The 57671-nt window shown below is 43.6% G+C and carries 55 protein-coding genes and 5 pseudogenes (1 of these 60 running past the window's edge); 13 read left to right on the forward strand and 47 right to left on the reverse strand.

Annotated elements, in window-relative coordinates:
- Positions 1 to 135 (reverse strand): annotated as a pseudogene (locus A142_RS24740) (replication initiation factor domain-containing protein); the annotation flags it as partial.
- Positions 136 to 286: 151 nt separating this feature from the next.
- Between A142_RS24740 and A142_RS10680 the strand changes: the two are divergent.
- Positions 287 to 469, forward strand: coding sequence for a hypothetical protein (locus tag A142_RS10680; protein WP_019822664.1), 183 nt, complete (start codon positions 287 to 289; stop codon positions 467 to 469).
- A 1427-nt stretch (positions 470 to 1896) separates the two neighbouring features.
- Here A142_RS10680 and A142_RS10685 read toward each other — a convergent pair.
- The 6 genes and pseudogenes from A142_RS10685 to A142_RS25710 form a co-directional block, all read right to left on the reverse strand.
- The gene (locus A142_RS10685) at positions 1897 to 2199 is read right to left on the reverse strand and encodes a type II toxin-antitoxin system RelE/ParE family toxin (protein WP_019822668.1); all 303 of its coding nucleotides are present in this window, start codon (positions 2197 to 2199) and stop codon (positions 1897 to 1899) included.
- Positions 2187 to 2444 carry a type II toxin-antitoxin system Phd/YefM family antitoxin gene (locus A142_RS10690; protein WP_016787072.1) on the reverse strand — a complete coding sequence of 86 codons (258 nt, stop codon included), beginning with the start codon at positions 2442 to 2444 and terminating at the stop codon, positions 2187 to 2189. The genes A142_RS10685 and A142_RS10690 overlap by 13 nt, the downstream gene beginning before the upstream one ends.
- Positions 2445 to 2559: 115 nt before the next feature.
- Entirely contained in the window at positions 2560 to 4092 is a 1533-nt protein-coding gene (locus A142_RS10695) for an ATP-dependent nuclease (RefSeq protein ID WP_019822672.1), read from the reverse strand.
- A 9-nt stretch (positions 4093 to 4101) separates the two neighbouring features.
- Complete coding sequence (locus A142_RS25145; RefSeq protein WP_019822674.1) at positions 4102 to 4494, reverse strand: ATP-binding protein; 393 nt, start codon at positions 4492 to 4494, stop codon at positions 4102 to 4104.
- Between the two features lie 513 nt (positions 4495 to 5007).
- A pseudogene (locus A142_RS25705) lies at positions 5008 to 5205 on the reverse strand (hypothetical protein).
- Positions 5202 to 5383 (reverse strand): annotated as a pseudogene (locus A142_RS25710) (hypothetical protein); the annotation flags it as partial. The pseudogenes A142_RS25705 and A142_RS25710, both read right to left, overlap by 4 nt.
- 392 nt (positions 5384 to 5775) lie before the next feature.
- Between A142_RS25710 and A142_RS10705 the strand changes: the two are divergent.
- A pseudogene (locus A142_RS10705) lies at positions 5776 to 7083 on the forward strand (GGDEF domain-containing protein).
- A 789-nt stretch (positions 7084 to 7872) separates the two neighbouring features.
- Here the strand turns inward: A142_RS10705 and A142_RS24325 are convergent.
- The 9 genes from A142_RS24325 to A142_RS10745 all read right to left on the reverse strand — a co-directional run bounded on the left by A142_RS24325 (position 7873) and on the right by A142_RS10745 (position 16503).
- Positions 7873 to 8025 (reverse strand): YoaH family protein, encoded by a 153-nt coding sequence (locus A142_RS24325; protein ID WP_004731009.1) that lies wholly within the window; start codon positions 8023 to 8025, stop codon positions 7873 to 7875.
- A gap of 41 nt (positions 8026 to 8066) precedes the next feature.
- Positions 8067 to 9215, reverse strand: a complete 1149-nt coding sequence (locus A142_RS10710) for a conjugal transfer protein TraF (RefSeq protein ID WP_019822683.1) — start codon at positions 9213 to 9215, stop codon at positions 8067 to 8069.
- A 50-nt stretch (positions 9216 to 9265) separates the two neighbouring features.
- Positions 9266 to 10162, reverse strand: a complete 897-nt coding sequence (locus tag A142_RS10715; protein WP_019822685.1) for a DUF2861 family protein — start codon at positions 10160 to 10162, stop codon at positions 9266 to 9268.
- Positions 10162 to 10821 carry a response regulator transcription factor VxrB gene (gene vxrB / locus A142_RS10720; protein ID WP_017060099.1) on the reverse strand — a complete coding sequence of 220 codons (660 nt, stop codon included), beginning with the start codon at positions 10819 to 10821 and terminating at the stop codon, positions 10162 to 10164. Before vxrB ends, A142_RS10715 begins: the two co-directional genes overlap by 1 nt.
- The gene (gene vxrA, locus A142_RS10725) at positions 10796 to 12268 is read right to left on the reverse strand and encodes a sensor histidine kinase VxrA (RefSeq protein ID WP_017065947.1); all 1473 of its coding nucleotides are present in this window, start codon (positions 12266 to 12268) and stop codon (positions 10796 to 10798) included. Before vxrA ends, vxrB begins: the two co-directional genes overlap by 26 nt.
- 289 nt (positions 12269 to 12557) lie before the next feature.
- The gene (gene pntB, locus A142_RS10730; protein ID WP_019822689.1) at positions 12558 to 13955 is read right to left on the reverse strand and encodes a Re/Si-specific NAD(P)(+) transhydrogenase subunit beta; all 1398 of its coding nucleotides are present in this window, start codon (positions 13953 to 13955) and stop codon (positions 12558 to 12560) included.
- Between the two features lie 10 nt (positions 13956 to 13965).
- Positions 13966 to 15513 (reverse strand): Re/Si-specific NAD(P)(+) transhydrogenase subunit alpha, encoded by a 1548-nt coding sequence (gene pntA / locus A142_RS10735; protein WP_019822691.1) that lies wholly within the window; start codon positions 15511 to 15513, stop codon positions 13966 to 13968.
- Positions 15514 to 15813: 300 nt separating this feature from the next.
- Complete coding sequence (locus tag A142_RS10740) at positions 15814 to 16095, reverse strand: HlyU family transcriptional regulator (protein ID WP_004731023.1); 282 nt, start codon at positions 16093 to 16095, stop codon at positions 15814 to 15816.
- A gap of 39 nt (positions 16096 to 16134) precedes the next feature.
- Positions 16135 to 16503: a late competence development ComFB family protein gene (locus tag A142_RS10745; RefSeq protein ID WP_017060104.1), complete on the reverse strand. Its 369-nt coding sequence runs from the start codon at positions 16501 to 16503 to the stop codon at positions 16135 to 16137.
- Positions 16504 to 16897: 394 nt separating this feature from the next.
- Here A142_RS10745 and A142_RS10750 point away from each other — a divergent pair, with 394 nt between their 5' ends.
- Positions 16898 to 18139, forward strand: coding sequence for a GGDEF domain-containing protein (locus A142_RS10750; protein WP_019822695.1), 1242 nt, complete (start codon positions 16898 to 16900; stop codon positions 18137 to 18139).
- Between the two features lie 32 nt (positions 18140 to 18171).
- Here the strand turns inward: A142_RS10750 and A142_RS10755 are convergent, their stop codons facing one another.
- Both A142_RS10755 and A142_RS10760 read right to left on the reverse strand, forming a co-directional pair.
- Positions 18172 to 19203, reverse strand: a complete 1032-nt coding sequence (locus A142_RS10755) for a Solitary outer membrane autotransporter beta-barrel domain (protein WP_029405479.1) — start codon at positions 19201 to 19203, stop codon at positions 18172 to 18174.
- A 77-nt stretch (positions 19204 to 19280) separates the two neighbouring features.
- The gene (locus A142_RS10760; protein WP_019822699.1) at positions 19281 to 20252 is read right to left on the reverse strand and encodes a GGDEF domain-containing response regulator; all 972 of its coding nucleotides are present in this window, start codon (positions 20250 to 20252) and stop codon (positions 19281 to 19283) included.
- Between the two features lie 131 nt (positions 20253 to 20383).
- Between A142_RS10760 and A142_RS10765 the strand changes: the two genes are divergently transcribed.
- A complete protein-coding gene (locus A142_RS10765; RefSeq protein WP_017069091.1) occupies positions 20384 to 20821 on the forward strand; it encodes a DUF3069 domain-containing protein in 438 nt (145 codons plus the stop codon).
- A gap of 324 nt (positions 20822 to 21145) precedes the next feature.
- On the opposite strand, the gene modC is transcribed toward A142_RS10765, so the two are convergent.
- From modC to A142_RS10785, 4 genes are read right to left on the reverse strand one after another with little or no spacing between them, the layout of a single operon-like run.
- On the reverse strand, positions 21146 to 22252 hold the full coding sequence (gene modC / locus A142_RS10770) for a molybdenum ABC transporter ATP-binding protein ModC (protein ID WP_019822701.1): 1107 nt from the start codon (positions 22250 to 22252) through the stop codon (positions 21146 to 21148).
- Positions 22249 to 22947 carry a molybdate ABC transporter permease subunit gene (modB, locus tag A142_RS10775; protein WP_019822703.1) on the reverse strand — a complete coding sequence of 233 codons (699 nt, stop codon included), beginning with the start codon at positions 22945 to 22947 and terminating at the stop codon, positions 22249 to 22251. Before modB ends, modC begins: the two co-directional genes overlap by 4 nt.
- Positions 22948 to 23706, reverse strand: coding sequence for a molybdate ABC transporter substrate-binding protein (gene modA / locus A142_RS10780; RefSeq protein ID WP_019822705.1), 759 nt, complete (start codon positions 23704 to 23706; stop codon positions 22948 to 22950). It lies immediately after the preceding gene.
- 56 nt (positions 23707 to 23762) lie between these two features.
- The gene (locus tag A142_RS10785; protein WP_019822707.1) at positions 23763 to 25229 is read right to left on the reverse strand and encodes a cobyric acid synthase; all 1467 of its coding nucleotides are present in this window, start codon (positions 25227 to 25229) and stop codon (positions 23763 to 23765) included.
- A gap of 286 nt (positions 25230 to 25515) precedes the next feature.
- Between A142_RS10785 and A142_RS10790 the strand changes: the two genes are divergently transcribed.
- Together A142_RS10790 and A142_RS10795 are read left to right on the forward strand one after the other, a co-directional pair.
- Entirely contained in the window at positions 25516 to 25905 is a 390-nt protein-coding gene (locus A142_RS10790; protein WP_019822711.1) for a YgiW/YdeI family stress tolerance OB fold protein, read from the forward strand.
- Positions 25906 to 26003: 98 nt separating this feature from the next.
- Entirely contained in the window at positions 26004 to 26528 is a 525-nt protein-coding gene (locus A142_RS10795; protein ID WP_019822713.1) for a hypothetical protein, read from the forward strand.
- Between the two features lie 137 nt (positions 26529 to 26665).
- On the opposite strand, the gene A142_RS10800 is transcribed toward A142_RS10795, so the two are convergent.
- The 4 genes from A142_RS10800 to A142_RS10815 all read right to left on the reverse strand — a co-directional run bounded on the left by A142_RS10800 (position 26666) and on the right by A142_RS10815 (position 31530).
- Positions 26666 to 28273: an ABC-F family ATPase gene (locus A142_RS10800; RefSeq protein WP_081324702.1), complete on the reverse strand. Its 1608-nt coding sequence runs from the start codon at positions 28271 to 28273 to the stop codon at positions 26666 to 26668.
- A 326-nt stretch (positions 28274 to 28599) separates the two neighbouring features.
- The gene (locus A142_RS10805; RefSeq protein WP_019822717.1) at positions 28600 to 29286 is read right to left on the reverse strand and encodes a RimK/LysX family protein; all 687 of its coding nucleotides are present in this window, start codon (positions 29284 to 29286) and stop codon (positions 28600 to 28602) included.
- An 11-nt stretch (positions 29287 to 29297) separates the two neighbouring features.
- Positions 29298 to 30482 (reverse strand): amino acid aminotransferase, encoded by a 1185-nt coding sequence (locus A142_RS10810; protein ID WP_029405481.1) that lies wholly within the window; start codon positions 30480 to 30482, stop codon positions 29298 to 29300.
- A gap of 211 nt (positions 30483 to 30693) precedes the next feature.
- Positions 30694 to 31530 carry an AraC family transcriptional regulator gene (locus A142_RS10815; protein ID WP_019822721.1) on the reverse strand — a complete coding sequence of 279 codons (837 nt, stop codon included), beginning with the start codon at positions 31528 to 31530 and terminating at the stop codon, positions 30694 to 30696.
- A 169-nt stretch (positions 31531 to 31699) separates the two neighbouring features.
- Between A142_RS10815 and A142_RS10820 the strand changes: the two genes are divergently transcribed.
- Positions 31700 to 33127 (forward strand): MATE family efflux transporter, encoded by a 1428-nt coding sequence (locus A142_RS10820; protein ID WP_019822723.1) that lies wholly within the window; start codon positions 31700 to 31702, stop codon positions 33125 to 33127.
- Between the two features lie 114 nt (positions 33128 to 33241).
- On the opposite strand, the gene nrdG is transcribed toward A142_RS10820, so the two are convergent.
- Positions 33242 to 33712: an anaerobic ribonucleoside-triphosphate reductase-activating protein gene (gene nrdG / locus A142_RS10825; RefSeq protein WP_012600613.1), complete on the reverse strand. Its 471-nt coding sequence runs from the start codon at positions 33710 to 33712 to the stop codon at positions 33242 to 33244.
- Between the two features lie 156 nt (positions 33713 to 33868).
- Positions 33869 to 35989 (reverse strand): anaerobic ribonucleoside-triphosphate reductase, encoded by a 2121-nt coding sequence (nrdD, locus tag A142_RS10830; RefSeq protein WP_019822727.1) that lies wholly within the window; start codon positions 35987 to 35989, stop codon positions 33869 to 33871.
- 303 nt (positions 35990 to 36292) lie between these two features.
- Here nrdD and A142_RS10835 point away from each other — a divergent pair, with 303 nt between their 5' ends.
- Positions 36293 to 37168 (forward strand): endonuclease/exonuclease/phosphatase family protein, encoded by an 876-nt coding sequence (locus A142_RS10835; protein ID WP_019822729.1) that lies wholly within the window; start codon positions 36293 to 36295, stop codon positions 37166 to 37168.
- A gap of 109 nt (positions 37169 to 37277) precedes the next feature.
- On the opposite strand, the gene A142_RS10840 is transcribed toward A142_RS10835, so the two are convergent.
- The 5 genes from A142_RS10840 to A142_RS10860 all read right to left on the reverse strand — a co-directional run bounded on the left by A142_RS10840 (position 37278) and on the right by A142_RS10860 (position 41319).
- Positions 37278 to 37709, reverse strand: a complete 432-nt coding sequence (locus A142_RS10840) for a YeeE/YedE family protein (RefSeq protein WP_019822731.1) — start codon at positions 37707 to 37709, stop codon at positions 37278 to 37280.
- Positions 37709 to 38188 carry a YeeE/YedE family protein gene (locus A142_RS10845; protein ID WP_019822733.1) on the reverse strand — a complete coding sequence of 160 codons (480 nt, stop codon included), beginning with the start codon at positions 38186 to 38188 and terminating at the stop codon, positions 37709 to 37711. The genes A142_RS10840 and A142_RS10845 overlap by 1 nt, the downstream gene beginning before the upstream one ends.
- A gap of 214 nt (positions 38189 to 38402) precedes the next feature.
- Complete coding sequence (locus A142_RS10850) at positions 38403 to 39635, reverse strand: glycosyltransferase (protein WP_019822735.1); 1233 nt, start codon at positions 39633 to 39635, stop codon at positions 38403 to 38405.
- 99 nt (positions 39636 to 39734) lie between these two features.
- Positions 39735 to 40199, reverse strand: a complete 465-nt coding sequence (locus tag A142_RS10855) for a GNAT family N-acetyltransferase (protein ID WP_029405483.1) — start codon at positions 40197 to 40199, stop codon at positions 39735 to 39737.
- Positions 40200 to 40221: 22 nt separating this feature from the next.
- On the reverse strand, positions 40222 to 41319 hold the full coding sequence (locus A142_RS10860; RefSeq protein ID WP_019822738.1) for a ketoacyl-ACP synthase III: 1098 nt from the start codon (positions 41317 to 41319) through the stop codon (positions 40222 to 40224).
- A 122-nt stretch (positions 41320 to 41441) separates the two neighbouring features.
- Between A142_RS10860 and trxC the strand changes: the two genes are divergently transcribed.
- Complete coding sequence (gene trxC / locus A142_RS10865; protein ID WP_019822740.1) at positions 41442 to 41876, forward strand: thioredoxin TrxC; 435 nt, start codon at positions 41442 to 41444, stop codon at positions 41874 to 41876.
- 144 nt (positions 41877 to 42020) lie between these two features.
- Here the strand turns inward: trxC and A142_RS10870 are convergent, their stop codons facing one another.
- Positions 42021 to 43670 carry a GMC family oxidoreductase gene (locus A142_RS10870; protein WP_019822742.1) on the reverse strand — a complete coding sequence of 550 codons (1650 nt, stop codon included), beginning with the start codon at positions 43668 to 43670 and terminating at the stop codon, positions 42021 to 42023.
- A complete protein-coding gene (locus A142_RS10875) occupies positions 43663 to 45246 on the reverse strand; it encodes a long-chain-fatty-acid--CoA ligase (RefSeq protein WP_019822744.1) in 1584 nt (527 codons plus the stop codon). Before A142_RS10875 ends, A142_RS10870 begins: the two co-directional genes overlap by 8 nt.
- A gap of 370 nt (positions 45247 to 45616) precedes the next feature.
- Between A142_RS10875 and A142_RS10880 the strand changes: the two genes are divergently transcribed.
- Both A142_RS10880 and A142_RS10885 read left to right on the forward strand, forming a co-directional pair.
- Positions 45617 to 46642, forward strand: coding sequence for an AraC family transcriptional regulator (locus A142_RS10880; RefSeq protein WP_019822746.1), 1026 nt, complete (start codon positions 45617 to 45619; stop codon positions 46640 to 46642).
- Positions 46643 to 46912: 270 nt separating this feature from the next.
- Positions 46913 to 48064 (forward strand): MFS transporter, encoded by a 1152-nt coding sequence (locus A142_RS10885; protein ID WP_019822750.1) that lies wholly within the window; start codon positions 46913 to 46915, stop codon positions 48062 to 48064.
- Positions 48065 to 48182: 118 nt separating this feature from the next.
- Here A142_RS10885 and A142_RS10890 read toward each other — a convergent pair whose 3' ends face one another.
- From A142_RS10890 to A142_RS10900, 3 genes and pseudogenes are all read right to left on the reverse strand, one after another.
- On the reverse strand, positions 48183 to 48518 hold the full coding sequence (locus A142_RS10890; RefSeq protein WP_017104789.1) for a winged helix-turn-helix domain-containing protein: 336 nt from the start codon (positions 48516 to 48518) through the stop codon (positions 48183 to 48185).
- Between the two features lie 147 nt (positions 48519 to 48665).
- Positions 48666 to 49052 (reverse strand): annotated as a pseudogene (locus A142_RS10895) (winged helix-turn-helix domain-containing protein).
- 120 nt (positions 49053 to 49172) lie between these two features.
- Positions 49173 to 50066, reverse strand: coding sequence for a helix-turn-helix domain-containing protein (locus A142_RS10900; RefSeq protein ID WP_019822756.1), 894 nt, complete (start codon positions 50064 to 50066; stop codon positions 49173 to 49175).
- A gap of 50 nt (positions 50067 to 50116) precedes the next feature.
- Between A142_RS10900 and A142_RS10905 the strand changes: the two genes are divergently transcribed.
- Positions 50117 to 51514, forward strand: coding sequence for an MATE family efflux transporter (locus A142_RS10905; RefSeq protein ID WP_019822757.1), 1398 nt, complete (start codon positions 50117 to 50119; stop codon positions 51512 to 51514).
- A 104-nt stretch (positions 51515 to 51618) separates the two neighbouring features.
- Here the strand turns inward: A142_RS10905 and A142_RS10910 are convergent, their stop codons facing one another.
- Together A142_RS10910 and A142_RS10915 are read right to left on the reverse strand one after the other, a co-directional pair.
- A complete protein-coding gene (locus A142_RS10910; protein ID WP_019822759.1) occupies positions 51619 to 52014 on the reverse strand; it encodes a nitrous oxide-stimulated promoter family protein in 396 nt (131 codons plus the stop codon).
- A 2-nt stretch (positions 52015 to 52016) separates the two neighbouring features.
- Positions 52017 to 52532, reverse strand: coding sequence for a GNAT family N-acetyltransferase (locus A142_RS10915; RefSeq protein WP_019822761.1), 516 nt, complete (start codon positions 52530 to 52532; stop codon positions 52017 to 52019).
- 97 nt (positions 52533 to 52629) lie between these two features.
- Between A142_RS10915 and A142_RS10920 the strand changes: the two genes are divergently transcribed.
- A complete protein-coding gene (locus A142_RS10920; protein WP_019822763.1) occupies positions 52630 to 52839 on the forward strand; it encodes a DUF2986 domain-containing protein in 210 nt (69 codons plus the stop codon).
- Positions 52840 to 52968: 129 nt separating this feature from the next.
- Here the strand turns inward: A142_RS10920 and A142_RS10925 are convergent, their stop codons facing one another.
- The 7 genes from A142_RS10925 to A142_RS10955 form a co-directional block, all read right to left on the reverse strand.
- On the reverse strand, positions 52969 to 53892 hold the full coding sequence (locus A142_RS10925) for an ABC transporter substrate-binding protein (RefSeq protein ID WP_019822765.1): 924 nt from the start codon (positions 53890 to 53892) through the stop codon (positions 52969 to 52971).
- A gap of 2 nt (positions 53893 to 53894) precedes the next feature.
- Positions 53895 to 54770 carry a metal ABC transporter permease gene (locus tag A142_RS10930; RefSeq protein WP_019822767.1) on the reverse strand — a complete coding sequence of 292 codons (876 nt, stop codon included), beginning with the start codon at positions 54768 to 54770 and terminating at the stop codon, positions 53895 to 53897.
- Positions 54770 to 55504 carry a metal ABC transporter ATP-binding protein gene (locus A142_RS10935; RefSeq protein ID WP_017104781.1) on the reverse strand — a complete coding sequence of 245 codons (735 nt, stop codon included), beginning with the start codon at positions 55502 to 55504 and terminating at the stop codon, positions 54770 to 54772. The genes A142_RS10930 and A142_RS10935 overlap by 1 nt, the downstream gene beginning before the upstream one ends.
- Complete coding sequence (locus tag A142_RS10940; RefSeq protein ID WP_029405484.1) at positions 55504 to 56439, reverse strand: metal ABC transporter solute-binding protein, Zn/Mn family; 936 nt, start codon at positions 56437 to 56439, stop codon at positions 55504 to 55506. The genes A142_RS10935 and A142_RS10940 overlap by 1 nt, the downstream gene beginning before the upstream one ends.
- Positions 56440 to 56484: 45 nt before the next feature.
- Positions 56485 to 57078 (reverse strand): DUF6162 family protein, encoded by a 594-nt coding sequence (locus A142_RS10945; RefSeq protein WP_019822772.1) that lies wholly within the window; start codon positions 57076 to 57078, stop codon positions 56485 to 56487.
- Positions 57075 to 57410, reverse strand: coding sequence for a hypothetical protein (locus tag A142_RS10950; protein WP_019822773.1), 336 nt, complete (start codon positions 57408 to 57410; stop codon positions 57075 to 57077). Before A142_RS10950 ends, A142_RS10945 begins: the two co-directional genes overlap by 4 nt.
- A gap of 115 nt (positions 57411 to 57525) precedes the next feature.
- On the reverse strand, positions 57526 to 57671 hold the 3' end of the coding sequence (locus tag A142_RS10955; RefSeq protein ID WP_019822774.1) for a DUF4198 domain-containing protein. 691 nt of this gene lie beyond the right edge of the window; the window shows 146 of its 837 coding nt (coding positions 692-837); the start codon falls outside the window, past its right edge — the gene reads right to left on this strand; it ends in the stop codon at positions 57526 to 57528.

Here is a 57671-nt window from a genome sequence, read left to right on the forward strand (position 1 = left end):
TGACTGATCGGAATTCTCCGAAATATGCAGAAGTGATGAGTACGGAAACGAAAAAGCAAGGTAATCAACAAAAACAAAAGGCGAAGCCTCAGTGTCGATTTGTAATTCCTCTGCTGTGAAGATCTTCTTTTTCATAACTAGCCCAAAACCCTAACCCTGTGCGAACATGTATACATGTAATTTCTGGTAAAACTAACCCCAAAGTACCCATGTATGCAAGTACAATTGAGAAAAAAATACAACTGCATACTAAAATACATGGATAACATCACAAACTGAGGTGCATATGACACAAAAATACACATCACTAAGAGTTAAAGAAGAAAACAAAATGAAACTGGAAAGAGTGGCGATAGATATCAGCTATGAAACAAAGGAATCTGTAAAGTGGACGGATGTGGCAAATTATCTATTTGAGAATTACCTACAAGAAGCAAAAGCAGACATGATCCATAAAAAAAGAGATTAGAAAACTTAACCACATGGTACTGGAGGGAACTAAGGTAGACTCGCTACGCTCAAACACTGGCGCGTTACACTTGCGAATACACGGTGAAGGCTGACAGTTCCGTGGAATTTACCCCCGTAATACTAGACGGGGGTTTTCCTACCCTCCGCCTCATTCGGCCTCCTCAGTCTTCGTCGTTCTCACTCGTTGTCAGTCCGGGTATGTCATTTTTTAACAAACCAGGTATGTCATGTAATAACAAACTGGAAATGCTAGTGCAGGTATTATGCGTAGTTATGTTACGGGCTATCACTAGCAAGCGATTCTCGTTCCTAACATGTACGGCAAGCCGACAATGAGTAAGTCTCTCGCCCACCCTTGCCGCGTTCTAGGCCAAAGGCAAACCCTCAACATAACTCTGCTAATAATACGCACTGAGCTTGTAAGCGCAAAGTTGTAATGTCACTATTTTCTAAAGCTATTCTTTTCATCGTTTCCCTTTAAACCCTTAATACAACTGGTACCTCAAGCATATTGAGTTCACCAGCATTCTTTAAACGCTCTTTTAACTCAATCATTATACGTGTGCCCGCCATCTACATGATTCATTTACACAAAGTCGATTAACGAGAACATTTGTTCCGTCTGTCTGACTTACATCTTCTTGTACTCATGATTCACCGCGCTGTGTGTAAACCTTGTGGGCATTGCTGTCGTTTCTTTTTTAGATTTTACACACGCCACCGTGTTTCTTGTTGGCTACACACGTTGAATTCTGTTTTGTGTTATCCACTAAGCCAGTTAATTTTTCTCGTGTAAACTCGTCTGTAAATTTCCATGCTGAGTTTTTTAAACCAAACTTTACAGCTCGATCTAAAGTTTGTGTTTGTTGGTTAGATTATTGGATTACTCTGTGTATTCGTCAGATCTACGCAATGTCATGAACAGACTTGTTCAAATCAGTTAAGTCACTTTACCGAAACCACAAACATTCACGCTCGCGGTTACTTAACCTTAGATCATCGTTGGAATGGATTTAGCTACACTTTGACCGTGCTACCTTGGTCACGCCTGAATGTGCGACCAAACTTAACCTAACTAATCCTCAATAGTTTTGACTGATAATCTATAAGGCTATTTAGTCTTCGACTCTTAACACGACGTTGCCCTGCTCTAGCAGAGCAGAAATCGCTTGTTGGTACGCTTCTTCGACAAGACTTTGTTCCAAACGCGCTCATAATTAGGTAAGACTTGCTGCCGAAAGATAGTCGATACGCCGACGCTCAATTCACCCTCAATACGGTGTCGTCGAATGGTGACCAATTTGGCCTCAGTCCATGAAGGCACTGGTTTGGTGGGACGTTGAGAATGAAGTGCTTTTTTCTTTTTCACCATGTCGAACCCTCGTCTGCGTAGACCATCAGCCTCCCAGAGGTGGCAAAAACGCTTTACTGTTTACTCAGCAAAAATCGACGTAAATCTCGCTCAGCGCGCATCACAAACAAGATGTAAACCTTGTTATCTTGCTGCTTGTAAAAAACACGACAAGGGTTGACCACGACTTCACGATAATTGAGGTGCTCGAGTTCGGGAGGCAGACGCCCAGATTCAGGAAAGTCGACGAGGCGTTCGACTTTGTCGAAGACGTTTTGAACGAGTTGTTTGGCCGCGACCAAATTTTCAAGAGCAATGTATTCCGCGATATCGTTCAGGTCCGATAACGCGGGCTCACTCCAAATCACTTCAGCCATTTTGACATCTTGTCTTTGGCTTCGTCATGACTCAGCGCTTTGCCTTCAGAAATGGCGCGCTCACCGCGGGCGATCCCTTCCAAGATAGCCAAACGGTTTTGCATAAACTGGTAGTCATCAACGTCAACCAAATACGCAGAAGGTTTGCCATGCTCGGTGATCAACACGGGCTCTTTGGTATCGTGTAGGTCGGCAAGGATTTTGGTCGCTTGACGCTTAAGGGAAGTAACGAGCTCGACTTTCATGAGAATGACTCCAACAGAAGACTAATAAAGTGATACTATTGTACCACTTTTAATCTTACAAGTTTATCTTGAAAAATAAGCGCGCCAAATCACATTTGAAACGCTTGTTATCAGCCTACTCCAACCAACCTTTAATTTCTTCAATCCATTCAGGAACTATATGAGTTTCATTCATTTTTTCTACGTATTTCTCAGCGAAAACAAACTTATTATTTTCATAATTAAAGAATTCATCAATTAATCCCCACTCACTGGTACGTAAATCAAGTGATATTTTAGAACTACTATGTGCTACTTCCGTTGGAAATCCAGACGCAGATAGAAAACCCAACAATTCGGGATAAGTACTTTCAAAAGTTTTTAATGTATCAAGAAACAGTTGCCCATTTAGAGCATCTTCAATTTCAGTTGCAGGAGATACAGGGTTAGACTGAATATTAACTAACTTTGTTTTTCCTGAAGCATCACAGTTAACCATACGCTTGCAAATTAAATTATTATGTTGAGCTACGTCATAACGAACTAATTCTGCATCAGTGTCTGATATCAAAATAATTTTCCCTGTAACCTCATCTTTAAAGTCTTCATAAGATGTAGCTAAATGGTTATATAATCTTTTTATTTCTTTTGCCCCACCAACAGGTACAATTCTCAGTTTCTTCGTTTCAATGAGTTCTTTTAGATAAGCATTCAAGTATATTTTTTCTGAAGAACCTTCACAAATAATCCAGTTATAAGGTTGTTCTCCAATAGAACTTGTAATAACTGATTGAACAAAATCATTTATACTTTTAAGTCTAATATCATAAGGTAAACGCCCTCTAGAACCTGCAGTTAATTGCTTAATTTGTTCACGATACCCAGCCAAGTTTATTTGGTCAAAAACATGATTACCATCCTGTGACGAAATAATTGTGGCGCTTCCTGTTTCTATAGTTGGTAAAAAACCATACCAATGTGAAGAAAAAATAACTTGTCTACAATCGCGGCTTATTTCATATAGAGAGTCAAATTGATCAAAACATGCAGACATATGCAGTGAAGACTCAGGCTCATCCACACCTATAATAAGATTTTCACCACTAGCACGATGGTTTGTCAACAAGCTATGGGCAACATCAATTATAGCTTTTTGTTTTTCACCTGAGCTTAAAGAACTAATCTCTAGCCATGTATCACCTTGCTTTTTGTGCAATTTTCTAACATTAAAAAACGCTTGAATAATAAGGTTGTATACATCAGTTTTTCTTAAGTTTTGTTGCCTTTCAGTTGGTGTTCTATATGCGTATATGTTTAACTCATCTGCTAATGTATCTATAAATTCATTTAAACTATTATTAATATCTGCGATTTGCCTTGCTGGTACTCGTTGGCTTAAAATTTCAGTTAAAGTTTCCCCCATTAGCACTTGAATTTCATCCGTTTCAAGTCGTGTAAAGGATTCAGGATCTATTTCCCTGGGGATGTAGATATACTCTATTTCAGATTTTATTTTATCTAAAAGAGGATTGAATACTTTTAAATCCTCATCGCTTAAGCTTGTTTTGCTTGACTCAAAGTCCTCACCTAATAATTCCTCTACAAGTAAGCGATTATTGAAAGCTGATACCGTTACATCTCCCTTGTAGTCAATACCAATAGGTATCAAGAAAAAATCTTAAAGGTCTTTCCTTAATAATATTTGTTCTCGATGTGTTACAAACCTTTTAATATGTGACTTTAATGATGGCGACACATTGTCTTCGGCAATTGACATAGTGACTTTATTTAAAATTTCAGCTTTTTCTAAGATATCACCATCAAATTTACTTTTTTCAATGCAAAATATAGGAACAATTTGAGGTTTAGTTGTTGATTTACCACTACGCTTAGTTGCACTGTTAAAATTCCAAGGTTTTGCATTAAATAGAGTATCCAACGATTCAAGTATTGAACTTTTACCTATACCATTATTACCAACTAACCCACAAAATTGATCATCATCAGTTAAAGGAATGTAGTTTATCCCTTGATAAGTTTTGTAATATCGTAAAAAAACACCAACTATCATTATTTATTCTCATTATTATAAAGTTTACATTACTATTTTAAGACTTATAACACCGCAGTGAGCAGCCTATCACCACACTTAACCGTTGGTTATGTCAACCCTTTTTCAAAACAAGTAGCCTAGAATGTTGAGTAGCTCTTCTTTCTTCTAATGCCTGAATAATCTACTTGTAGCTTGTTTTCTTCAAATCCATTTTATTCACCTACTTGCTGCATACTTATTGATAAAAACAACATCTATTAGACAAAAAACTTTGCACTTAAATACAGAGCAACAGACCGTTACCTGACTTATAGGATGAATTATAACTATAAACTTGATTTATAACAGTGATTTAAATCATCAGCACTAAAACTAAATGCTAAGTGTCTAATTACTTATAGATGAGATGCAAAAAGAGCCACTTTTATAAGAAAGTGGCTCTTTTATTGGTTAGGTTAGCGTCGTTTCTTATAGCGTTTTCGTGTGGTATTCGCCCTCACTACGCGCCCATTTTTGATCGTGTAACCTTTCTTAAGTTGGTCGTTTGGTCGGTGCCCTTTGCACTTGTGTCCTTTCATTCGGTATCTCCAGTTTTCGTATCCGTTGCTCTTAGTCTTGTTGTACTCGTTTTATCCCGTCGATGTCTGTTTTCAAAGCCGCAATTGTGCCAAGGCTTGAGACTCCACCTGTCATGGATGCAATAATCAGTGTGTCGATAAAGTCCATCATTTCCCCTTCCATCGCGAGACATAAAACTCGAGGAGATAACGCACATGCCTAGCGTGTCGACCAAAACAGCACCGACTATAAACCAATAAGAGTTAGGGATGTTCTGCAACGCGTTAAAGCCTTGCTCAACATAGGGCGCGTAAATGGGATTAAAAGACAAAATGAATGGTACGAACGCTCTCATAGACAACAAAGTGTTTCGATAAAACGAGTTCCAAAAAGTGACACTGCGACATAACTGCCCTCCGCTTTAATTGATGAACAGTAAACAGTGGCCTCGTGCCTCGTTATCACAGCAAGCCATAAAACTCGCACACACCACTCTGATTACAACAAGACGAGCCACTTTAAATTTAACTGTATAAATACACAGTTAAATTATAACCCCCGTAAAAACCGTACTTTTTGAGCAAATAACATTCAGAATCAAGAGTCTGCGTTCAATTTTTAAACTTGAATTTGGTCTAATGGTGCGCTTTCCTGTATAACCGTCAATTCTGGATCAGTTTTGGGTATAGCAATTTTATCAATGCTAATACTCTAATCTCCGATTGCGCCAACTCTAAGGCATTGCGCATTACATTCGAATCACGTGTACGGGTTAGTATCATGAGCGACAAAGCATTCCGAAAACTCAACATATTCCTTTCGATTTTTTGCCTAGCAATCACGCTAGTGTTGTTGAGCTCTTTTAATACGCTCATGAATAAGAGCCTCGTTATTACACCAGACAAATACCCTACACGCGTTAACACAGACAGAGACCACGATGGTGACACCGTTGGCTTGTTACAAAGGTCATAAGATGGAATTGAGTTACAGTGTGACTTTGAACGAACCTATAGCTTGCCATTCTGTGAAATTGAGTTCGTTATATCGACACAAGGTAAAGGGCACGATCTCTCTACGTTCGATTCGGTCACCATTAATATGGATTACCAAGGCCAAGAAGACCCAAGGTTTCGCTTCTACATTCGTAATTACGACAAGAATTACAGCGTGAAAGGCGATGCTATGTCGAACAAGTTCAATCGCTTAGACTTCTCATTACCAGATAAAAACCACATCGACTTAGACTACTTCAATGTTCCTTTCTGGCGGATTGATCATTATAACCGCCCTGTTTCTGATAGCGCTGTAGACATTACGAACGCGGTATCTGTTGAACTCGGGCTTGGTGCCAGCACGCTTGCTGGGCATCATTCACTTAACATCTCGAGTATTGTGTTCCACGGTAAAATCATCAGCAAGGCTTTGCTAGGTGAGCTATTGGTTGGACTATGGGTGGTATACGCGATCTACTATGTCGCTTGTGCTTTACATATTGCACAACGAAACAAAACGCGTTCAGCACAGCAACAACGCCATTTAACCCAAGAAATTGAAGAGCTAAAGGTAAAGGCCACAACCGATCCGTTGACCGGATGTAGAAACCGAACCGAAGCTTTAGATACCTTCTATGATTTCGAATGGTTGGCGCAACAAGGAAAAACGATTCACATCGCGTTGTTTGATTTAGACCATTTTAAGCAGATCAACGATCAACATGGCCACGAAGTGGGTGACAAAGTACTTATCCAGTTTGTCGCAACGGCGAACAAGAGCCTTGGTGAGCAGTACTTGCTTTATCGCTGGGGTGGTGAGGAGTTTCTACTCGTTTGTCTCGAACAAACTGCGCTACAGTGTAATGAATCAATCGATAATTTTTACCTAGCAATGGAGCAAAGCCCTTGGCCTAAAGCGCTTAAAGTCACGGCTTCGACCGGAGTAACGCAGCTTAAGGAGCATGAATCGATACGTGCTGCCATCAAGCGTACAGACAAAGCGCTCTACCAAGCTAAAGACAACGGACGAAACCAAGTCGCTACGTTTTATTAAGGCTCGCTAGACTGGACTGCAGCTCCACATTCAACTCTCGGCCACTACTCAATCAACACGCAGTTAATACCTTGTCGATATCGACTCTCCACTTAAGCGGCCGTTAGATTCTTAAGCGCTAACTAGACAAGCCCATCATAAGCTTTGTTGGCTCATCAGAATTCTAATCGATTCGTATACCTATAAGCGCGCTCTCGCCATCTGCTATAACACCATCTGTAATAACGCCATCAATAGCATTCTCAGGTTGATACGTATCGTTCCTGAATCGCTCTATAAACAGCTTACGCCTCTAAGCTTCCTTAGCACTTGTTCTGCAGTCACGTATTGGCGAGTAAAGCTTGCTCTAACCAGTGCTCGGTCACTCGCGGTATCGGTTTTGAACATTACCGTCGCTACTTATCTCGCACTGTTTTTAGATGAAATCCTCATTTGTCTGCTTGTGAACATTCATACACTCGTATCCGCTAAAAACAGAAGTCACAACGTCACTAGCCTTAAAAAACGCCATATATTGAACCACTTAGGCATGGTGACATAAATGCTGACACCTAAAATGGCAATTGTTTTACTTTCAGATCTCACTGTAATTTAATTACAAATAGAAACCGAGAAAAGCTTACAAAGTGGATTACTCCGCTGTAACTTACTGAATAAGCTAGATTTAAGAGTTTTGATTAGGTCGGAATTTAGGGTAACTAAAGAGTGGGTATGTACGAGATAATCTACTAGAGGGGTAATATATTTAGTTATAGTGCATTAAGGTGTTAAAAAAGAAGGGCTGATGCCCTACTCTTCTTTATTACTCATTTCTTCACGAATTTGCTCAGCAACGATTTTGATAGCTTGTGCTGTGCTGATGCCCTGAGTCATCATTTCTTGAATTCGTTCAACAGCTTTCTGTTGTTCTTCGTGAGAAAGGGTTGGTAAGTCGTTTAGCATGTTCTGCTCCTTTATTTAGGAGCAGAACTATATAAGGACTGTTAGTAACTAGCAAGGAAATTGATTGAAGCACCCATTGCATTTTCGTTTGTGTAGTTCGCACTTAGATCTAACTGGAACAAGTTGAGTGGCGAGATACCAATACCGGCTGTGACTGTTCCTTCTGAATCAGAGTAAGCCAGGTTCTTGTAGTACCCTCCCCTTAACTTAAGCTGACGTAGAAGATCGACTTCGGTACCAACACGAATCATCTGTTCGTTGTCCTCGAACGAAGTAAACTTCTCTGTCTCGTTTAGGTCGTAATCAACACTCAACGTAAAGTAATCAGAAACGATACCTGCACCCACTGTGTATACCGGCTCTAGTTGGTAAGTGTATTTACCACCAACTTGGTGTGTCGCACTACTTGTGCTGCTGGTAAGTGTTCTTGTTGTGTCTTTTGTTTCGATATCTCTAGAGATCAAGTTAGTTGCTGCAACACCTACTCGGAACGGGCCGAAGAACCAAAGTGCACCGGCATCCATGTTGAATGCAGTGTCGCCATCGCTGTTTTCTCTAACGTCGGACAAATCGTAATCATTAACCGACGCAACATAGTTATACGTATAAATGCGTTGGATCTTAGGTGTGATACCAAATGAGATGTGTTGACCCATAAAGGTTTGGTATTTTGCTAAAGAAAGGCCAACTTCTGCTACGCCTATTGAAACCGCTTCAACAGTAGACAATTCTACTTTGTCTTCATCTGAACCTGTCGTGTAAACGTTAGGAGTCGCAAATGATTCTGTATAAGCTTTAGCGAAAAGGTTTGCCGCGACAAACTGATTAGGAAGAGCAAACGCGACAACACCACCCAATTCTACATTAGCTTGGTTTCCATCAAGTTTGTTAAGCGCTGCATCTAAGTCTGCGGTGTTTGACGCATCAACGACACTATCGATATTCGATTTCATGTCGTTAGGGTCATTATAGGTACCGCCGAAACTTGGCGTGATCATTCCCATGTCATCATTACGACGATAAATCGCAACAAGTGCTGGGTTATAGAATGGAGCTGTTAGGAAGTTTGCTGAAACAACACCAACACCACCCATCGCATCACCACGCGCTTCAATGGCGTAGTTTGCTGCTGAAAGAGGAAGACTGGCGAATGCAATTGACGCTGCGAGTAGTTTTGTAGTTTTTTTCATGCCGTTTATCTTTGTTAGATCCCTTACATAGTTAACGGCACAATTTTAAATTACTTTAACTCTTCTTCGCTAGAAATATCATAAGTTTTACTGATAGTTTGTGCTTGTTCTATCGCTATGTCACCTTGCCAGCGTGAATGTACCATTGAAACCGCCAAAACATAGCGATCATTGGGAAGTTCTTCGCCAGTGAGATTCATTGGATAATCAGATTCGTAGCTCTTACCCCACACCTGTTCATAGTGTTCATAGTGTTCATCTACGTAATCGTACAAACCGATTTCGAGCTTAGGGAGTGGACAATAAGGATTCAGTAGTTCTTTTTTATCAATTCGCCACGTGTCTTTTGAGGCCCAGCGTACTTGTTGACGCATGGATACTTCACCCAAAACAACCCAAGTGCTCCAAGACTTTCCGCCATCATCTTTTACGCTTAAACGATATAAACCGGATTCAAGTTGAGAGGCTAAATTATAACGCTTGCGGTATAGACTCACCGATGCGTTGTTAACCACTTCACTGTCTTTGGTTAACTCACTGTCCGACGAAACGATCTTATCGACCCACTTCTCGAAGGTAATGTCTTGAATGTTGTTTTCGGATTCGACATTAATCGATACTCGAAAGGTGTCTCGACCAGGGCTTTGAATGATGTGTCTTTTAACGACGACTGAACTGATCCAATCCGGGAGTGTTTTTCTGGTGAGGGTTTTACCACAATCTTTGTTCAATGCTTGATCGAACAGTTCATTGAGGTGATCTTCTCGTGATTGAGAAGAGTTGATTTGCCAAACTTCCACTAATGAATCAAACATCTGAGGTAAATCATTATCTAGCAGATGTTTATGAACTTGAGTCAGAGCATCGCTGCTCTTAAACCAATCCGTTGCTTGCGCGGTATCCGCTACGCAAGAAAACATTAATAGTGGAAGTAAGGCTATTCTCATTACGCTTTCATCTTGTAACCAACGCCACGCAGCGTTTCAATTTCTAGACCCGGCAGTTTCTGTCTTAGTTGCAGAACGTGCGTGTCTACCGTACGTGTTGTTGGGAAATGGTTGTAACCCCATACATGGTCAAGCAGTTCATCACGTGTAAACACACGTCCAAGGTTACTTGCCAAGAACAGTAGAAGGTCAAATTCAGTGCGCGTTAACGTTACTTCTTGTTCATTGAAAAACACTTCACGTGTCGCTTTATCGATAACAAGATTCTGAGCGATCACTTTTGATGCATCTTGTTCTTCAGAGTCTGGCAGTCGAAGTTGAGCTCGAATTCGAGCAAACAGCTCAGCCTCTGCGAATGGCTTTGTTAAGTAGTCGTTTGCACCTGAATCTAGGCCCGCTACTTTGTCTTTTACTGTCACGAGAGCCGTTAGCAAAATAACAGGGATATCTTTCTTTTTCTTCCAACCTGGAAGTGAATCTACTGAGTCACCATCAGGAAGTTGACGGTCTAGAATCACTAGATCCGCTTGTTCCCAATAGCCTTCAACTTCAGAGATCAGTTCTGCATGCAAACATTCATATCCAGCTTGCTCAAGGCTAACTAATAAACCGTCAGCTAAATTTTTGTCATCTTCAACGAGAAGCAATGTCTGTTTCACAAGGTATCTCCAAAATAAATGTTGTTGGGGGGCCAATAAGCGTCATGTGACCGCCCATTTTTCCGACCATAGATTCCACTATCGTCAGACCTAAACCGAGTCCACTCTTGCTTACGAATGGCTTTCTTAGTTGCCCCCAATCTTTGCGAGACAAGTCTCCATTATCTATAACTTTGAATGTCAGCTTCTTGTCAGAAGTATTCAGTTCTAGAATTACTGGAGCCACACCGTATTTCACGGCATTTCTGATTAGGTTATCGATGCACGTTCCTAACCAATATACGTTCACTTTTGCAGCTATATCTTTGTTTACACGCAGTTCAATCCCCGGCGCAAAGTCTTCTTCAACTTTGTATTGGAGCCACTCTTCAACACTTGGCACCCACTCTGTTGCGAGCGGTTGGTTATCTGATTGCAGGTAATCTTTACTTGCTTCCGCCAACTGTCTTAAACGGCGTGTATCTTCACACAGCCTACGGAACTCATCATATACCGATTCTGGTAAGTGTTCGAACTCACGCCTGAACCCTTCCACCGTCAATGACAAACTCGCAATCGGCGTTCTTAATTCGTGCGTTAGGATTTGAAGAACCAGCATGCGACTCTTCATCTCTTGTTTCTTGCTGTTCCAGCGGTAAATCGCCCAACCTAAGACAAGCATGATGTTGGCAATAACCAAGATAAACATGGCGACTTGCAGAAGCTCTGAATGATCTTCTATTTCCCAACACACATTACCACGCTGGACAAAACAGCTTTTACCTTCTGAAGACAAGCTAAACGATAACCCAGCAAGCGTGGCATTTTCGTTCCAGACTGATTTTTTATACAGGTAATATCTGTCGCCGCGTTTTACCCACATCTCATCAAGCTCAACAAACATACTCGCACCCGCTAACAGCGCGGTGATTGCTTCGCTATCCATTTGTTGCAAGCGAGACAGTAGTTCATCGTGTTCGGTGTTTGGTCGCTCTTGAATATGCATAAAGCGCTTCAGAGAGTCGAATTTTTCTGGGTACTTCTCAACGTATCGTGCCGCATAAGAACCGCCGCCAGGGTGAATCAAACCACTACGGCTAAACCAACGGTCAGAAAGCTTGGTGCCTTTACACATTGCACGAGTAAAAACTAAAGGCTCAGTAATCAAAGGGCTTAACGGCAGTTTACCGCTACAGGTTTTTGATAACTGGTATAAGCGCTGAATGTCTTTTAACGGGTACTCTGCTGTTTGTGGCAGCATAGAAGACGGCATGATCAAACGTGTTGGGTAATCAGCCTGTAGCACTCGAATATCGTAAGATTCGATTGCCGTTTCATGATCAAAGAGTTTGGTGAAATTATCGATACGCTCAGGTAAAGAGTCAGCAAATGCGTTTGCAGACACAGACAACGTAGCGATAAGAAGAGTAAATGTTCTTTTGATGATCACAAACCAACGCAAATTCATATAGATCAACCAAATATATACCATTCGCTATCAAAGATAAATTTTTAACCGCATGAAAAACAGTGAGAATGGCGAGCTACAGAGATAAAGGCCAATATATTACGGCCACATTGTACATACGTACTAGTAGGCTGATTGGCAAGCCCAACCTCAATTGCGACAAGTTTTGCATCAGGCTTCGTCAACTTCGTATCAACTGAGATCACACATAGAGTCGCTTTCGTAAGATAAAAAAAGGAGCTCAAATGAGCTCCTTATCGAGTTGTTACAGATTGTTTAGAGGTGCTCTCTATAGATGTTCTAAGATACTTAGACAACTCTTTTTAGCATCGCCAAACAGCATCTGCGTGTTCTCTTTGAAGAACAGTGGGTTTTGCACACCGGCGTAACCTGTGTTCATCGAACGCTTGAATACGATAACATTCTGAGCGTTCCAAACTTCAAGTACTGGCATACCAGCAATTGGGCTGTTTGGATCTTCAAGTGCTGCGGGGTTTACGGTGTCATTCGCACCAATTACCAATACAGTATCTGTCTCATCGAAGTCATCGTTGATTTCGTCCATTTCCAGAACGATATCGTAAGGCACTTTTGCTTCAGCAAGCAGTACATTCATGTGACCCGGTAACCTACCGGCAACTGGGTGGATACCAAATCGAACATTAATGCCCTGCGCTCGTAGCTTCTCAGTGATTTCATGCACTGGGTATTGAGCTTGAGCTACTGCCATGCCGTATCCAGGAGTGATGATTACTGACTTAGAGTTTTTCAGCATATCAGCCACATCTTCAGCTGATGTTTCGCGGTGTTCACCCTGCTCTTCATCGCCATCAGACACAACCACTTCTTGGCCGAATCCACCAGCAATAACGCTGATGAAAGAGCGGTTCATCGCCTTACACATAATGTAAGACAGAATCGCACCCGACGAACCAACCAATGCACCTGTTACGATAAGCAGATCGTTTGCAAGCATGAAACCTGCCGCGGCTGCTGCCCAACCAGAGTACGAGTTCAGCATAGAGACAACTACTGGCATATCTGCGCCGCCAATCGATGCCACTAAGTGGTAACCGAATGCGAATGCGATAAGCGTCATCACCATTAGCGCGAACATGCTGCCGTCCGCTTTAACGAACATGATCATCAGTAGTGTAGAAACTACGATAGCCGCTAGATTCCACTTGTGCTTATGAGGGATGTTCAATGCAGACGAAGAGATCACGCCGCGAAGCTTACCAAACGCAACAATAGAACCCGTGAACGTCACCGCACCGATAAACACGCCAAGGAACACTTCCACTAGGTGGATCACGTGCTCTGCATGAATATCTGCAGGGTTGATAGAAACAGTAGCAGGTGGATCGATGTAGCTGTTATAACCTACAAGTACCGCCGCCATACCTACGAAGCTGTGCAGAATCGCCACCAACTCTGGCATTTCAGTCATTTCTACTTTTCTTGCGTAGTGGATACCAATACCACCACCGATCACCATAGCAATGATGATCCATACAATACCTGCAGAGTGAGGACCAAAGATCGTCGCGATCAACGCAATTGCCATACCAGTAATACCGTAATAGTTACCTGCACGCGCAGATTCCTGTTTCGATAACCCAGCCAAGCTCATAATAAAGAATACAGCAGCAACAATATAAGCTGCTTGTACTAATCCTTCAGACATCTGTTACTCCTTAGTCTTTACGGAACATTTCAAGCATACGTTTGGTCACGGTAAAACCACCAAAGATATTGATACTTGCAATTAATACGGCAATAAATGATAAGAACGTGACGACGCCACTTCCTTGTCCGATTTGTAACAGTGCACCTACTACAATGATGCCTGAAATCGCGTTAGTCACGGACATCAAAGGCGTATGCAGAGAATGGCTTACATTCCAAACTACGTAATAACCCACCACACAAGCGAGAACAAAAACGGTAAAGTGAGATAAGAACGCAGCAGGAGCAACCGAAGCTACCCAAGCGAATGCACCAACAGCTACCGCCATACCCGCCGCTTTCTTAATTGGAGAAACAGGTTCTTCAACTTTAGGCTCTGGTTTGGCCGCTTTTGGCTTAGCTTGTTGTGGCTGAGCTGAAACTTGAATTGGTGGAGCTGGCCAAGTGACCTCGCCCTCTTTAACGACAGTAACACCACGCAGAACAACATCTTCAAAGTCGATATTGATGTTGCCATCTTTCTCTTTGCAAAGCAGTTTCAGCAGGTTAACTAGGTTCGTTGCATACAGTTGAGATGATTGAGTCGGCAGTCGCCCAACCATATCAGTGTAACCAACCACCTTAACGCCGTTAGCCGTTGTAATGACTTGATCCGCAACCGTGTATTCACAGTTACCGCCATTGGCTGCCGCAAGGTCTACAATCACACTACCTGCACTCATGCTGTCTACCATCTCTTTGGTAATCAGCTTCGGAGCCGGGCGACCTGGAATCAGCGCTGTTGTAATGATGATATCAACGTCTTTCGCTTGAGCTGCATAAAGTTCTTCGGCTTTCTTATTGAATGCTTCAGACATCTCTTTTGCGTAGCCGTCACCAGCACTGGTATCTTCCTTGAAATCCACTTCCAAGAATTCAGCACCCATCGACTCAACTTGTTCTTTAACTTCAGGACGAACATCGAATGAACGAACGATCGCACCTAAGCTACCCGCAGCGCCAATTGCCGCTAGGCCAGCAACACCAGCACCTGCAACAAGTACTTTTGCTGGTGGAACTTTACCCGCAGCCGTAATCTGACCCGTGAAGAATCGACCAAACTCATGCGCCGCTTCAACAACAGCACGATAACCCGCGATGTTTGCCATAGAACTCAATGCATCTAACGCCTGAGCTCTTGAAATTCGTGGAACAGAATCCATCGCCATCACGTTGATGTTACGACTGGACAATTGTTCCATTAATTCTGGATTTTGAGCAGGCCAAATAAAGCTGACCAATGTTGCGCCATCTTTAAGAAGATCGATTTCATTTTTAGACTCGTCAACGATCGGAGCGTTAACTTTAAAGATAATATCGGATTTCCAAGCTTCATCTGCGGTGACAACTTTTGCTCCAGCTTGTTCATAAGCTGCATCTTCAAAACTTGCTAACGCACCTGCTTGTGATTCAACACAAACTTCAAATCCTAATTTTAGAAGCTGTTCTACCGATTTCGGCGAAGCAGCGACTCGCGTTTCACCTGCGAGCGTTTCTCTTGGTACACCAATTTGCATAGCTATTCCTTGACTATTGGCACGAATGACTTATTCGTTTGTATCTAACGACAACTAATACTTCAAGCGTTTTGTTCAAAGAACAGGAAAAGTTATTACTTATAACGATTTGGATGGAATTTGAGCGCTTCATTTGAAGAAATGACGACCGTCTCGAACGAAGAGGTCAAACCACTTGCAAATAATCCTTTAAATAACAACTTACTAGCTGTTCTTTGTCCCTAAAACTAAAAAGAGCTTTCAGCATATACACTGAAAGCTCTCTAAATTATGACCAACATCAATTCTAACCCTATTTGGTTAGCTAAATATATTGTCGCCCATTTGGTCGATGAACATCTGCGATTTTTTTAGCATCAATTCATCGGCATCTTGTTTGTTTGAAACAACATCTGAACGAATAAAACGGTGAGTTTTGATTTCACCGTCGAATTCTTTCTCGATTCGCCCAGCAACACGGTATTGACCAGATTCTGCAATGGCATCTTGATAGATATTGAAACCTTTATATTCGACTGGCTCAATCTCTACTTTTTGTTCGGTTTTTTCTTTGCCACCAAATAATCTAGAAAAGAATCCCACGTTTTTTACTCCTTAAATGACCGTATTCACCCTAAACTATCATGACTGTTTACGGTTCAACAACGGCTTTTCGTACCATTGCAATTCTACGTCATCATCAAAATTGTGTTGACTAAATATAACGGGCACATTGTCGTCACGTTCGCGTCTTCGATCGTCAATGATCATACTTTCAGCATTTTTGACCGCGATCTCGCTATTGCGTTTATAGAGCACCAATTTGTCTTCTGGCAATGCTGAGAGAAAATCGATATCAAAACGAATATAGATAGGTTTTAGCTGACCTAAAGCCAAGCACGCGAGGTCGGCCAACTGTTCATTGGTATAACTAGACACATATTCCTCGGTAGCCAAAACATGACCTACCAGAGTTTCCATATAGTTATGTACATCAACACTAATTTGCATACCACACCTCCATTTGTAGCGGTTGTTTATGACCTAGTTTTGATCAATCAACAACCTTATCCCAGAACTTACATTAATTCCGTTCTAGACCTTACTCGAACTTCATTACAGATTTACAGTTCTCGCTTGTTGGTCATCATGTAACCATTGAGTACAAACCACCTAGATTTTGCTAAGTATCTATAACGACTAATTAATTTCTCATATATACTGTGTAGTTCGTTCTATGGTTAATAGCAACTCAAATACATATAAAAATGATTGCACCAATAGCGACCTATGGCTATGTTTTTGCTCTAATTTAGGTAAAAAGCTTGGCAATCGCTTGTTTAACCGTATCCTACGCATAGTATTAAATAATAAGATCATCAATATAGTTAGGCTCACCACATAAATGGCATCATCTTTTGTAACGTCGAGCATGTTTCGATTTTGCTTCCCTTTAGTCCTGTTAACAATTTTGCTCGTTGGTATGGACAACGTCATTCTCGTGACGAACTCAAATTTAGGGTTTGCTAGCAACCTCCCTTACATTTTATTGAGCGTTGCGGTCCTGCTATGCCACACATTCAGACAAGGTCGAATGGCGATGGTATCGGTGACCATGCTTGTCGCTTATCTAATCATCCAAGTTCGCTTACAAACGCCTCTCAATAATGGCACAACGCTATTAGAGCTCTCGTTACTTGCGGCATTAGTACCTGTCACTTGCTTACTTGTTTATGCCTTCCCTGATAACGGCGTAAACTCAAAGTCGATGCTGCTCTACGCCATCGTTCTCATTCTATTTATGGTGTGGGCACAATTGATCGTCTCTCACTTCCATGCCGGCGGTTTTGAATCATGGAGTGAAGGTCTTCTGTTTATTGTCAGAGACTTCTCCAAACTGCCTTTTGTTTTGGTGTTGTATAGCCTTTGCTTACTTGGCCTTACTGCCATTCTAGTGTTGGTGTATAACCGCTCTATCGATGTTGTGGTTTATAGCGCTATCCTGCTTTCTTCTTGTACGTTCATCTTCTTCGACGTTCAGTACATCTCGAGCACCATGTTCTCGTTGTCAGGCACGTTGATCATCGTCTATGTGATGTCTGCTAGTCATGATATGGCCTTTAATGACCAACTGACTAACATTCCAGGTCGACACGCCTTAGAAGTCGATATGAAGCACTTAGGGCGTAAGTATTCGATGGCGATGGTCGATATCGATCACTTTAAGCAATTCAACGACACCTACGGCCATGACATTGGCGACGATGTGTTAAAACTGGTGGCGCGTATTCTGAGGGAAACCACTGGCGGCGCTAAAGCTTATCGCTATGGTGGAGAAGAGTTCACGATTATCTTCAAAGGCAAACATTCGGAACAAGTTAAAGAGCACCTTCAAGCTCTGATTTCCGAAGTTCAAAACTACGACATGACGATTCGGAATAGCCATGAGCGCCCCGACGATCATGAAGTGGGTATCAAAAATCGTGGTCAGAACGGAAAACCATCGGAAGTGGTAAACGTGACGGTGAGTATTGGGCTGTCTGATAGCACAACCACCAAGCATCCTGAAGAAGTATTGAAGCTTGCTGACAAGGCGCTCTACAAAGCGAAAGAAACCGGCCGAAACAAGCTGTGTGTTGATAGCTAAACGTAAGTGTCGATAACTAGACTAGAGGGAGATTAATCTTGGTTGAAGAAGATAACTAAGCTCCCTCCTTTCAGACTACTTCCGTAATTGATCGTAAACCCAATTCCAACATTATCAACCCAGTCATTAAACAGGTTTGGGTTAAGCAACCAACCTACGCTGCCCTCGTAGTAAGATGTTGTCCCCATAGAAGCCACGGTGTCACCACCAATATCAATTCTTCTTATACTGGAGTACATAGAAGTAATGTTCTTATCCCAGCGTATTAAGTCATAGAAAATCTTGGCTTCATTTGCGATATACCAACCTTCGGGATGACCAATATCGCCGTTATTGGCTTCGCCCCATCCGAAGCCATTAAAGTAATGCCAACTGGTACTGAGTTTATATCTGCCCCAATCATTTTTGTCTTCAAAGGTCAGCTTGATCTTTGGTTCAATTATGTATGCCCATGCATCGGTATTGTAATAGACCCCGTCTAACTGTTCTTGAATAGGTTCTAGTAGTGGAGACCGATATTCAAAGTCATTACGATAATAAGAAATATGATTACCAATTGCAGAGCTGAAACTCCAGTGTTCGTTGAGTTGAGACACATTGGCAAACGCCACGTAACCAGAAATCACTGACTCTTTTTGAAAGTCACTTTTGATTGTTGACGCATATTCCACATCATTCTCAATTCGTAACGCTGACAGGCGTAGCGTTACCTCTTGATGGTTGTCTTCTGTGTAACTTGGTAGCTCAAATGTGTAAGGAAGACTGAGAGATGTGATGTTTTGTCGACGACTCACCGAATCGTTCGAACCAATGTCGTCATTGTCCAAACTCAGCACTTTGTTCGGATCGAAGTTATTGATACCAAAAGTGAAAACATCGTTATCGTTGAGTAATACACTGGTGGCAAAGCGCTGCTCTAGATCCTTACGGAAGAGATCAGATAGGGAGTTAGCATTAGCGGTGGTTGGCACTGCAGTTAAAAATAGAGGAGCTGCGGTTAAAAGTAGAGGAACCGCAAGCGTCCAACATGTGCTAGTCACATAAAATGACTTTGAATCTGGCATTTCTCTTATCACTTAAAGCACTTCCTAGCTAAAACGCCAGTAAAGTATAAATTCAAATATCTCAAAGAGCTCGCCAACTAACGAGCAAGCTCCAAAATGTTGCGTTGTATGAAGGTATTTCTGCCACTTTGTTTCGCTTGGTAAAGCGCTTGATCGACCTTTTCGTAAATAGAGGCGATAGATTCTCCCCCATCAGGCACAAATGATAGTACACCTTGTGACGCTGTCACTCTATCAGATACCGTTGAGTGCTCATGAGCGTAATCCATTTCATGCAACGCTTCTTTTATACGTGTCGCCTGCAACATAGCAGCATCGCTGTCTGTGTCACTTAGGATAAGAACAAACTCTTCACCGCCGTAGCGACCGACAAACTCTCCCGCACGTACAAAAAGCTGCTTCAAGGTATCGGCAAGCCCTTGCAAGCACTTATCCCCTTGAATATGACCGTAATTATCGTTGTAAGGCTTAAAGAAGTCTACATCTAGCAATATAACTGTCATGGGTATATTACGCCTTCCATGCCACGCAATGCTCTCTTCAAGCTTAGTGTCCATATATCGACGGTTGTTCAATTTGGTCAAGCCATCTTCATTGGCTTGTTGCTGCAGAAGGATGTTCAGTTCTTCGAGTTTGGCTGTGCTTTGTTTTAGCTCTCGTCTCATGTGCGCGATACGCTGCATCGCAATCAACTTAGAATTTAAAACAACTTTGTTTACCGGTTTGATCAGGTAATCATCACCACCAGCGTCAATCGCTTTCGCGATCATCTCAGGTTCTTCGTGGCCACTTAGAAAGATGATCGGAACCCATTCTGGAAATTGCCTACGAACCTCGTTAGCCACCTCAAAACCATCCATCTCTGGCATACTGATATCAAGTAACACAAGTTCAGGATCAAACTCAGAATAAACGTTCAGGGCTTCTTTTCCGCTACCAACAGCTTCCACAATATGACCCAGTTGCTTGAGTCGGATAGCAAGTTGCATCCTATCTAGTTGAACATCATCAACCAGCAATATGCGCATCGAAGATCCCTTTTCTATCATCACATCACCTTTATCTAGTGTTGAATATTCAAAGTAGCTCAAATTTGGGCTTAAATCATGCCCTAATCTCTATATTATATTGACTTTTTTACAGATCTTTTTAGCATTGTTTCTTTTTAAAGAGAAATACTATGTCAGACGCTACAAACAACGAACAACAAGAAATCGATTTAACCACCATCTCACCAGAACTTCGTCAAGTTATCGAATTTGATGGCGTGCCAAAAGAGATGCACTTTATGGTTACTTCTATTCACGAAGTGTCTGAAGAAGCAGTACGCGAAGCTTGGGACAGCCTTCCAGCAAGCGCACAAAATGTTTTAGACAACTTCGAACAGTTCCACGCTCTAATCTCAGTTAGTCAAGCTTTCGCTGGTGTTAACGTGATGGAAGAGTTCCCTACTCTTAAACTTCCAGAAGACATGACTGACGAAGAAAAAGAAGAGTACCGTGCTCAACTGCTAGACCAAGTTCTACACAACTGTGTAAAAGACATGGTTAAACAAATCAAGAAAGCTCGTCGTGATGCAATCTTGAAACGTGATTTCAAAGAAGTTTTTACTAAGTAAGTCGCTAATCGCCTAAATCTAGGCAGAGCGCTAACAGTAATACTTAAGATTAAGCCGCATGTTGCATTAAACACGCGGCTTTTTTATATCCGCTATTTTCTGTACGTCTTGCTGTTCGTCGATCGTTACGTCTGTATTTTCTTGTTGCTAATGTTTGTATAATTCGACAAATAAAATGCATTAACACTCATATAGTGTGGCTAAAAACTGGCAGTTATACCGTATAAAAATGACGCATGTATCCATTCATGGAATCAAGATCGTATTTTCAGAACCTAGAACCGGCAGTATCGCGACAATATCGAAAAGCTGACCTTGTCAGGTTTAATGCGTTACCGCAATATCTCTTTGAGCGACACTCACACCTTTAATTTGAGCGTAAACACGCTGCCCGATTTCTAGATTCAACTCATCCAGCGCCCACAATGTAATGGTTGCCCATAGATAGCATCCAGACTCTAACTCTAGCTCGACAGCGACACTCTGCTTATTTGTGCCTTGTTGGTGCGTCTCTACGCTTTTAATGGTGACAGGAAGGATGTTACGTATCGAAGTTCCTTTCGGCTGTTCTAGCGTGATAGAGACATCATTTGCCCTAACTTGCAACCTCACTGTCGTACCAAGCTCACTCGATACTTTCTGAACCCATAACGACGTCGACTTTCCTAGCATCAGGCGAGACAGCGCATAATCGTCATTGTGTTCCGCTAATGTCGCTTCAAACAACGAGCTTTGCTCTGAGAAAGATTGCCAAGGTTGCATGGCTCTCGATGCCCAAACCTCTTCCGTCACACCCGACGAAATCACTTTGCCTTGGTCAATAATCACAAGGTGATTTGCCAAGCGTAAAATTTCATTGAGGCTATGAGTGACATAGATGATCGGTATTTGGACGGTTTCGGATAAGTTTTCCAGAAATGGCATCACTTCGCGCTTACGAGGCAAGTCAAGAGACGCTAAAGGCTCATCCATCAACAGAATGCTTGGCTTAGATAACAGTGCACGGCCAATGGCCACACGCTGCTTCTCTCCGCCAGATAAGCGAGCTGGATAACGATCAAGTAACAAACCCAAAGATAACAACGAGACAATTTGGTCAAAATGCGATTTATCGACGCTTTTCATGCCGTATTTAAGGTTCGCCGTCACCTTCATGTGTGGGAACAATCGCGACTCTTGGAACACATAACCGACGTTGCGTTGGTGAGTCGGCAAATTAATGCCATTTTGACTATCGAACAGTGTGGTGCCAGATACGCTGATCAAACCTTTATCGGGCTGTTTAAGGCCACTGATCACATTGATAAGTGAGGTTTTACCCGCACCAGAACGACCGAAGATTGCCGTAATGCCGCTACTTGGTAATTCCAAATCGATATCAAAGAAGGTTTCACCAAGTTGTTGCTGATACTGAAGGATCAAAGCACTCATGCATTGCCTCCCAAGCGTTGTGCCGACTTTTTGTTAAGCCACTCAGAAAGCATCAATGAACCCAGCGCTATCACAATAGAAATGACACACAAACGCGCCGCTTCCATTTCCGCACCAGGGGTTTCAATAAAGGTATACATAGCCAATGGAATGGTTTGAGTTTCTCCGGGAATATTTGAAACGAAGCTGATGGTCGCGCCAAACTCCCCTAGGCTTCTTGCGAATGAAAGCATGGTGCCGGTAATGATCCCTGGGATCATCAAGGGTAAAGTGATCGTGAAAAACACACGAAGAGGTGAAGCGCCTAATGTGGCAGCAGCCTCTTCAAGTTTACTGTCTACGGTTTCTAGGCTCAATCTAATAGAGCGAACCATCAATGGCAGCGCCACAACCACACAAGCGAGTGCTGCGCCCTTCCAGCTAAAGCTGAACACAATACCAAACACGTCATTAAGCCACGAGCCGATGATGCCTTGCCTGCCCATCATCACTAACAGTAAATAGCCGATGACCACAGGTGGAAGTACCAAGGGTAAATGGACAATGCTCTCTACAATGCTCTTGCCTACAAATTGCTTCTTAGCAAGTAGCCATGCTAAACCAATGCCGATTGGGATAAGCCATAAGATGGCAAATCCAGCGACTTTTAAGCTCAGCATTAAGGCTTGGTATTCGTATTCCGATAAATACATCATCTAACGCACTTCAAATCCAAAACTGTTCAAGGAGTCTTTCGCTTTTTGGCTCTTTAGGAAAGTATAGAACTCTTCTGCAACGACTTTATCGCTCAATTTCGCTACAGGGTAACGTATTGGCGTATGCAAATCTGATGGGAAGGCCGACACTAGGTTTACTTCTTTAGAAAGCAACGCATCCGTTTTGTAGACAATGCCAAGCTTAGCTTCACTACGCTCGACTAAGGCTAAGGCCATACGAACATTGTTACTTGGTGCTAATCGAGTCTTCACATCGTCCCATACACCTAACGTTTCTAACGCTTCTTTTGCATAGATACCAGCAGGAACCGACATGGTGTTACCCACTGCAAGCCTTTCATTAGTAAGCAGTTCAGCCCATTGCTCACCTTTTGATAGATCTAATGTTACCGATGTCTCGTTCGGTGAAATCAGTACCAGTTCGTTTTCGCAAAGATTTGTGACATTGTCACTAGAAACAAATTTGCGATCGACTAAATGCGTCATCCATTTTTCATTTGCCGAGATAAAAATGTCTGCTGGTGCTCCTCTTTCGATTTGTCGTACCAAAGACGACGTACTCGCGTACACAGGAATCACATCGACAGAATGGTCTTTCTCAAACTCTTCAACCAACAGATTAACCGCATTAGTCATCGACGATGCAGCGTAAACTCGTAGCTTTTCGGCAGCAAAAAGATGACTAGAACTCAATGCCGAAGTTAAGGCCATGGTTAAAAGGAAGACTCGCTTTATCATTGTTATCACTTATCTATTGTTCGTTTAGGTTCTTTAGTTAACTTCTAATTGGCGGCTTAAACGGTTAATTCTGGCCAAAGCAGGTCAAGATTTAAGTACTCTTCGATGGCATCAGCGATTCGATTAATACCCAGCTCTTTAAGCTGTTCGTGGTCAATCGCGGTCACATCGCTGGCTCCTGCCCATTCGCAAATCAGCGATAACGCATCACTGTTGTCGAATACGCCATGCACGTAAGTACCAAAAATCGAGTTATCTTGATTCACAGCGCCATCTAGGCTGCGAGATTCTAACTGAACCGGTAAGGCTGTTTCTTTGACATCAGTCTTGCCTACGTGGATTTCATACCCTTTTACTTGTGCTGTTTTGCCATCCAGCGTCATAGTGCCGCGTACGTTGGTTAAGGTTTTCTGCTGTGTAAGGGTCGTTTCAGTATTCAGATATCCTAACCCTTCGCTGCTGCCGGGTTCCCCTTCAACGCCATCAGGATCGTGAATAATGTTACCTAACATTTGATAGCCGCCGCAGATACCCATTACTTTGCCGCCTAAGCGCAGGTGGCGTTGAATATCTTTATCCCAGCCTTGTTGTTTTAGGTAATCCAAATCTGCTCTTACCGACTTTGTACCCGGCAAGATAATTAAATCAGCGTTGTTTACACGTTCACCTTTACCGACATAACGTAAATCAATCGAAGGATTCAGTCTTAACGCGTCAAAGTCTGTATGGTTGCTGATTCGGGTTAGCACTGGCACCACCACCTTAAGCTTAGCTTCTCCGTCAGACTCTTGAGCAGAGGTAATGGCATCTTCCGCTTCTAAGTTAAAACCATGCAGATATGGCAAAACACCAATAACTGGCTTGCCGGTTTTCTCCTCTAACCAATCTAGGCCAGATTGAAGAAGTGCGATATCGCCTCTAAAACGATTTATCACAAAGCCTTTTACACGAGCTTGTTCGGATTCAGACAATAGAGCTAATGTGCCGTAGAGATGCGCAAAAACGCCACCACGGTCAATATCAGCAACGATGATCACTGGGATGTCCGCTGTCTCTGCAAATCCCATGTTAGCGATATCATTTTCGCGAAGATTGATTTCGGCTGGGCTACCCGCACCCTCAATCATCACGCTTTCATATTCTTCAGAAAGTCGGTCAAACGAATCGATAACCGTATCCATCGCAACTTTCTTGTAATCATGATATCCCATCGCTTCCATGTTACTCAGCGCTCGGCCTTGCAGAATCACTTGCGCGCCGGTATCTGAATTAGGCTTTAGCAATACAGGGTTCATGTGAACGGTTGGCTCTATATTACAAGCTTGCGCCTGAACGGCTTGAGCGCGACCAATTTCGCCACCATCTTTTGTCACAGCACTGTTCAGCGCCATGTTTTGTGGCTTGAAAGGTGCCACTTTGATTCCTTTCCTTGCCAAAACACGGCATAAACCTGCCACCAAAACACTTTTTCCGGCATCTGACGTTGTCCCTTGGACCATAAGGGCGTTTAACGGTGATCGCATCTGTACTTAAATCCTTAATTTCTTAATTTCTTAATTTTCAATTTTTAGCTATGGACAATATTTCTCTGCGACCATCTTAACGTCATTGCCGAGTAGATGCTCAATAAAATGAATGGAAAATGAATGCGTTACTCACTCTGGATTCAACCCCAGTGTTGTTTAATAGCTCCATCGAAACGAAGCTTGTGAACGATAACAGGCGCTTCAACAAAAAACGTACTAACGAAAAGAAACGTTTCAAATTCAGAAAAACGTTTCTACTAAAAACAACATTAAGGGATTCACCATGAAAAAAACTGTATTAGCTATCGCATCTACTATTATCCTTGCTCCTACTTTCGCAATGGCTAGTGACCACAACAATAATAATCTCAACAGCAAGCACGAAAGCACTATTGCTTATACTGGACCGATTGAAACCGTTTCTGTTGCGACACTACTTGCCGACACAAGCATGTTCGCAGAGCAAGAAGCAATTGTGGATGGCAAGATTGTTCGTCAACTAAAGAATGACACGTTTGTCTTCTCTGATGGCCAGAGTGAAATTCAAATCGAACTGGATGATGATATCCGCCTAGCACAACCACTGACCGCTGATACAAAAGTTCGTATCTTCGGCGAATATGAAGGCGGCAAGACACCGGAAATCGAAGTGGACCACATCCAGGTTCTATAAGCGATTAATATAAAAATACTGACTTCAAATAATTGGCCTGCATATTGCAGGCTTTTTTGTATTATACTGCCGAAAAATACAATTTATATGGAGTCACCATGCTAGGTTGCACGAATAAGACTGTCCTTTTAGGACTCGCTGCACTGTGTTCATTCTCTGCGTCTGCAAACAACTTTAACTACAACACATTCGAGCTGCGCATGGGTACTAGCCCAAGTACTTTCGGTGGTGAAGTCACAACAATGTTCACTCAGAACTCTCACTTTGTTGCTCGTATCGATTCAGAGTTTGAAAGTGACTGGGATGCAGCGGTAGGTATGGGGTTCAACGGCCCAATTAGTCAATTTGCTGACGTTACGGGTCAAATGCTATTACACAACATTGAACGTAATGACGACAATCACATCAAGACTGAAATCAACATCGGTTTGAGAGCGTGGTTAATGGCAAACGTTGAAGTTAACGCACGCCTTGGTCAACTGATCGACAACGATGACACCCGTTCAATTGTGGGTATCGGTGCTCGTTTCCATTCAACTGATCAACTGTCTGTTGGTCTTGATATGCGCAATAACGGCACATATGGCCACCAAATCTTAATGTCGGCTCGATTCGGATTCTAATCTAGATTTCAATTACTGAGTAATAAATAGCTATACGTATTACATAGAAAAGCCCCGAACATATTAATGTTCGGGGCTTTTTTGTTTGTTAGTTTCGCTGGCTTTTAGTCGTTCACGACCTGAGCCAGCGACTTGCTTTATAAATTAACCATCAGCATCTTTTTCTGATGATCTAAGTACTCTTCATAAGTACCTTGGAAGCTCACTAGCTGTTGATCTTTTACATCGATGATGTGTGTTGCCAGTGAAGAAACGAACTCACGGTCATGGCTTACGAAGATCAGCGTGCCCGTGTAAACCTTCAACGCGTCGTTAAGGGCTTGGATTGCCTCCATGTCCATGTGGTTAGTTGGTTCGTCCATTACAAGCACGTTGATGTCTTGCATCATTAGCTTGCCGAATAACAGACGGTTCTTTTCACCACCAGAACAGTTACGCGCTTTCTTGTTTGCATCATCAGCAGTAAACAATAAACGGCCTAGAATGCCACGTACCATCAGGTCATCGTGCTTCACTGTGCGCCATTGTGAGATCCAATCGAAGATGCTCAGGTCGTTATCAAAGTCAGACGTACTATCTTGTGGACAGTAACCTACCGATGCGTTTTCTGACCATTTAACGATACCTTCATTTTGTTTTAGCTCTTGAACTAGGCAACGTAGCAGCGTGGTTTTACCCACACCGTTCTCACCGATAACCGCAAGACGAGTACCTGCTTCAAGTAGCATGTTACCACCAGCAAACAATGTTTCACCATCGAAGCCGTGACCAAGGTCTTGAAGTTCAAGCGCTTGACGGTGTAGTTTCTTACCTTCGCCAAAATCAATAGATGGGCTCATACGGCTCGATGATTTCACTTCATCAAGCGTGATTTTGTCCATTTTCTTAGCGCGAGAGCTTGCTTGTTTTGCTTTAGATGCGTTAGCACCAAAACGGTTTACGAAATCTTGAAGCTCGCTGATTTCAGCCGCTTTCTTAGCGTTGCTTGCTAGAAGCTGTTCACGAATCAAGCCAGATGCTTCTAGGAAGTACTCGTAGTTACCAGGGTAAACACGGAGCTCACCGTAGTCGATATCGGCCATGTGCGTACACACAGAATTCAGGAAGTGTCTATCGTGCGAAATGATGATCATTGTACATTTACGCTGGTTTAGCTCTTCAGCAAGCCAGTTGATCGTGTGGATGTCCAAGTTGTTGGTTGGTTCATCAAGAAGCAGGATATCTGGGTTTGCAAACAAAGCTTGTGCCAATAGCACACGCAGTTTCCAACCAGGAGCAACTTGCTGCATCAAGCCGAAATGGAACTCTTCTTCAATACCCGCTTGAATTAGGATGTCGCCAGCATGGCTTTCTGCTGTGTAGCCATCCATTTCCGCGAATTCACTTTCAAGTTCTGCGACTTTCATGCCGTCGTCTTCGCTCATTTCTGGTAAAGAGTAAATGCGGTCACGTTCTTGTTTTACTTCCCAAAGTTTTCTGTCGCCCATGATCACAACGTCGATAACGCTGTACTGTTCGAAAGCGAACTGATCTTGGCTTAGCACACCCAGTTTTTCTCCTGGAGTGATAGAAACGTTGCCCGAGCTTGGCGTTAATGCGCCACTTAGGATTTTCATGAACGTTGATTTTCCGCAACCATTAGCGCCGATCAAACCATAACGGTTGCCGTTACCAAATTTAGCAGAGATGTTTTCAAACAGCGGCTCTGCGCCAAATTGCATTGTGATGTTCGCGGTAGATATCAAAGAACTAATTCCTAAGCGTGTACTGACAGATAATTATTAGGCTATTTCAAGAACCTAAATAAGAAGTACGAAAGTATGGATTAAACAAAAATCGAAGCGCGGATTATATAGAGATCTCGATCACGTTGTCGAGGCTAAACAGTAAACGAATCGTAAACATAGACCATTTAGATGCTTTTCATACGTTATTGGGGTGTAAATAGAAAAATCCCCTCCAGCAGAACTAGAAGGGATCTCATTGTAACAACACTAAAAGTCTTTTAAGCTCGTCACTTTTGAAACCATAGCTCTTCAAAACGAAAAGCTTTGATGACGAGCAGAACTTGTTATTTAGTAATTTTCTTTTGAACGTATTTTTGGCTTACATCCACTACCGCAACATCTCTAAAGAAGCTTCTACCCAACAGAAGTGGGAAAGAAAGATGCGTTCGGTCCGCTAGAGTAAACTCAGTCTTGTCTTTCAGGTCACCTATTTGAATTGAAGCGACAACCACAGCACGTCGCTGTGTACCTTCCGCGCTCGACTGCTTGATCTTAACCCAACGCTCTACCGGTAAGCTGATCTCTTCCGTTCTGATGCCGTCGTGTTCGATTTTGAACTTAACCCAGTCTTTGCCGTCACGTTCAAAATCAACAATATCAACCGCACTGATTGAAGATGTTGTTGCACCTGTATCTACACGTGCTTTAAACGCTTCTTTCAAGCCAGGAACAAACACCCACTCTTCTTCACCAAGAATCAGTTTGCCATCGCTTGTTTTAGTCGGCTTTGGAGCTGGCTTTTCTTCAGGCTTTGGTTTCGCTTCTGGCTCTGTCGATTTTACTTCTTCAGGCTTCTCTGTAGGTTCCGTTACTTTCTCGCCTTCAGTTTCGTCAGTCTTCGAAGAGTCATCAACAACAGGTTGTTCTACTTGAGGCTTTTGCTCTGGCTCAACAGGAGCTTGAGTTGTAGCCGAACAAGCAAACAGGCCACCACTTAGCATTAAAACTACAATCGCTTTCCAGTTATACATTCAGTCACCTTCTATTTTGAAACGTTGGCTATCGCTTTTGCTACATAAGGAATATGAGATTCGGAAAGGCCTGCGATATTGATGCGTCCATCACCAACACCATAGACTCCATATTCTTCACGTAATTGATTCATTTGAGTTTCTTTAAAGCCTAGTACACTAAACATGCCTTTATGGCTTTCAATGAAGTCAAATTGTGACGTGTTATAAGTATTTCGCAATTCATCACATAAACTTTGGCGCAGATTTAACAAACGTTGCTGCATTTCACTCAATTCCTGCTTCCAAATCGAGGTTAGCTCTTGATTCTGAAGAATTGTTTTAACCAAAGCGGCACCATGATCTGGCGGCATTGTATAGGTTGAACGAGCAAGCGTAAGAAGCTTACCTTTAGCATTGCCAACATGTTCGCTGTTCTTGCCAATCACGATAGCTGCGCCCGTTCTTTCACGGTATAAACCGAAGTTCTTCGAGCAAGATGTGGTAATCAACATCTCTTCGACGTTGTTAGCCATGTGTTGAAGACCTTTTGCGTCTTCTTCTAAGCCATCACCAAAGCCTTGGTAGGCAATATCAACGAACGGTAAGAAACCATTCTTCTGAGATAATTTGGTGATTTCCTGCCACGCTTCAAAGTTGATATCCGCACCCGTTGGGTTATGACAGCAACCGTGCAGTAGTACCACGTCTGATGGACCCGCTTTTGAAAGGTCATCCAACATTTTAGCAGTATCAACTTGCTTCGTTTCAGGACTGAAGTAATTGTAGTATCGAACTTTTAAGCCAGCTGCTTCCATCACCGGCTTGTGGTTAACGTAGCTTGGGTTTGAAATCCAAACCGTGGTGTCTGGTTGAGAAACTTTCATTAAGTCACCCAACATGCGAAGTGCACCACTTGCACCCGGTGTTTGAATCGCAGCAACTCGATCCATTGCAGAAGTCCCTTTAAGCAGCAGATCAACCATGCTCTGATTAAACTCTTCACAGCCTGCTAGGCCAACGTACGCTTTAGTCTTCTGTGTTTCAACAACGATATCTTGAGCCTTAGAAACGGCTTTCATGATCGGTGTTTCGCCTTGGTCGTTTTTGTAAACGCCAATGCCTAAGTCGACTTTATCAGTACGAGTATCGCCGCGGTAAGCAACAGAAAGAGATAGAATTGGATCTAAAGTTGGTTTTGGTAGATGTGAAAACATGAAAGTCACAACCCTTTGAAATTCAAGTAATGAGTTTCACGTTAACATTATCGTAGACAAATCAGAAACATTTTTTAATAGAAGCGCTTAGTTAGAATAAGTAATCAGAGATTGGTCATTTTACGTCACGAAACAGCGCAAATTTCGAACAATTTTAATGCTTAATCAAAAGATCAGTAGCTTGTTTAAAAAGTACCTTGTTGATTTTCGGCTAAATGTCTTGTTTGAATTGCCTTGGTGTCATTCCCGACCAAACTTTAAATCGAGTACTAAAGTTAGCCGCATTCGGATAACCCACAATCTCGCCGATGTGTTGAATCGACCAGTCACTCGATTTCAATAAACGTGCTGCGTATTCCATTCTCATGCGCATGATATGAGTCATTGGGCTGTGTGAATAATAGCGCTGGCACAAACGATGGAAATGCGGCTCTGAGCACGGGAACAAGCTCGCAAGCTCGTGAACATTCCACTCTTTATGGAGCTGCTTTTGTACGTTGTCGAACACGCGTCTTAAACGAATTAAATTACGTGATTTCTGCTGCGGGACTGGGGCATTAATCATGTACTCTATTTGAGCGACACTGTGATTGGCGATCGCTCCCCCCAAATTGATGGGTAAGGCAATGCTTCTCAATAGAGTGTAAATGCACGACGAGACGACTTCTGCGGCCGGAGACAACGTGTAACTCACTTCATCACTCACCACTTTGTCCCATTGTTTATCGGGCGAGAGAAAGATCCATGCGATTTGCCATGTCTCTTCTTCAATCCCAAAGCCATTTTCTGTGCCCGCAGGAACTATAATGCATGACCCTGGCTCTAGAATATAGCGACACGCCCCACTTTCTAACCACCCTTTGCCCCTAACCGTGTATAGCAGCATGTGTTTCTGTGGATTCTTCCGATGGACAGAAAAGAAATCTCGGCACGACGCCGTCCCACACTGAACGATACCCAATTCTTCGAATGCCAATACATGGCTTTGATCGACAAACTCTTGGTGTGTCAGATCAGAGATCTCATACCTTTCGTGTTTCTCACTCATTTCACTGGTCGCTCATTAGGTTTGTCTTCAATTAAATCGCCACATTAGTCATTCGATAATTTTGAAGTAGATGATTTTTAAAACAGATCGTTTTGAAAAATAGACAGCTTTTAAAAATAGATAGTTTGGCAAAAGTTTGTGATGAACCTGAACAATACAGGCAAAACAAATGCCGATAAACTTCTCGCATATTAACCACAGGGGAAATGCGATGCGCTCGACATATCGTCATCTAGACAAAGATTTTTGGCAAAAGCTTTTACACATCGGTTTGCCTGTATCGCTACAAACCATGTTGTTTTCATTACTTGGCGTAGTCGATATTTTTATGGTTAACCAACTGGGTGATTCTGCAACCGCTGCTGTTGGCGTTGGCAACCGTATCTTCTTCTTTAACTTGATCATGGTATCGGGAATCAGTGGTGCAGTCAGTGTGCTAGCTTCGCAATATTTTGGTGCGGGCGATTTCAATGGCATTCGACGTGTCCTGTCGCAATCTTGGGCTTTGTCTATCTTTGCCATCATCCCTTTTGTTTTGATTTACACATTGGTTCCTGAATCAGTCGTGTCTGTGGTGGCCTCAGACCCTGATTACGTCCGATTGGCAACGAATTACCTTTGGATAACAGGCGCCAGCCTTATTGGTACCGCGATCGTAGTTCCACTAGAAAGCGCATTGCGATCGGTCGGTGAAGCCAAATTACCAACCAAGATCAGTATCTGGGCAATCATCGTTAATGCGACTCTCAATGCCCTGTTGATCTTCGGACTATTTGGCTTTCCAGAACTCGGCGTGATTGGCGCAGCGATTGGCACCACGGTTTCACGATTCTTTCAGACGATTGCATTGCTTGTTATGGCGAGAAAACATTACGCGCATCTATTCCCTACAATAGAGAGTTGGCGTGACGCAATCTTACCCAAGCACCGGAAGAAGTACTTCAAGATCGCGATTCCTATGTTAGTTCACGATACGGCTTGGGCTGGTGGAATACTGATATACAACATCATTGTCGGTCAGATTGGCGTTGGTGAACTTGCGATCATCTCACTGTTATCGCCAGTGGAAAGTATCTTAATTTCAGCCTTCTTAGGCTTTGCTGTTGCCGCCTCGATCATTCTAGGCAACGAGATTGGTGCGAAGAACTATCAACGTGTTGAAAATACCGCTTGGGGCTATGTACTTGTGAGTTGTGCGCTCGCGTCACTATTGGCTGTGCTGTGTTTTATAGCCAAGCCAGCCATTGTTCAATTAATCGATTTAACGCACTTGGAACTCAAAGGCACAGCGGTCAACGTCGCCTTGGTGATGGCGGCTGGGATGATATTGAGAGTCTTCAACATGGTTGGGATCGGAGGTGTGTTAAAAAGTGGTGGAGACATCAACTACAGCATCTTCATCGACATATTCGGCCAGTGGGCGATTGGTATCCCCCTCGCCTATTTCACCGCTTTAGTGCTTGGCTGGTCTTTAGAATGGGTGTTGATGATTGTGTTACTGGAGGAGTTAGTGAAGATAGCTTTAACTAGCCAGCGGATTCACTCTAAGAAATGGATCAATAACTTAATAGAAGAGCCAGATCAGGTCGCTGCTTGAATGGCGGTTTAAGCGAATAAACGAAAAGAACTCACACCCAAGAGCCGATTGGTTGCATTGCGCTAACCATGACGCCCTTTTTCGTTTTACGAGTGTGCTAAGTCACGACAACCGTTATATATCAGTAAATCGATGGATGATTTGATTTGAACTGCCACGCCAATCCAACATCGGATCCGCTTTGTCTTGTTCAAAACGACCATCAATCAAAGTATCGACGTATTCCAGCACTTGCTTCTGTTTTTCATCCAGTTCGTCGAGCTCATAACCGGTCCACATCCAGATATCTTTGCCTTCACATTCTGCTTTTACACGCTGAACAAGCTTTAGCACTTCAGACACATTCGCAGGATGAAGAGGATCACCACCAGAAAGCGATAAACCACGACGTTTGATTCGCGGATCATTCAGATCTGCAATAATGTGGTCTTGCAGTTCTTGAGTAAACAAATGCCCAGAGTCCAACCTTTGCGTTGATTGGTTATAACACCCGCGACATTGGTGTACACAACCCGACACAAACAAGGTGCAGCGTGTTCCTGGGCCGTTTACAACGTCGATTGGGTGATATTGATGATAATTCATAAGGCAGTATTGAAAACTCGTTATTGCTTAATAGTTTGAAGTGACGTGTTATCACAGCTGAAACAAATGAATTGGTATCGACATAGTGCCGATACCAATTTTATTTCTTGGAAACCTAGCTCTTCTAAGTAAGCTAGCGAATGATCTTAGAGCTGACTAAAGATGCTTCACGCGGCGTTTAACTTCTTCTTGCTTACCGAAGTTAAATGGTCGTGCATCTGGGCTACCAAGGTAACCACAAACACGACGTGTTACCGATACTTTCGTTGAGTCGTGGTTGCCACACTTAGGACACGTAAAGCCCTTACTTGTACAGTCAAATTCGCCGTTGTAACCACATTCGTAGCACTCATCAATCGGTGTATTCGTACCGTAGTAAGGTACACGCGTGTAGCTGTAGTCCCATACGTTTTCCAGTGCTTCGATGTTCTTCTGCATGTTCGGGAATTCACCGTAACAGATGAAGCCGCCGCTAGAGATTTCAGGATAAGGCATCTCGAAATCGATCTTGTCGTATGGGTTCACTTTCTTCTGTACGTCTAGGTGGAAGCTGTTTGTGTAGTAACCACGGTCCGTTACACCATCAATCACACCAAACTCTTTGGTATCGATGCTGCAGAAACGGCTACATAGGTTTTCACTTGGTGTGCCGTACAGGCTGAATGCGTAACCTGTCTCTTTCGTCCAAGATTCCACTTCACGTTTCATGTACTCCACCAGCTCAAGCGCTTTAGCACGCATTTCGCCATCGTCGTACAAGTGAACGTCAGTACCGTAAAGTGCTGTCATCGCTTCGTGGATACCAATGTAACCAAGAGAAACAGACGCGCGGCCGTTCTTGAAGATATCGGCAATAGAGTCGTCTGCTTTCAAGCGAACGCCACACGCACCTTCCATGTATAGAATTGGGGCAACACGCGCTTTCACGTTTTCTAGACGAGAAATACGAGTTTCTAGAGCGCGACGAGCCAGCTTCAGTTTTTCGTCAAGCAGTTCGTAGAACTTAACCATATCTTGCTTCGCGTTAATCGCGATACGTGGCAAGTTCAAGCTAACAACACCTAAGTTGTTACGGCCTTCGTGAATCAACTCACCGTTTTCTTCGTAAGTATTCAAGAAGCTACGGCAACCCATAGGCGTTTTAAATGACCCTGTCACTTCTACTACTTTGTCGTAGTTAAGAATGTCTGGGTACATACGCTTAGACGCACACTCAAGCGCTAATTGCTTGATGTCGTAGTTTGGATCTTGCTTCTGGTGGTTCAAACCATCTTTGATTGCAAACACCAGTTTAGGGAATACCGCTGTTTTGCGGTTCTTACCCAAACCTGCGATGCGGTTCTTCAAGATAGATTGCTGGATAAGTTTTGAACCCCAGCTTTCGCCTAGACCAAAACCAAACGTAACGAATGGTGTTTGACCGTTAGCCGTGTGTAGCGTGTTTACTTCGTATTCCAAAGATTGGAACGCGTCGTAACACTCTTTCTCGGTACGAGAGATAGCAAAAGCTTCTGGGCTATGAATGTCCCACTCTTTCGCTAGCGATAAGTGCTTTTCGTAACTCGCCATCACGTAAGGTTCTAAAACCTCGTCGATACGGTTAATCGTTGTGCCGCCGTAAATGTGGCTCGCCACTTGCGCGATGATTTGCGCAGTTACCGCTGTTGCCGTAGAAATCGACTTAGGTGTGTCGATTTCCGCGTTACCCATCTTGAAGCCATGCGTTAACATGCCTTTCAAGTCGATAAGCATACAGTTAAACATTGGGAAGAACGGTGCGTAATCTAGATCGTGGTAGTGAATGTCACCACACTCGTGAGCTTGTACGATGTCACGCGGCAAAATGTGAGTTTTTGCATAGTGTTTAGCCACGATACCCGCCAGCAAGTCACGCTGAGTTGGGATAACTTTACCGTCTTTGTTGGCATTCTCATTGATCAGATCAACATTGCTTTCTTCGATCAAACCTTCGATCTCACGAGTTAAAGCGCTTTGCTTCTCACGGGCGATGTCGCGGTCATGACGATATTCAATGTAGGCACGAGCTAGAGACTTGTATGGTCCCTGCATTAGCTCGTTCTCGACCATGGTTTGAATTTCAGAGATATGAACTTCATCGTAGTCTTCGAGCTTCAACTCAACTGCTAATGCCACATTCAGTGCATAAATAGCAATTTCCTTATCGGCTTTGTCTGACGCTGCTTCCACTGCAGCTTGGATGCGATCTCTACTGAATGGAGCTCTTGAGCCATCACGCTTGATTACGATTGATTTCACCACTTCTCCTTACTCTTGAGGTATTCACAGACTTATCCACAAACACACTATATAGAGCGATTTATCGTTTAACTAACACTAGATATTGTGGCGTATTTAACGAGAACCACCAACTTTGAGTATTGATTTGGATCAATAAAACTCTCACGCTGACTAAGATCAATTCAATATTATTACGCTAGTTCTCAAGTCGAAAAGAAACAATGTAACAATAAAAAAATCACTAAAAAGAGTTGAATTTTTGGTAAGTGTTGTAGGATAACGGCTCAACTAAATTGGACGACAAAATTAGGGATATTTGGGATGAAACGACTTCAAAACTGGATAATGTTAGGTTGCTTACTCATTAGCCAGACATTTGCTGAACCTTTGACCATATCCAGTTGGAATATCGAATGGTTATCAACCAACGAGGCTGTGAATAAGTTTTCTGCCCAACGTGATCAAGCTGATTTCGACAAACTTGAAGAATACTTTCAATCCTTAAATGCGGATGTGGTCGCCTTTCAAGAAGTCGACGACGTAAATGCCATTCAGCGCATCGCCAGCGATCAATACAAGATATTGATGTCTGACCGAGCATTACCAGAAAACAGCAACCATCAGTTCAAAGAAGTGAACCAATACACAGGGTTCGCGGTTCGTAGGGGAATCACACTCACTGACTACGCTGACTTCCCACTGGAGTCGAGCGCTAACAGCAAGCTTAGGTTTGCCAGTTACATGGTCGTAGAAACGGAAAGCAAGCCGATTCACATGTTGTCTGTGCATTTAAAGGCGGGTTGCAGCGGCGCTTACAAGTCGAACCGCGATTGTTCAAGACTTAAAGACCAAGCACAACAACTTAATAAGTGGATTCAACAAAGAGAAAGAAACGGTCAGGATTACGCGATACTAGGCGATTTCAACCATAACCTATCCTACTCAAGAGATTGGGTGTGGAAAGATATAACGCAGAATACCGATGCTCAGTTGGCAACAAGAAAAACTCGAGCAGATTGTAAGGTGCGATCTAACCGCAATAACCATCGCACGCACCAGTTCCGCTCTGTGATTGATCATATTGTAGTGAGTAAGTCGCTAAATGCTTCTCCTGCAAAGCAGAAGGTATTTGAAACGCAGGATGTGCTTGATTACAAACTTAGCGACCATTGCCCAGTTTCAACGATTATCAGATAGATATAAAAAAGAGGTGACTGGCTTTTCTCTGAAAGCGAGTCAACCTCTAGACTTGGTCAGCTCAGAACGAATGACGTCAAAGCCACTTTAATCAGCGTTAAGCTTTCTACTAACAGGTTTTATTCGCTCGTCCCGCCAGCCACATTCCCACCAGCATACTTAAGACGAACAGCCAAACCGTTTGGTTGCCGCCACTAAGGCTGGTTACTGCTGGGCCCGGGCAAAAGCCTGCAATCCCCCAACCTAAACCAAAGGCAGTTGAACCTAGAATCAGCTTTCTGTCGATTAGCGGATTGTTATGGCTATCTAACGGCTCGCCATTGATGGCTTGAGCGCGCTTTTTAATGACCAGATGATAAAACGGTGCGAACACCAATAACGCTCCACCCATCACGAATGCCAAGCTGATATCCCAGTCGCCAGTAATGTCTAAAAAGCCAAGTACTTTGTTCGGATCAACCATGCCTGAAATGATCATGCCAGAGCCGAAAAGAAGACCTGCGAGCAAGCCAATAACGATAGTAAACGAAGAGTTTTTCATTACGCCCCCAAACCAATCAGATTCTTAACCAACACAGTTGCCATTGCCACACCCATAAACACACAAGTCGCGACAATTGAACGTTTAGACAAACGTGCCATTCCCACAATGCCATGGCCGCTCGTACAGCCATTTGCAACCTTAGTGCCGAAGCCCACCAAAAGGCCGGCTATGATAACCACTGCAAAGTTGATTTCTTCTAACTGAGGAAGTTGATAGCCAGTTGGAATCAACAACCAACCGCTCACAACCATTCCGACAACAAAAGCAAGTCGCCAATGTTTCTCGGTTTTCTCAATGCGGAAGTCCGAGCTGGATTCAGATCCTGATTCTAAGCTTTTATTCTTTCTAGATGGCAATAAGCGACTAACGATTCCGCTGATTCCCGCAACTCGCCCGATGCCCAACATCAGAACAATTGCCGACGCGCCTAGCAGCATGCCACCAAAAAATGCATCCCAAGGTATAAAACTAATCACTGACCTCTCCTATCCACAAACTCAAATCTAACTCACCACTATTTAAATTAGAGTCTACTAATAAATATAAATTAGTCAATGCTAATGTAACGCGCTATGTTTCGGTTTGCAAATCTAGTGTCTAAAGCCAAAAGTCGAAAAGCGTCCCCCATGAAAAAGCCCCTAGGCGTTAACCTAAGGGCTTAAGATTTATTCTGTCTTTGGAAAAGAACAGCTATTTGATCTTGTTCTTCTCAGCAATCCACTGCGACATGTACTTAGTGCTCGCCATGCTGTGGTGCTTCAGCATAGAGCCAATGAAGTTATCCAGTCGATGTGATTCAAGCTCGGACTCTATCGCAATCAAACGCTCGATCAATTTGTCGCCCAGTTGATTCTGTTCATAGTGCGCTTCAAGAATTGAATGACACTGGCTTTGAGCTTTAATCCACTTCTCTTCATCTTTATAGAGAGCAACAGCTGCTTCAACAAACGCGTCGATATCGTCTGCAACAGCGCCCGGCCATTGCAACTCACCTTGCGGCAACATGCCTTCACTACCAATTTCACTGGTCACGTTTGGAGTTTGCAGCTTCATCGCATCAAGCAGCTTGCCTTTAATGCCAGCGCCAAAGCGTAATGGCGCAACACAAACACGCGCCTGTTCCATTACTTCTTGAGCGTCTTTAGCCCAACCTTTGATATGGAAACCGGTTTTTGGATTATGCAAAGCGGTTGCTTTCGGCGGCGGATAAGATCCGTAAATATGAAGTTCACTATCAGGCAACTGCTTACGAATCTTTGGCCAAATCTTTTGTAACTGAAGCACAGCATCCCAGTTAGGCGCATGTCTAAAATTACCTATCGTCATGAAATGCTTACGTTCTTCAAAGCTTTTCGTACTTTCAGGCAACGTGTTGAGATCAACCATGAACGGCAGGTGATGTAACAGTTTTGGATCGATATTGAACTGAGATTGGAGCAATTCCATCTCGTAACTTGAGATGATCAACGAAAGATCACAGCGTAGAATCGCGGCAATTTCACGTTTAGCCAAGTCGCTGTACAAGTGTGCTTTGGTCAGTTCCGTTTCTTTCTTAACGGCTTCGTGTCGAGCATTACGTAGAAACTGTAAGTCTTCCGTATCCAGTAACTTAAAGGCATTCGGGCATACTTTCTCGACACGCCAACCAAACTGTTCTTCCATCATAAAACGGTCAAACATCACGACATCGGGCTGCAGCTCTTCAATATAATCGTCAAAGCTATCGCAATTTAACTGTATAGATTGGCTTGTAATGCCCTCTTCAGAGAGATCAATCATGTGCTCGGTTTCTTGAGCGGGTGTTGCAAATTCAACTGACCAACCTTGTCTCTTAAATAGACGTAATAGAGACATCATATGGCTGCCAGCCGCCGATGAATTCGGTTCTGGCCATACGTAGCCAATTGCTAAAACTTTCTTCAAAACACTTCCTAAGAAATAACAAAAGGGACTGTAGAAGTCCCAAATTAAACGTAAATCAATTTAGATCGCTAATTATAATTGGTTCTAAGAACTCAGCGATCAGATTCGCTCACCTACATTGCGAGCTATCATAAGCACTTCATCAGCAGAGTACAGGTTTGAAATCGTGGTTTCGACTTGAGCGCCTAATGTCGACTGATAGAGCTTTTGTGCAAAGTTGTCTGCTCTGGTGGTCACTAATACATGTTTTAGTGTCGAGCCTTGCTCTGCTAGCTTGTGCTTCACTTGGGGCAAGGAGTCTAGAATCAGCTTTTTGCCTAATCCTTGCCCCTGCGCGCTCGGTAACACAGCAAGTTGCTCTAGTTCCAAAACAGCTTCAGGTCTAAACCCACTCTTTTGCACCCAAATTATGTAGCCGACAATCTCACCTTCACTCTCTGCAACGAAGTTAAGAAAGCGTGGTGCAGCGCTTAAGTTACATTGTAACCAATCTTTTGAGTTTTGCTGTCGAACAAAAGTAGCTTGGTGAACTAAAGCCGCCCCATCAAGGTCGGCTTTTGTCATAAAACGAACTTGCGCGATGCTACTACCCATTCTCAGAATTAGGACGCGTTTTACAGTGTAAAATGGCTCTTTCTAAAAGCTCTAAAGCCGACTTATCTGCTTCTGGAAGCTTAGCGTCCGACTGACCTAACGGTTCAACACGGCTACCCCATTTAATATGACCAGCACCCCAAGTTAAACCGGCACCGAATGCCGCCACAAGGATGTTTGAGTTAGGTTTAACAAAGCCTTGCTCTAACGATTCACACAATGCAATTGGCACAGTCGCAGCCGACGTGTTGCCGTAGTTTTGAATGTTCACAAACGCTTTCTCACGTTCAATGCCCGCCATGTCGCACAGAGTTTGAATGATTCGGATGTTTGCTTGGTGTGGAATCACTACATCGATGTTGTCTGTTGAGATGCCAGTGCGGCTCAATACTGTGTGTGCTGCTGCACCCATGCCTTTAACCGCACGTTTGAAGATCTCTTTACCAACGAAGTCAAAGTCCCAATAACCGTTGTCCGCAGCAAAACGATCCATAGATGTACCGAATTTTGGTACCGCTAGAATATCACGACCTTCAGCATCACAACCGATCTGAGCTTCTTGTAAGCCAACTTGTTCTTCGGTGCGGGATAGAACCACAGCGCCAGCGCCATCACCGAAAAGAACCGCGGTATCACGCTTGGTCCAATCAATGAAGAATGACAAACGTTCTGCGCCCACAACGATAGCGTTGCGGTAGTTACCCGCTTGAATCAGTCGAGTCGCCGTTTCAACACCGTAAATGAAGCCAGTACATGCCGCATTAAGGTCGAAAGCCGCTGCACTCTTAATGCCTAGATTCTGTTGAACCTTAGATGCGGTGTTTGGGATAAGTGAGTCTGGGCTGCACGTCGCGATGATAACAAGATCGATATCTTCAGCAGTTAGGCCAGCACACGCCATTGCATGTTTCGCTGCAACAGTCGCAAGTTCAGAGGTATTTACATGACTGATACGACGGTTTTCGATACCAGTTCGAGTTCGAATCCACTCGTCAGACGTATCAATGAAAGTGCTTAAATCATCATTGGACAGCACGGCTGGTGGCAGACACTTTCCCCAGCCAGTAATTTCGGCGTAAAATTTTGTCATCATTTACCTGTTTATTGTTTGTTTTTATTTAAGTATCGTATTCTAGTTTTAAACAGTATAAGCGCTCCGTGCGTGATTCGTAAATCGCGTTAGCAACGGAGTTACAATAAAAAGAGAAAGTTATGTCTACATTCAACACACGTTGCCCTTCTTGTAATGGCGTAAACCGAGTTCCTTCAGAAAGAATTTCAGAAAGCCCAACCTGCGGTAAATGCAAAACAGCATTGCTCGACGGCGCTCCTATAGAGGGAACATCACTTAATTTCCAATCTATTTTGAACAGTTCACAGCCTGTGGTTGTCGATTTCTGGGCGACATGGTGCAACCCATGTGTGGGCTTTGCGCCAGTGTTCAGTGACGTTGCTAAAGAGCGTTCGGGAGATGTTCGATTCATTAAGATTGATACTGAAGCTCAGCAACAGCTTGCCGCAATGTATCAAATCAGAAGTATTCCGACGGTAATGGTCTTTAAAGACGGTAAACGTGTCGATACGATTAACGGTGCGTTACCAAAAGGCCAATTTGATCAGTGGCTTAATCAAGCTCTAACCAAATAACACTATTATTTAGACTATTAGTTAAGCTATCGATTTAGCATTACTTAATTCTAAGTAAGCACACAAAAATAGGTTAGAGAGTCTTATCAAACCAAGACTCTCTAACCTACTGTTTTATTAATGGTTATCACTTAACTTCTTGATTTAAACCACAGCTTCGCCTTTCGCTTTAATGCCAGCTTCTTGCTGACCTAACTCGTATTCCTGTTTGATCTGGTCTGCGACTTTCTCGGCAATCATAATGGTTGGCGCATTGGTGTTTGCCCCAATCAAAGTCGGCATCACAGAAGCATCAATGACTCTCAAATTATCCAATCCATAGACTTTAAGGTCTTTATCTACCACGGCCAGCGAGTCATCATTAGACCCCATTTTGCAAGTTCCCACTGGATGATACTGGGTATCCGCACGGTTACGAATATCTTGCTCGATAGCCTTATCGTCACTTGCATCGACTGGGTAAAATGCATTACCACGGATGTCATCAAACGGCGCACTTTCAAGCATTTGGTACTGTTTCTTCCAGCCCTTAACCATAATCTCCATGTCTTCTGGATGACTGAAAAACGCAGGATCGATCTTAGGCGGATCATAAGGATCACTACTATTGAGCGTTACGGTGCCTATGCTTTTCGGTCGTAGCAAGGTGACGTGAGAGGTAAACCCATGACTGGTATGTATTTTTCTGGCGTGATCATCAACCACAGCGACGACAAACACAAACTCTAAATCCGGCACGGCGATATGATCTTCTGAACAGAGAAAACCTATCCCTTCTGCAAAATTACTGGTCATCTTGCCACGGCGTTCTTTGTGCCAGAGCGGTAAGGCTTTGGTCATTTCAGAGGCCATTTGCAACGAGATACCGAAAGTTTCACGTTTTTCACTGCACTTGTACGAATGTACTAAGTCGATATGGTCTTGAAGGTTCTTACCCACTCCAGGCAACTCATGAACCTGTTCGATACCATGCGCCTCCAATTCACCTTTAGCGCCGACACCCGACAATAACAGCAATTGTGGGGAACCAAAGGCGCCAGCGGATAGAATCACTTCTTTGTTGCATTGGATCTGATAACGCTTGCCGTTAGAACCATACTCGACACCAACCGCCTTCTTGCCTTCAAACAAGACCTTATGCGTGGTTGCCTTGGTCACGACCGTTAGATTTGGTCTTGAAAGGTTTGGCGTTAAATAAGCCTTGGCAGCACTGCATCGTTCGCCATTAATTTGAGTCACCTGAGTCGGCATCGCCCCAAATTGTGCCGCACCATTGATGTCTTCATTACGAGGAACCCCTATCGACTCACACGCCGTTAAGTAACGTTCCAACATCGGGCTTGGCGATCGAAGGTTAGCCACATTCAATGGACCACCTTGGCCGTGATACTCATCTTGGTGGACTTCGTTATTTTCTGCTTTCTTAAAGTAAGGTAGACACGATTCATAATTCCACCCGGTGTTACCCAAGCTTTCCCATGTGTCGTAGTCGTAACGGTGCCCACGAGCGTACATCATGGCATTGATAGAACTAGAGCCGCCAAGTGTCTTTCCTCTCGGTTGGTAACCTTTGCGGCCGTTCAAACCCGGTTGTTCAACGGTTTCAAAAGCCCAATTATTCAGTTTGGTTGGCATCATTGCCACCACGCCGACCGGTGTATGAATGAATGGGCTCGTGTCTTTACCGCCCGCTTCTAACAAGCAAACAGTGACATTCGGGTCTTCCGACAACCGCGAAGCCATGACACAACCCGCAGAACCACCGCCAACAATAATAAAATCATAACTATCCATTGGTCATCTCCGCTATTTCTAGTGGGTGTAATTCTCGTTTCAAAATTTTGCCTGTCGCCGTCATTGGTAGCGCTTTACGAATGAACACCTTTCGAGGGTATTTGTAGTCGGCTAATTGTTCACGACACCAAGCTATCAGTGCTTCGCTATCACATTGTGTATGTTCATGAAGCACCACATGCGCATGAATCTCTTCACCTAGGCGATCATGATGCTCACCCACAACGGCGACCATTTCGACATCAGGATGGCACATCAAAACTTCTTCAACTTCGCGCGGATACACGTTGTAACCACCACGGATGATCATGTCTTTAACGCGATCGACAATGAATAAGTTGCCGTGCTCATCGGTGCGTCCGATATCTCCAGTTAGGAACCAACCGTCTCTGATGGCTTCCGCCGTGGCTTCTGGTCTTTGATAGTAGCCTTTCATGACACTTGGACTCTTGGTGCAGACTTCGCCCAACTCTCCCATCGCGACTGAGTTACCTTGAATGTCTGTAATCTTAATAAGGTGACCACACAAAGGTTGACCAACACTGCCCGACAAGCGATCACCATCAATATGGTTAAAGGTAGCAACTGGCGCAGTTTCAGACAGCCCATAACCTTCCAATACTGGAAGTTCGAATCGAGATTCAAATTGACGAATAACCTCAAGCGGCATAGAAGCCCCACCAGACACGCCAAGCCTTAAGCTGTGTTTGACTTGTTCAGAGCGCTCTAACGACTCTTCTCCTGCTCGCAACAACGCGATATACATAGTAGGTACGCCCGCAAACACGCTGACTTTATGGTTAATGATCTGGTCGATCACCAGTGACGGTTCGAAACGCGGAATCAACACCATGGTGGACCCTGTTAGCACACTCGCGTTCATCATGACCGTCTGGCCGAAGCTATGGAACAAAGGCAGTGTGGCCATTGTGGTGTCGCTGTACTCCAATCTCATTAGATACTGTGACGACATCGCATTGGTTTGCATGTTGGTGTGGGAAAGCTCAGCCCCTTTTGGTTGACCCGTCGTGCCAGAGGTATAAAGGATCACAGCGGTATCATCGCCATGACAAGCCACAGACTCAAAAGGAGTAAAAGGTTGTGCCAACCAATCAGCTATTGATTCATGCTGCTCATTTCTTTCTGAAGGAGTTCCTGAGCTTGTTGGGAGTGGCATCTCAATAAAATATTCACACTGATTTGCCTGCTCGAAGCCTTGTAATCCATAACGTCCAATTGGCAGCTCTTCACTGCCCTCAAAGCATAAATAAGCTTTCGCATCTGAATCATTAAGGTGATAAGCGATCTCTCTGGCCTTGAATAAAACATTCAAAGGCACCACCACACAGCCCGCTTTTAGAATCCCGTAATAAGCGATTGGAAAATACGTGACGTTCGGACACGACAGCGCGACCTTATCTCCCTTCTTTAACCCGAGTCTTTTTAGATTCGCGGCCACGCTTCCAGAAAATTGTTCTAACTGAGAAAAGCTGATTTCATCCGATCCCATACGCAGAGCGGCTTTAGTTGGAAAAAGCGAAGCGCTGCGCTCCAAGTTAACAGCAAGATTGTGCATCCATGATCTCCTTATTCGGCTTGACCTAGCGGTCACATTCGCCTTAGACGTTTTAATCGTTGTAATAAGTGTTGTCTTTGTTGCTATCAAAGCCTGCACATTGGTGTGTCATGTAGGTAAGAGTATTTATTGAGCAAAATGTTTAAGATGTTCCAATATGCAACCTATCAAATTACAACATTTTGATAACATTCCGAACAGGTTTCAAAAAGACAAAAACCGGTGATATTCGGACGCAGCTCTATCAGGCCTTGTAAAACCTTGCACACATAAAGCAAAAGTTTGAACAAGCTTGGGAAAGTGAGAACAGGCGACAAGCGTAAATGTTAAGAGTTCGGTTAAGATGGGAATATTCAACAAGAGGCATCCTATGGAATACACCGCAGTCTACGAACCCGATATGCAAGCATTCGGTATTCTTGATCTTCAATTACTGCATCGCTATATGTCACCCGCCCTCAATATCGAAGCATTATTGGAAGGCAGTAACATTGATGCTCTGCAACTCAACACGCCAGACACCCACATTACCTTGGCGCAAAAGTTGGCGGTGTTCAGTAACGCATTGGCGAACACTGATAAAGGCGGTTTAGGGTTAAGAGTCGGCCAACAGGCACGGTTTAGCGACTTTGGTGTTCTAGGTTATGCGGTATTCAGTAGTGAAACGCTGTTAGATGCTTTGCTGATTGGATTTAAATATCTGCAGCTTGCTGGCCCTGTACTTAGAAAAACGATGTCAGTAGAAGATAACGTTGGATACTTTAGAGCCGAGCAGCTGATCGACTTGGACTCGCTGCTGCCATTTTGTTGCGAATATTGGTTCACCGCAATTCAAAGCCTGTGTGAAGAAGTACTGCAACAACCATTCCCATCTCAAGTGATCCGCTTCCCTTACCCGAAGCCAGAATACGGCGACCTCTACACAGAGATTTTCCGTTGCCCCGTTGAATTCAATAGTGATCGCCTTGAATGGCAGTTTGATGCAACAAGTTTGTACTCGCCTCTTCCTACCGCCAATACCATCACGCTGCAGATGTGTCTGAAATCGTGTGACGACATGTTGGCAAAAGTCAGTGCGTCCACCAGCCTAAAAGAAAAAGTCTCTCAAATGCTGCTAGAGAGACCGGGCTGTTACCCTTCGATAGAATCTATTTCATCAGAATTGGGGATGTCTTCTCGAACGCTGCGCCGACACCTCAAAGCCGTCGATACGAGTTACCAGAAGATACTTGACCACGTTCGTTTTCACCTTTCTCGACACTACCTTTCTTCAACTCAAATGAGCATTGAAGAAATATCTGAGCGCGTTGGGTTTTCAGACAGCGCTAACTTTCGACATGCCTTTCGTAAATGGAGTGGAAGCTCGCCCAGACAATACCGAAAAGAAGTGGTCTAACACGATTAAACGCCCTAAATTAAAATCTGATGAATACAACGAATCTCTCTCCCTCTTTCAAATTAAATAGTCGTTTGAACAACGCTTTATCGGCTATTTAACCGCAGAAAATATCGCGAAAACATGAAATATCACAACGGTATTTTAGCCAACAAACACGATAAATTTCTTTTATCTTCACGACCATTTTTATTCGTTTTACCCAATCCAGTTTCTCCCCCATAGTCGCGGAAAATTCATCGTTTCTTTCACTATTTAGAGGCTCCTGCATTGGACAACATCCAACCAACAACTCGCATAACTGTTCCTGTTATTGCATTGTCTTTTTACGCGATCGCTTCAGGCTACTTAATGAGTTCATTACCGTTAATGCTGTCTGAGTATGGCTTAGACAGTAATCTATCGAGTTGGTTGGCGAGTGCCTTTTATGCAGGTCTTTTAGCGGGTACGTTATTGATTGAACGTGCGATCGCTCGCGTTGGTCACAAAGACGCGTTCGTCATCGCATTGAGTGTGTTCATCGCAACGATCCTTGTATTGCCATTGATCCCACACCAAGCGGTATGGCTATTAGCTCGCTTTGTGGCTGGTGTGGCTGTTGCAGGTATCTTCGTGATTGTAGAATCTTGGCTAATGAGCGGTGATGAATCTCAGCGTGCGAAACGTTTAGGGGTTTACATGTGTTCGCTATACGGCGGTTCTGCCATTGGTCAACTTGGCATTGGATACCTCGGTATTACAGGCGGCGTGCCTTTCATTGCAATGTTCACCTTGTTGTTTGGTGCAATCATTGTGTTGATGTACGGACAAGCGACAGCACCACAAATTCACGATGCTAAGTCTCTATCATTGAAACAAATCAGCAAACTGAGCCACAGCGCATTAATTGGTTGTATCGTATCGGGGCTAACACTTGGTTCTATTTATGGCTTGATGCCTGTAGAACTGGCTCAGCGCAACATCGCACACCAAGATATTGGTGGTTTGATGGCGTTAGTAATTATGGGTGGTATGGCTGTTCAGCCGATGGTGACATGGTTATCTCACCACATAGGACAAGTGTTATTAATGGCTCTGTTCAGCCTACTAGGGGTTGCAAGCATTGGTGTACTAACGATAAACCATGATTTCTACGTACTAGGCATGAGCCTATTCGTACTGGGCATGGCAACATTCGCACTTTACCCAATTGCGATTAACTTAGGTTGTCGTAACTTAGACCCAAGCTATCTGGTGTCAGTGACTCAGGTTATGCTGCTGTGTTACAGCATCGGTTCAGTCGCAGGACCATTGGTAGCAGATAGCTTTATGGATTCTCAAGCAGGACTATTTACTTACCTGTTTGCGTCTCTGCTAGCGACAACGATTTACATGTTAATCGCAAGCCTAAAGCGCTCTCCTCTACAGATTGCTGGCGAGTGATATAGCAAGTTCATTAGATAGAGAATAGTGGGGCTCTTCGTGTGACTAATCGTCTAAATGAAGCGCCCTTTTCTTTAACTGTAATAATGCGGAGAAATATAAAACCAGCGAACAGTGTTTAAGGTTGGAACACGTAACCTTCACCCGTTATCGTCATGATCAGCCCATCACCAAACAAAGATCGAATTTCCGATATGGCGACGATCACAGAAGAATTGGTGACTTTCTCACTTTCCCAACCAATCTTCTTTAATTGACTAACACTGAACAGTTCGCCCCGATGTCGATTCATAAATAAAATGATCTTTCGGTACGCCAAAGGCATAGTAGCCAGTACGTAACCATTTTCAACATTGCGGATGAGTTTGGTGTTGAGTTCAACAATTTTACCGTTTAATTCAAGTACTAGGTTGTTTTCAGAGTGGTTCGTTTCTATTGCAGGATAAGAGTCCATTTTTATATCATTCCCTTACTATATAGCCAGCGACAATGTCAGATTCATTCATATTTATATAACGTCGCTTATAAGTGGACGTTTTAGAATTGACGATAATCAATGGAACTCGTACGGTAAAGAGATTAAATTTTTATTATTAATATATTAATAGGATATCAATAGGAGATTATTTATCACTCCATAACATACCCTTCATTGGAAACGGTTTGTATACAACGGCAGTCGAGAATCCTTCGTATCTCGTAAATAGCAACCAACACAGATGCAGTTGTCACCGCTTTACCAGCCCAACCTACACTCTTGAGAATTTGCTTACTTACAACTTGGCCTCTATTTAGGTAAAGATAGAAAAGTACTTTACGATGAGGCTCAGAAAGCGTTCCTATTATTGAACCACAACCCTGCTTTCGAACAATTTTTGTACCTGATTGAAACTCTTTATTATTTAGAATAACCTTTGACGGGAATTCAAAATCATTCACACTTTTGATAGCTTGTTGCATTAATTCCTCGCATTGCATATGCAGTCACCCTCTTGGATATTTCCAATAGTACCGAATAGAGTAAAAATACTAAATTGATAGATATCTCAATACAGTATTATTACTGCAAAGATTGATCTTGCGTAATTGATCGAGGAAATAAACAACGCTAACCGGCAACCCGATGACTCTTTCGATATTGACTTGGCGATAAACCAAAATGCTTTTTAAAGCGATGTGAGAAGTTATAAGGATCTTTGTAGCCTAAGCGGTTGGCAATCATCGACACTGACCAATCTTGCTGCTTCAACAAGCTGGTCGCTTTGTCCATTCTCAGTTGTATCAACTTGCTACGTGGAGACACGTTAAACAACGACTTAGTGACTCGGTTTAACTGTTCTTCACTGATGAAAACACGTTCTGCCATCCCCGCTACGGTCCACGCTAAATGTAGACTACTCTCGATTTCGTTGTATAACGCCTGAACACGTGCCGTGGTGCTAGTCGATTTGGGCTCAAAGCCCGTTAAGGTTCGAATAATCTCGCTCATGAGCAGTTTTCTGTAACTTGCACGGCCGCCAATTTCAAAGTGAACCAAATTCATCAGCGACCAGATCTGTTCACACTGTCCAAAAGGCACAATGTTCTGACCTAAACTCGCAATATGTTGCCATTGCGGAGTATCAGGCGTCAACATCCACGCCATTTTCCAATAGTTGTATTGAGGATCGAGTTCAAAGCGAAATGGCGTTTCCGCGGGCAGAACCACCAGTGTGTATGGCGTGATGGCTTGTACCGAGGTTGCGGTCGTTAGAATTCCGCCCCCTTCTTGAGTAAAAATTAGCGTATGAACGTTTACGGATTCACGTTCAACCCAATACGCGTCATATAACTTCGCCATGCCACCCATATAAACACCACAGCTTTTCATTTCTGGGATATCTTCAACGGTCAAAAAACGTTCTTTGCAATGTTCCGCGAGAAAAACATCATCATGCCAAGTTGATTTAGGCTTCATAGTCTCAATGACGGGTTTGCACAGGTTTTGTTGTTTTTTAAACATGTTGTTACTTCACTCAAATCACTATAGTTCTGCCATAAATTGGAGAGCTTATGACAACTAACATCAACCCTAACTCATCTATGAATAACAAGCCAGAGAGCATCTTACCTCGTATCGTTAAACTTGGTTTGCCTGTTGCTTTGCAAAGTGCGCTGGTTGCTATTCTTGCCCTTGCTGACGTATTAATGGTCAGTGATTTTGGCATGGAAGCAGCTGCGGCTGTGGGAATTGCATCAAAATGGCACTTCGTTGCTATTATGATTATGGCAGGGTTGGCCTCAGCAAACGGAACATTAGTCGCCCAATACTGGGGAAAGAATGACCGAAAAAGTGCGCGCACAGTGTCATCTATCGCGATGGTATTTGGCTTAAAAGTTCTGCTACCTGTGACTGCAATCATCACTCTTGGTTCTCAGTTTTTAATGATGTTGCAAACCAGCGATCAAACCGTGATTGAACTTGGCGCGACTTACCTTTGGTATGGCTTCCCTGTTTTGCTGCTGACTCACATTGTGGTCGTGGTTGAAGCGAGCATGCGCTCATCAGGTGACACCGTAACTCCACTATTATTAGGTGGTGTTACCATTGCACTCAACATCGCGCTTAACTTCGTTCTAATTAAAGGGGCTTTCGGCATTCCAGCAATGGGCGTGGCGGGTGCGGCATTGGCGACAACCTTAGCGCGATTGATTCAAGTGGGCTTGATGTATAGCTACATGCGTATGCGTAAACACTGGCTGTTAACCACTCCAAGCTCACCACATCGTCCGTCACTGTGGCTTTCTTACCGACGTATTGCATTGCCGCTAACCATGAATGCCGTGTTGTGGGCAATGGGTACTATGGCATACCAAATGATCTTCGGTCACATGGGCACAACAGAGCTGGCGGTTTTCTCGATGCTCGCGCCGTTCGAATCGCTGTGTTACTCGATTTTCTTTGGTATTTCTGTAGCGTGTTCAGTATTGCTTGGCCATTCGCTGGGCCGTGATGAATTTGATGACGCAATGAGCATGGGCCTAACGTTCATAAAGGCTGTAATTGGATTTGGTGCGGTTGTCGGCCTTCTCCTCTTCCTAGGCAAAGAGCACGTATTGAGTTGGCTTAACTTAACAAACGAGAAACTATACCCACTCGCCGCGCCAGCAATGATGATCATGTGCTTTGCTGTCGTAATTCGCATGCTAAACATGGTAATCATCAACGGCATTATTCGTGCTGGTGGTGACAATGCATTCTGCCTGCGCATGGATTTCATCGCGATGTGGATGGTTGGGATTCCAGTGTGTGTTTACGGCGCATTTGTCGCTGGATGGGATTTCAAATACATCTATGGTCTGATGTTGGTAGAAGAAGTGGTGAAACTGGCCATCTGTTCACACCGATACTTGAGCCGACGTTGGATCAATAACCTAACGGTTACCTATGAAGAACCACAAGCGGCTTAACCTCATGAAGCTAGCCGCCTTCTGAACAAGAAGATTAGAAACGAACAAAGGTCTGAGAAATCAGACCTTTGTTCGTTTCGTCAGTAATTGATTTAAAGCGCCAGTTACTTCTTGTTCATTCGGATATGTCGATTAGACACATTCGGCAGTGGCTTCTCTGGCACTTTACGTTTCTCATGAATCAAATGCCTGATCGCTAAAATCGGATGCTTAAGTAGCATTCTTGGCCCTGCATAGCGCATCACTAAACGCATCTGCTCTTTCGGGTCAGGCTTATAGCAATGAATCGGACACTTATTACAGGTCGGCTTTGCTTCTCCATAAGGGCATCTATCGAGCCGTGTCTCTGCATAACGCAACAGTTGCTCACACTCTTCACATAACGCGTTATTCTGACGAACCGCACCATGGTGATCTTTGCAGTAGATGTGCACCATCGCAATAACGGTTTTGTACTCCGTCTCGAGTTCGCCTTGCAGAATGTTGTTATGTTGGAACATGATTAATTACCTAATGAGAGACCGTACAGGTTGAGATTGACGCTTTCATTAATCGTCTCTTCAACTCGTTCGAACACAAAACCTAACTTAGTCAGTAGTGCGATACTTCGAATGTTATCAGAGGTTGTGATGGCAACTAAATGATCGATATCAGCATTATGATTAGCTTGTTCAATTATCGCTTGTGCCGCTTCCAATGCAAAACCTTTCCCATAGACTTCAGGGACAAAACCATAGCCGATGTCATGAGACTCTAAGTTATCTCGTTTGATTAATCCGCATACTCCAATTGGCGTTGAGGAATCTTTAATTTCAACCACCAATAAGCACACACCTTTCTCTTGATGCATTTTGAGAATGTTGTTTTCGATGTATTCAACAGCCTTGTCAGTATCTGTGATTTCCTTGTCTCCGATGTAACGCAGGAAATCTTCTGAGCTGTATAATCGTTGGATAAACGCCGCATCTTGAGGTGTGATCATTCTTAATCGTAAACGAGCGGTCTCGACTGCCTGCATAGTGATATTTTCCTTGCTGAATACCATGTAAATATTGAGTTCTAGATCTAAAATGATTATCCTCCACCGCATAAACTAAATACAAGGCTATGCAGCAATGAACCGTAAGAAAAAAATCAATCAAATTCTAAAGAAAAGACAGAAACAGGCGAATTCTAAACTGCATGGTAGCAACAAGCCTCGCTATATTTCTAAAGCTGATCGCGCAAAAATGGAAGCTGAAGAGCAAGCGAAAGCCGCTCTTGAACAAGCAGAAGGGTCTGTAGAAACAACGGTTGAAGCCGAAGAGACAAAAGCTGCAGAGTAAGTTTTTGACTCACGAGATACTTTTGCTCAGCGCTCAGATCAGAGCCTGTAGACAAGAACAAAAAAAGCAGCCTCTATTTGGGCTGCTTTTTTGATCCTACCGTTTTGATCTAGCGACTTGGCTATTTAATTAACCTTTGAAAGGTTCAATTTCCCAGCGTGCGAACGGTGCTTTTGCATTAATCCCTGCTCTTCCCCAACGGTCTACCGAGTCAACAACAAGAATTCGCTCATTAGGCACCAGTGACTTAATCAAAGTCGTCGGCTTTTTCGCTGTGACTAACCAGAGTGCATCGTCTTCTGAAAACATCGCTTCGAGTTTGGCTTTGTCTTGTTCTGTCCATTCAAGTTCAGCTTTGAACATACGTTCTTCAACAAACAGTTGAGTACCTGAGGCGAAATCTTCCAAGCTTTCTGACAGCAACAAGATTGAATCTACGTCGTTATCCAATAACACCGCTTGTTGTTTGTTAATCAGTTCACGCACATCAAGCATTACACGCTGTAGGTTGCTATCAATGGTCTCTGCTTGCGCTGGCCACAATAACTTAAAGTCGTCAGCAACAATCGCCGCCATGCGCGTTAAGTTGGTTGGATTTAACCATGCGTATTTAGACACATCGCCATTTGATAACGTCAGCGCGGCAACACCTTGAGCACGCGGTGTGATCGCTTGAGCCGCATCCACCTCAACCAAACGGATATTCCCCTGTCTTGCGTAAACAAAAGTTGGGTCAGCTTGCCAGATAGATGACAGCGTTAATGCTACGGTCGCCTTTTCGCCGGATTGAAGGACTTTGCTTGCGCCCTTGGTACCAAACCAGTTTGTCAGACGATCAATGCCGTAGCGTTTTGGTGGCAGATATTCGGTGGTAATGTCTGTGCCTTTGGTTAACTCTGTCGCCAAAGCATAGGTCACAGGCGTACTGGTGAGGATATCCTCGGCATTAGCACTGATAGACACCATTGAGCCAGCCAACAATAAGCTAGTTAGTGCGCCTACTTGAGTCGTTGCCTTCACTGAACTTGAGATACGATTCATTAAAGAGGTCATGATTATGCCTTTCTTACAATTCGGTATAGCGTTGCCGCTAGGAAAAATGTCGCTGAAACGATGATGATTGAAGCGCCCGAAGGTACTGGTAGTTTCAATTCCATAGGTAAGACGGTTCCAACTAAACACGCGACCGTTGCCAGAAATGCAGACAGCAATACAAAACTGCCCATACGTTTAGTCAACAATCGAGCTGTCGCGCCTGGAATCAGCAATAACGCACCCACTAGAACTGCGCCTACGATCTTCACGGCCGCAATCGTTACTAGGGTGATCATCATGACAAACAAGTAATCGTAAAAGCTGGTGTTGTAACCACGAACCTTTGCTATATCAGGGCTGATACAGGTCAGGAGAATGCGGTTAAACGTCGGTATCAAGAGCAAGATGATGATCGCGCAGCTACCTGCAAGAATCGCTAAGTCTTGGTCTGTTACGGTCAGAATCGAGCCAAACAGTACGTTTTCAAGCATGTGGATGTTGATCTTACGAGCTACGTACATCAGCAATGCCGCACCCACCGCTAACGCTAGCGCAAGGAAAACACCCACTAAGGTATCGTATGGCACGTTAGTTCTATTTCTTACAAAGTGAAGAAGCAGAGCGAAGATCATACAGAAGCTAAACAGACCAATGATTGGGTTTTCTGGTGGCTCACCAAGCAAAACACCAATAGCGATACCGGTTAATGCTGCGTGGCCAACGGCTTCTGAGAAGAAGGCCAGACGCTTAGCAATCACCAAAGTACCAAGACCACCTAACAAAGGGCCAAGTAGTAACGCCGCAACCAGAGCATTCACCATAAAGGCATACATGAAGCTGTCTGATAACCAGCCCGCTTCCACACCACTAATGGCAAGTTGTCGTAACCATTCCATTACGCAACCTCCTTCGATTTAACGATGGCTGCACCACTGCTGTAGTGCTGAAATAAACTCTCGATTTTACTTGGGTGCAGCACTTGTTCATGTGGGCCACTATCAACCAAGAATCGATTCACAACATGTACATTCGCTTCAAGGCGACGTACTGCGGTTACATCGTGGTGAACGGCAAGAATCGTGCGGCCTTCATCAACACATTCACGAATTAGAGATTCAAGATAACGAACGCCCTGCTCATCCATGCCAGTCGTAGGTTCATCCAGCACCAATAGGCTTGGGTTATCCAATAAGGCTTGAGCGAACAACACACGTTGCTGCTCGCCACCCGATAACTGACCCATACGGCGGTCGCTACGAGTCGCCATTCCCACACGATCCAATTGCGCTAATGCGAGATCCAACTGCTTAGACTTACGACGCCAAAATAGCGGAATTCGAGTTTGGTTAAGCAGTACGAAATCCATGACCGTTAGAGGTAAGCTCGATTCGAAGGTCGCTTTTTGAGGAACGTAACCAATACTTGGCTTTTCTGGCCAATGAATATTGATTTGCCCAGAGAAAGGCGTCAAACCAAGAACCGAGCGCAGCAAAGAGGTTTTTCCTCCGCCGTTTGGCCCCATGATCACATGGCACTCACCTGCTTTAAGTTCTAGTGAAATATCATCAAGAATGACGTTGTTGTCGTATTGCAGACCAAGTTGATTGATTGAAATTGATGGACCTAGCATTATGCGTTCGCGCTTTTAGCTTGGTTAGCCGCCGCAAATTTCATTGCTTCGATTAACGTTTCTAGGTTCTTCTTCATTTCAACTTCTACTTTGTCGTCTTCGTATTCGCCGTGCGTCATGTGAGAGAAACGGTAAAGCTGAACGCCCGTTTCCGCTTCAATGGTGTCAACAAAACGGTTTGGCATGTTGAGCTCATAGAACAGAACATCAATACCCGATGCGCGGATCTTTTCGATCGTTTCTTGCAGTTGGCTAGCACTTGGTTCAACACCGTGTGCAGGCTCAATTACCGCCGCCACATCTACACCAAACTCTTGAAGGATATAGCCGTAAGCATTGTGCGTCGTCGCTACTTTCATGCCTGATGTGTCGAGTTCGCCTAATGACAACATCGCATCGCGCTTCATAAAGCGAAATTGCTTGGCGTATTTACGCGCGTTCTTGCGATAAAACGCAGCGTTGTCTGGGTCGAGCTTAGAGACTTCACTCGCGATGGTGTAAACCTTTTGAATCGTTGTCGAAAGACCAACAAACGTATGCGGGTTCACAGCACCTTGACCAACAGACTGGCCCAGTGCAGGAAGCAAAGGCACTTCTTTGTTTGCTTCGATAACCACTAAGTCATCGCGTTGCGCGGCTGAAATCACCTTAAGCGCGAAGTCATCATGACCAATACCATTTACCACGATCGCATCCATCTGGCTCAATCGCTTTAAATCATTGGGTTGTGGCAAGTAGTTATGCGGATTAAACCCAGCATCAACCAATGGAAGAATGTTAACTTTGTCACCCACCACGGCTTTTACGTAGCTGTAATAAGGCTGGAGGGTTATGCCAATCGTTAGCTTGTCGCTATCTATCTTGTATTCTTTTGCCAATGCATTGGGTGTCATTAACACCGCCAATAACGACATCAATAGAGTCATAATTCGCATAGTAAATCTCTTATTATTAGTGAGCATTTTTGTAAGCCGGATTGTTTAATGAGAAGAAGCATCATGCTGTTCAACTTCTGATTCATTGACGACCATTTTCCAGCCCGCAGACTCAAGTGTGTGTTGTTCAAAAGTACCGGGCTGTTCTGCTACTCCACCGAAGTAGATCCAGATTTCAGGAGAGACGCTGTTCGCGTTTAAAATAAACGAGTCTGCAAAGCCATGTTCGCTTTGTGCAGCATATTTACTTGGTGTCGCATATTCGCTTGGATTAGAAAAGTAGTAACCACGCTTATCCAATAACCAAGTATGAGAACCTTTGCGCTTCCAACTCTGGTCTTCAACAAAAGGCGCGACCCATTCATCTTTAAGTGACATAACACTTGGCCATTCGCCGTCTGAGTCCATACGCAGGTCGCGAATCTCTTCATGCGCCAAACGTAGCTCTGACAACATTGCCAAGTTTTCTTGTTCAACATCGGTCACCAGAATTTGATGATCAAGTACCGCTTTCACGTGGGATTCTGCCTGATGAAATGGAATAGCGACCGTGGCAAAGCTCAGGATGAATACAATGATCAGCCCTACCCATTTGCCTTCTCTGCCACCCGTGTCAGCACGTACGCCTTGAATCATCATTTCTCGCTGATCTCAACAACGTCGACTTCAACAGGAAACTCGTGGCCTGAATCGAATACAAGGTAAAACTCAGTATTAGGATTTGGGAATTCGACGATAGAACGCTTATCCGTCATCTCTTTTGCAATCAAATTATCTTCGTAATCGTACATCTCAACCGCGTAATCAATCGCTTTACTACCATCAGAGTAACCCGCTTCACAGGCCACGGTTTTGCCTTCAAACCAGCAGCTCATCAGGGGAAAGTGTGCTTGCGCAGGTAATGCAGCAAAACCAAGTCCCAGTGCTAAGCAAGGAGTCATTAAAGTGTTAAGTTTTGTTTTTATTGTCATGGTTCATACCCTAGCCACAGTGCAAATTCTCAGAAGTAAACTGAGCGATAAAGGGCTCATATGAGCCCTTAAGTTTTTTGGTTCTTAATCAGGGATCTAACCCCGATACCACAGACTATTGAAGCAGTGCTTCGAACGTTAGGTGAACGTTCGCGCTTGCTTTGTCTGCCAATGGATTGTCAATCAACTCACCTTTGTAGTTCGCTTTCATTACGTAACGACCCGCTACGTCTGGAGTAAACGTGATTTCACCGTTCTCAT

This window comes from Vibrio splendidus 12E03, from assembly GCF_000272105.2.
Taxonomy (GTDB): domain Bacteria; phylum Pseudomonadota; class Gammaproteobacteria; order Enterobacterales; family Vibrionaceae; genus Vibrio; species Vibrio splendidus_I.

What these genes read in the sequence shown, in the direction of transcription:
- A142_RS10905 (WP_019822757.1), top strand. Translation starts at nt 50,117, where the DNA reads ATGACAACTAACATCAACCCTAACTCATCTATGAATAACAAGCCAGAG.
- A142_RS10860 (WP_019822738.1), bottom strand. Translation starts at nt 41,319, where the DNA reads ATGACAAAATTTTACGCCGAAATTACTGGCTGGGGAAAGTGTCTGCCA.
- A142_RS10755 (WP_029405479.1), bottom strand. Translation starts at nt 19,203, where the DNA reads ATGCCAGATTCAAAGTCATTTTATGTGACTAGCACATGTTGGACGCTT.
- vxrA (WP_017065947.1), bottom strand. Translation starts at nt 12,268, where the DNA reads ATGAATTTGCGTTGGTTTGTGATCATCAAAAGAACATTTACTCTTCTT.
- A142_RS10745 (WP_017060104.1), bottom strand. Translation starts at nt 16,503, where the DNA reads ATGCAAATTAGTGTTGATGTACATAACTATATGGAAACTCTGGTAGGT.
- A142_RS10710 (WP_019822683.1), bottom strand. Translation starts at nt 9,215, where the DNA reads ATGAAAAAAACTACAAAACTACTCGCAGCGTCAATTGCATTCGCCAGT.
- A142_RS10835 (WP_019822729.1), top strand. Translation starts at nt 36,293, where the DNA reads ATGAAACGACTTCAAAACTGGATAATGTTAGGTTGCTTACTCATTAGC.
- modA (WP_019822705.1), bottom strand. Translation starts at nt 23,706, where the DNA reads ATGATAAAGCGAGTCTTCCTTTTAACCATGGCCTTAACTTCGGCATTG.
- trxC (WP_019822740.1), top strand. Translation starts at nt 41,442, where the DNA reads ATGTCTACATTCAACACACGTTGCCCTTCTTGTAATGGCGTAAACCGA.
- A142_RS10935 (WP_017104781.1), bottom strand. Translation starts at nt 55,504, where the DNA reads ATGCTAGGTCCATCAATTTCAATCAATCAACTTGGTCTGCAATACGAC.
- A142_RS10855 (WP_029405483.1), bottom strand. Translation starts at nt 40,199, where the DNA reads ATGACAAAAGCCGACCTTGATGGGGCGGCTTTAGTTCACCAAGCTACT.
- pntB (WP_019822689.1), bottom strand. Translation starts at nt 13,955, where the DNA reads ATGTCTGAAGGATTAGTACAAGCAGCTTATATTGTTGCTGCTGTATTC.
- A142_RS10680 (WP_019822664.1), top strand. Translation starts at nt 287, where the DNA reads ATGACACAAAAATACACATCACTAAGAGTTAAAGAAGAAAACAAAATG.
- A142_RS10930 (WP_019822767.1), bottom strand. Translation starts at nt 54,770, where the DNA reads ATGGAATGGTTACGACAACTTGCCATTAGTGGTGTGGAAGCGGGCTGG.
- A142_RS24325 (WP_004731009.1), bottom strand. Translation starts at nt 8,025, where the DNA reads ATGCTAAACGACTTACCAACCCTTTCTCACGAAGAACAACAGAAAGCT.
- A142_RS10750 (WP_019822695.1), top strand. Translation starts at nt 16,898, where the DNA reads ATGGCATCATCTTTTGTAACGTCGAGCATGTTTCGATTTTGCTTCCCT.
- A142_RS10925 (WP_019822765.1), bottom strand. Translation starts at nt 53,892, where the DNA reads ATGACCTCTTTAATGAATCGTATCTCAAGTTCAGTGAAGGCAACGACT.
- A142_RS10815 (WP_019822721.1), bottom strand. Translation starts at nt 31,530, where the DNA reads ATGAGTGAGAAACACGAAAGGTATGAGATCTCTGATCTGACACACCAA.
- A142_RS10920 (WP_019822763.1), top strand. Translation starts at nt 52,630, where the DNA reads ATGAACCGTAAGAAAAAAATCAATCAAATTCTAAAGAAAAGACAGAAA.
- A142_RS10915 (WP_019822761.1), bottom strand. Translation starts at nt 52,532, where the DNA reads ATGCAGGCAGTCGAGACCGCTCGTTTACGATTAAGAATGATCACACCT.
- A142_RS10790 (WP_019822711.1), top strand. Translation starts at nt 25,516, where the DNA reads ATGAAAAAAACTGTATTAGCTATCGCATCTACTATTATCCTTGCTCCT.
- A142_RS10685 (WP_019822668.1), bottom strand. Translation starts at nt 2,199, where the DNA reads ATGGCTGAAGTGATTTGGAGTGAGCCCGCGTTATCGGACCTGAACGAT.
- A142_RS10760 (WP_019822699.1), bottom strand. Translation starts at nt 20,252, where the DNA reads ATGATAGAAAAGGGATCTTCGATGCGCATATTGCTGGTTGATGATGTT.
- A142_RS10690 (WP_016787072.1), bottom strand. Translation starts at nt 2,444, where the DNA reads ATGAAAGTCGAGCTCGTTACTTCCCTTAAGCGTCAAGCGACCAAAATC.
- A142_RS10950 (WP_019822773.1), bottom strand. Translation starts at nt 57,410, where the DNA reads ATGACAATAAAAACAAAACTTAACACTTTAATGACTCCTTGCTTAGCA.
- A142_RS10805 (WP_019822717.1), bottom strand. Translation starts at nt 29,286, where the DNA reads ATGTATAACTGGAAAGCGATTGTAGTTTTAATGCTAAGTGGTGGCCTG.
- A142_RS10810 (WP_029405481.1), bottom strand. Translation starts at nt 30,482, where the DNA reads ATGTTTTCACATCTACCAAAACCAACTTTAGATCCAATTCTATCTCTT.
- A142_RS10870 (WP_019822742.1), bottom strand. Translation starts at nt 43,670, where the DNA reads ATGGATAGTTATGATTTTATTATTGTTGGCGGTGGTTCTGCGGGTTGT.
- A142_RS10840 (WP_019822731.1), bottom strand. Translation starts at nt 37,709, where the DNA reads ATGAAAAACTCTTCGTTTACTATCGTTATTGGCTTGCTCGCAGGTCTT.
- A142_RS10875 (WP_019822744.1), bottom strand. Translation starts at nt 45,246, where the DNA reads ATGCACAATCTTGCTGTTAACTTGGAGCGCAGCGCTTCGCTTTTTCCA.
- A142_RS10880 (WP_019822746.1), top strand. Translation starts at nt 45,617, where the DNA reads ATGGAATACACCGCAGTCTACGAACCCGATATGCAAGCATTCGGTATT.
- pntA (WP_019822691.1), bottom strand. Translation starts at nt 15,513, where the DNA reads ATGCAAATTGGTGTACCAAGAGAAACGCTCGCAGGTGAAACGCGAGTC.
- A142_RS10900 (WP_019822756.1), bottom strand. Translation starts at nt 50,066, where the DNA reads ATGTTTAAAAAACAACAAAACCTGTGCAAACCCGTCATTGAGACTATG.
- A142_RS10765 (WP_017069091.1), top strand. Translation starts at nt 20,384, where the DNA reads ATGTCAGACGCTACAAACAACGAACAACAAGAAATCGATTTAACCACC.
- A142_RS10945 (WP_019822772.1), bottom strand. Translation starts at nt 57,078, where the DNA reads ATGATGATTCAAGGCGTACGTGCTGACACGGGTGGCAGAGAAGGCAAA.
- nrdG (WP_012600613.1), bottom strand. Translation starts at nt 33,712, where the DNA reads ATGAATTATCATCAATATCACCCAATCGACGTTGTAAACGGCCCAGGA.
- A142_RS25145 (WP_019822674.1), bottom strand. Translation starts at nt 4,494, where the DNA reads ATGATAGTTGGTGTTTTTTTACGATATTACAAAACTTATCAAGGGATA.
- modB (WP_019822703.1), bottom strand. Translation starts at nt 22,947, where the DNA reads ATGATGTATTTATCGGAATACGAATACCAAGCCTTAATGCTGAGCTTA.
- A142_RS10785 (WP_019822707.1), bottom strand. Translation starts at nt 25,229, where the DNA reads ATGCGATCACCGTTAAACGCCCTTATGGTCCAAGGGACAACGTCAGAT.
- A142_RS10910 (WP_019822759.1), bottom strand. Translation starts at nt 52,014, where the DNA reads ATGTTCCAACATAACAACATTCTGCAAGGCGAACTCGAGACGGAGTAC.
- A142_RS10890 (WP_017104789.1), bottom strand. Translation starts at nt 48,518, where the DNA reads ATGGACTCTTATCCTGCAATAGAAACGAACCACTCTGAAAACAACCTA.
- A142_RS10940 (WP_029405484.1), bottom strand. Translation starts at nt 56,439, where the DNA reads ATGCGAATTATGACTCTATTGATGTCGTTATTGGCGGTGTTAATGACA.
- A142_RS10715 (WP_019822685.1), bottom strand. Translation starts at nt 10,162, where the DNA reads ATGAGAATAGCCTTACTTCCACTATTAATGTTTTCTTGCGTAGCGGAT.
- A142_RS10795 (WP_019822713.1), top strand. Translation starts at nt 26,004, where the DNA reads ATGCTAGGTTGCACGAATAAGACTGTCCTTTTAGGACTCGCTGCACTG.
- modC (WP_019822701.1), bottom strand. Translation starts at nt 22,252, where the DNA reads ATGAGTGCTTTGATCCTTCAGTATCAGCAACAACTTGGTGAAACCTTC.
- A142_RS10820 (WP_019822723.1), top strand. Translation starts at nt 31,700, where the DNA reads ATGCCGATAAACTTCTCGCATATTAACCACAGGGGAAATGCGATGCGC.